The sequence below is a fragment of the Paenibacillus sp. J22R67 genome (assembly GCF_059692175.1).
The window spans coordinates 1-57671 of record NZ_JCAUAX010000017.1 but is presented as its reverse complement, the minus strand read 5'-3'; the positions used below and the strand labels follow the sequence as shown (position 1 = coordinate 57671).

Genomic DNA, 57671 nt, shown 5'->3' with positions numbered 1-57671 from the left:
GACATGACGTCAAAATTACTTGTATATCTTGCTTTCGTGCTCAGTTTATCAGCATCATTGTTCCTACCGATGTGGAGATCAGACATCGCTGCGAATTTCAGCAGCGGTTGTTCGGATGTCTTGATCATATAGCCGTATGTTCCGGCTTTACTCCAAACGCCATCTTTCAAGGCAATAACGGAAATATTCGCTGACTCTGTGATGACGATCGGCGTCCCATTAAACTTAAAGCTGGTTTCGTCTGGCAGCATGCCGTCCAGCGTGTAATAGATGTCTGCTCCCGGTGTTGAGGAAGTAAGCATTACGCTGACAGGCTGTTCATATCGGCCTGCTGGTACGGAAGGTGCTGGTCTCTCAACTGTGGACGCAAAGGCAACAGGGATAAAACCCGCTCCCGCTGAATAAACGACGGAGCAAGCGATGGTACAGGCCATTAATGCGGATACCACTTTCTTGGCATTTAACATGATGAGTCCTCCTTATAATATCTTCGATTTGCCACTCGATGTGTTCAAAGAAAAAGTCTGACTGACCTGAAGAAAACTAGCCTCCTTTTACATAAAAACAACAAACAATCACGATAAAACATTTTATTTAGTTGTTTTTACATAGTATTTAATTGTATTCTATTGGTTTTTTATTCGTGGAATGTTAATTGGATGTTGTGTTTTTGTAAACCTACAAAAAAAGAAGCAGTCACAAAAGGTTTTAAAAAACCTTCCATGACTGCTTTCCTCGATCAATAAATTATGGAACAAGCTTCCAACGCTGATTGGTTCCCCGATATGAACTTTCACCCCTAGGGTCTCCACGCTGCGCAAGCGTGTTTTTCATCGTTACAGCGCGCAACTCGCGCGTTCAGCATGCGTTAACGATGAAAAACATCTTTACAGCGGCGAGACCGCTGGATGCGAGGGCTTTCCACGCTACGTAAGCGTGTTTTTCATCGCTACAGCGAGCAATTCGCGCGCTCAGCATGCGTTAACGATGAAAAACATCGCTACACCCGCGAAACCGCCACCTTCGCACATTTTCCACAATAAAAAAAGGCCTTGAGCCGGCAACTGCCGATCCAAGAGCTTTTTTCACTTACTTCACAACGCTTTTCAGAACATCATCAATCATTTGGCTGTTCGCAATAGTACCTGTGTATAACCAGCTGGAGTTGTTGTCAAAGTCATAAACTTGACCTTTTTTCACAGCAGGAATCCCTGCCCACACGGGATCTTTGAGAATTTCTTCTTTGCTCACGCCTTTGCTGTTCACAATGAACAAATAGTCGGCGTCCAGCGTAGCGAGCTTCTCCATGGATAGGGAGAGCCAGTTAGCTGTTCCTGTTTTGGAAGCTTCTTGGACGACACTTGGGACGTTAAGTCCCAAATCTTTGTACAACACATCGCCACTCGATAATTTCTCGCTTACTACATAAACAGCCTTAGCCGTCACCCAAAGCGCCGCGGCCTTTTGTGTGCCGATCGCTTTTTGCAGCTTTTCCTTAGCATCCTTGGCTTTGTTGTCGTATGTACCCAGGGCTTGCTTAGCTTCCTTGCTCTTGTTCAGAACTTCACCAATGGTCAGCAGCTCTTGGCGCCAATCATTGTTTTTCTCGCCACCAACCGTGTAGGTCGGAGCAATCTTGGAGTACTGATCATATTTATCACCTGCAACAGTTTCCGCGCTGTCCATAATGATCAGATCAGGTTTAAAGCTCATCACAGCTTCAAACGGAAGATCAAAAGGAATCGTCGGAATGCCATTCAGGTCTTTTTGCAAATAGTTTTGTACGGACGTAGTCCCTTTATTAATGGACCATTGCGCAACAGGCTTAACTCCCAGAGCTACCAAGTGATCCTCTAAATATGAAGCGATAACACGTTGCGGATTGGCTGGAACCTTCACTTCATGTCCTAATGCATCTTTTAAAACCCGTTCGCTAGCGGCTTGCTCTTTGGTGCTGCTCGTGGAAGCTGGCGCTTGCCCGTTATCCCCTGCTGGGCTTGATGAACTTGCGCATGCCGTTACGAATAAGGTAAGGCTGAGCAATAAAACTAAAGCAATAGACGGTTTGGAACTTCTGTACATTGGTAATACCCCTTCACTCCTATATTGAGAATGATTATTATCCTCATGACTAGTATGCCCTCCCCGCCTGCGCAATGCAATGGAAGATATAGACATCAGGAATGGATTATTGAGACTGTGAAGGGGCGTTTGGTGATTTTCCTTAAAATGAACCGGTGCGATGCCTGTATGCTTTTTGAATGTGCGGCTGAAAAAATAAACATCCTGATAGCCAACGCCAGCTGCAATTTGCTGAAGCGTAGCATCCGTATCCAGCAAGAGCTTCTTGGCTTTTTCCATGCGATACCGAATCAGGTAGTCAATCGGACTGGCGTTCATATGACTATTGAACATACGCGTCACTTGCCTTGGGCTGCAGTCGAGCACTTCCGCTAATCGCTCCAGCGTAATCGCTTCTGCGTAATGCTCATGGATGAAGCGAATCGCTTGCGTGACCGGATCCCCTTGAATCATCGGCACATTCTGGTCATGAAGCTGGCATATCAGCTCGTAAATGAAATTGTATAGCAATGTTTTGGCATGCAATTTCGATAACCTGCTGGCGTCGTTCCACTCTTGCTCGAGCTGCTCCAGGTTCTGATAAAGCACCATCGGCAGTTGAGGAGAGAAACTGTACTGTATACAAAAGGGATTACTTTTATCTATGTATTTCAGTTTATCTTTCATCGTAGGAAGCGGAATGCTAGCCTTGTACAGCACGAGGTAATACTCGAAAATATCCTCCGTAAGCTCGATATCTAGGTAGCTTCCTTTCCCGCTGTGTAGGAGATGGAATTTATTAACGGCATAGTCGCGATCATCGAGCGCAATGTTCGCACCGCCTTGCAAGGCAAAGATAAAAGCGTTCGAAGGAAGTCGGTAGGCGCGCAGCGCTTCGCCGGATGTCATCTTCACATGCCGTACATCCATGATTTTCACAGCAGCCTGGTACCATAAATGGAGTTGCTCATCTAGTTGCATGTCCCCCGCCATATTCATCCCCCCTTGTCCTCTCCTCCTATTATAAAATAGTCTGCAACAGAGCGACAATGGCACTTTCATGAAAAAAGCCGACCTCCGTAGAGGTCAGCTCATCATTCCTGCATGCTGCGTGACAGCAGCTATTAGTAGTTACCTTCCGGTGCAATTCTCATCGCATCGCGCTGCGCAATCAGGCACAACTCAGCCGCTTTGAAGGCATGCTCTTGCGTCATCGCATTTTCTGTACGGTTCAAACAATCCAAGATCAGCTGTCCGAAATAAGGGTAGCCCACCTTGCCACTCACAGCAAAATGCTGTTCGCCATCCCCATTCACAAGATACACATGATTGCTTGTTTGCTCTCTGGCGATATCCACATATTTGCGAAGTTCAATATAACCTTCCGTACCGAGGATTGTCATACGACCATCGCCCCACGTGCTTAAGCCATCCGGAGTAAACCAGTCCACTCGGAAATAGCCCGTCGCCCCATTATCTCCAACCAGTGTCGCATCGCCGAAATCCTCAAATGTCGGATACTGCGGATAGTGGTAGTTCGCCACTTTACTATGTACGACCTTGGCATCTTTCGCACCTGTGAACTGAAGGAACTGCTCAATCTGATGGCTTCCGATGTCACACAGAATACCGCCAAACTTCTCTTTCTCAAAGAACCAATCCGGTCTGCTCGACAAGTTAACGCGGTGTGGCCCAAGGCCAATTACCTGCAGCACACGTCCGATCGCACCTTGCTTAATAAGCTGCTCCGCAAAGTTGGAGCTTTCTGAATGAAGACGTTCGCTGTAGTAAACCGCATACTTTTGCTTCGTCTCAGCAACCTTCGCGCGTGCCGCTTCCAGCTGCTCTAGCGTCGTGAACGGCGCTTTGTCTGTGAAATAATCTTTGCCGCTGTCCATTACCTTCAGGCCAAGAGGTCCACGATCGCTAGGGATCGCTGCTGAGGCAACCAGCTTGACTTCGCTGTCCTGAAGGATCTCCTCCAAGGAGCTAGCCACGCGTACGCCCGGGAATTTGCTCACAAATGTATCTACTTTTGCAGGATCCGGATCATAGACCCATTTCAACTCGCCGCCCGCTTCACGAAGCCCATTGCACATCCCATAAATATGACCGTGATCCAAAGCTGCTGCTGCAAATATAAACTCGCCAGGTTGACATACAGAGTTAAAAGTACCGACTGGTGCGTAATTCATGCCATCGCTTTTTTGCATATGATATAGTCCCCAATCATTTATGAATTATCGCTGCATTGTTTCTTGTTGACCCTCTAAGCTTAACAAGATGAGGGGATCAAATGTGACTCTATGTTGTGAAAAAATGATACTACTTTGCGGTTCACATTTGAAATTACCATCCGAGAACAAGGCATGTACCACATAATCACAAAAAATAACCCACACAGGAATAACCTGCCGTGGGTCGAGTCAAAGACTACTATTAATATTTACAGATACAACGTGTAATAATGACAAGCAAAATGAATAGAACAAGAATGCTGCCTACGTTGTTGTTAGGGTATGAGCAAACTTTGGCTACTGGCGCTACGGCAACCGGTTTAGGGAATACAAACGAGGTTTGTTGGTACGAAGCATGCAGGTGAATGTCATTGTGAACTGGTTTGTGGTGCATAATAGGCGCTGGCGCCGGTGCGACTGGCATTGGCATCGGCATAGGCATCGGGGCTGGCATAGGCATCGGAGCTGGCATCGGTGCAATTGGATACGTTGGTTTTACAAACTCCATGGATGGAGCACCTCCTTAGAATATTGAAGCTTTAACATTAGGTTGTTATCGTTAGGGTTGGGTGAATAGCTTACAACATCAGTCTATGGGGGAGCACCTACCACGAACACGGTAAACACCCAGTTCACCCAAAAATGGTTACGTATCATGGGCGAACGAGCCTCCTGCATCTGCCCGCTTGTACCGGAGGAATTTAGTGGAGATTTAAAGGCGAGAGTCCCCCTCAACCCGCAGGTGGAGACAACAAAAAAACAGCGGTCAGGAAAGCATTCCCGACTCGCTGTTTCTTCTACACATATGGATTATTATCTTTTTCAAAGCCAATCGTAGTTTTACCACCATGCCCCGGATAGACGATCGTATCGTCTTCGAGGAGGAACAGCTTATCCTGGATGGAGTCCAGCAGCTCATTATTATCCCCGCCAGGCAGGTCCGTTCGGCCTACTGACAGTTTGAACAGCACATCGCCACTGAACAAGTGTTTGTCGTATAGGAAGCTCACGCTTCCCGGCGAATGACCGGGCGTATGGAAAACTTTGAGTTTGATGCCCAGAAACTCCAACGTTTGCCCTTCGTCCAGCGCGTACTCGGCTGGCTCGGTCTCAATAAGCACGCCTAACTCAGGCCAGCGAGTGGAACCGTTCTTCTTCGGATTGGTCAGCCAATCGGCCTCCAAATCATGAATATAAACGGGACACTTTTTGAGCTTGCGAATTTCATCGACGCCGCCAATATGATCGAAATGCGCATGTGTCAGAAGAATCGCTTCAATGTCTAAGTCAGCAATCTTCTTAATCAGCGATTTGGGGTTCATCCCAGGATCGATAATAATACCCTTTTTGGTCTCCGGATCTGATAATAAATACGCATTGGTGCTAACCGGTCCTAAAACAAATGTTTCTATGTTAATCATATGCCCTCACCTTAGCATTCACTTAGAACGACTCGATTAAGTCACGAAGTTCCTTCACGATAACAGCGTGGTATCCGTTACCTTCACCATATTGACGACCCATTTCGGCTCTGGCTACTTGAATTTTCTCGTTATAATCTGACGCTTCGCGATCTGGATTTTCTTGTTTGAACTGCGTCATGACCGCTTGAACTTTGGCCGGGCGCGGGCCCCAATGTCCAAGTACAAAACCGCCAGTATCCGTAAACACAACGATTGGAATCGAACGGCCGCCACCTGTCAAGAACTGATCGATTACGTCATAGTTTTGCTCAATAATCAACACTTCCACTGGCACACCGCTGTTTTCTAGCGCTTTGAATACGACAGGCACGTTGCGAACAACATCGCCACACCAGTCTGCAGCAATAATGACACAGCGCAGATCATCACGGTTGTTTAGGGAATCAAAATATTCCTTATCCTCTTCATTGTCCCATGCAAACCCGTTGTAGTAATCCAAAAATTTGTCTTTATTTTTCTCCATGCCGTCAATGAATTGCTGTGGCTTCAAGCCAGTGCGCAATTTGCTTGCAAGATTCGTACTCATCGCTACTCATCCTCCTAATATAGGGATCATTGAATCTAGATCAAAGTCCCTCCATTTTCGTGATTCTTCCTTATTATTGTAACAAATTGAACCGAATGCGCAAATCCAGATCGCTAAACTTTCGCTTTTCTTTTCAAATAAAATTGATAGCCCACATACAATAATGTTAAAACAACCGCTGCAATAATTAATGGTTTGATGTACGGCCCTGCGATTTCATCAATCGTCTCCCAGTTATCTTTGAGCTTCATCCCCAAATAAACATAGAGAAAGGAATAAGGAATTAGTGCTAAACCTGTGTACAGAGTAAATTTACCAAGCGGCATTTTGGCCATACCACCAGGAAGAGATATAGCGTGACGAACGATAGGAATGAATCTAGCTGTAAAAATCATGCCCGTGCCATAGCGGTTGAACCACGCTTCAGCGACATCGATATGATGCTTGCTGATCAGCAAGTATTTGCCGTACTTCTCAAGGAAAGGTCTGCCACCATAGCGTCCGATCCAATAAAGCACGATTTGGGCTAGTGTCCCGCCGATTACCGCGCAAACGATGGCACCAAAGAAATTAATTTCACCTTTGGATACCAAATAGCCCGCATAGGCAAGAAGCAGCTCGTTCGGAATCACTTCCAGCATTAATCCGAGGAAAATCCCCCAATACCCAAGCCCTTCCAAGTAAAGCAAAACACTGTGAATCAACTCACCCATTCATGAACCCTCTCTCCCTCTATGATCCATCCGATTTCTACCCTCCATTCTAACACAGACGGGCTCTCATCAACCAGTTTCACCCACTTATTGCCCAGCAAGATCGGAAAGAATATTCATGTGCTGACAAGCTTTTGCATAAAATGTACAAGTATCTTTGTACAGGAGGCTGGCCCTATGTCCCAAGTATGGATTATTAAGCGCAAGCATCTCTATCTGGCAGCCGTCGTTCTGCTGCTGCTTCTCTCGGGTGTTCTCTACATGAACCGTGGAAAAATCGTACCCACACTGGCCGAGCCTACGCCCGAAAGAACCATTCAAATGGTTGTAGGCGAGTTCAAATCGACCACCAAAGATGGAAAAACGATTGAAGCCTATCGCTGGGACCCCGGCACTGTTTTCATCGAAAAAGGGGAACGAATCAAACTCAGCATTTACGGCGTTAACGGTGAAAGTCATCCTTTTCTCATTGAAGGACTTAACATTAGCGGTGAAGTCAAAAAAGGAAAAGAAACCATCGTTCATTTCACTGCCGATCAAGAAGGCACGTACCGCATTATATGTATGACACATACGGATATCGCCCATAGCGGACCAATGATTGGTTATCTGGTAGTTGATTAACGACAAATGCTTCACCGATCACGGTTTCTTTTTCACCATATAACCTTAAGGCCCTTCCGCTCCTATGGCGCTATATTAGCGTTAAACAGACAGAAGTGGCATTAAGGTTTCTTTTCGTTTACACTGTTGCCAAGTTCACTGATAATCGTAAAGTAGGTGTTAGCATAAAAACCAATATTCTGGTTGCCGATGATGATGCGCACATAAGAGAATTGCTTCGTTTCGTTTTTTCTAAGGAAGGCTATGCGGTATTCGAAGCTGCTGATGGGGAACAAGCGTCGGAGTTGATGGTTGCCCAGCAAATTCACTTGGCTGTTGTCGATGTCATGATGCCCAATCGGGATGGTCTGGCATTATGCGCTGAAATTCGCGAGCATTATGATATTCCCGTGCTGCTTTTGACCGCCAGAGGAGAAATTGAAGATAAAGAGCGAGGCTTTGCGTCCGGAACCGATGACTACATGGTAAAACCATTCGAGCCAAAGGAGTTATTGTTTCGCGTTCGCGCCTTATTGCGCCGTTACCAGTTAGTCTCCTCCGAGAAAATTATTCTGGGTCAAACCATCATTAATCGCAAAAGCTATGAAGTCATTTCACGAGGGCGAACGCTGCTTCTTCCGCTGAAGGAGTTTCAGCTGCTTGCACAATTAGCGAGCCATCCTGGACGTATTTTCACACGGGAACAGCTGATACAACTGCTCTGGGGAAGCGACTATGAAGGCGACAGCCGGACCGTAGATGTGCATATCAAGCGATTAAGGGAGCGATTTCAGGACATGACAGACGATTTCATCCTTACAACTGTTAGGGGTTTAGGCTACAAGCTTGAGGTCATCGGAGGGTGAAAACGCTATATTTCCGAATCGTCATGACCTTCATCGTAATCGCAATGATCAGCAGCATACTTGCCCTCCTGCTATCCAACAGCTATTATTCGGCCAAACTGCGGGACGAAAATGAGGAGCAAATTTGGCGCATGACAAGCGAGATCCGCTCGTTATATGAACAAGTGCCTGGGCTAGATCCAGCCACCTATTTCACGCATATCGCAGGGATGGGCTTTCAGCTTTATGCCGTTAATGATCGGCTGGAAGGCACATTCTACGGGACCCCATTCCGGCATACCGAGCTCGATCCCGGCCAAATCCGCAAAGTGTTAGCTGGAGAAACGTATCGAGGTATTCTCGTGGAGCGACATTTCCTTATGGTGACCGGCTTTTTTGAAAATAGTTTACGAAACAGCATCGGGGTCCCTATTCAGGTTCAAGGGAAGCCTTACGCCTTATTCGTGCGTCCTAATATGGAGCAGCAGATCGGCGGCGTTCGCGTCCTCATGGCCTTCCTGCTAGGACTCACCTTTCTATTCAGCATCCTCCTTATCGTCATTTTCTCACAGTACATTGTGAAACCGGTCAAGAAACTGCGGGAAGCGACGAAACGGATCGTTGGGGGCAATTTCGATATGACTATGGATGTATCCCGGCAAGATGAGATCGGGGAGCTGGCCAGAGACTTTACTTACATGGCGCAATCGCTCAAGCAGTTGGATGACATGCGGCAAGAGTTCGTCGGCAACGTTTCCCATGAGATTCAATCACCACTGACGTCCATTCAAGGCTTTGCACAATCGATTCTGGACAAGGACGTCTCCGAGGAAGAGAAGGAAAGGTATTTGCATGTCATTTTAGAGGAAAGCAAGCGTCTATCCTCCCTCAGTAAGCAGCTCCTGACACTAGCCTCGTTAGACAAAGAAAGCCATGTCATCAAGCGGAGCGTGTATCGGCTGGACGAGCAGATCCGTCAGATCCTGATCATCGCGGAGTGGCAGTGGACGGAGAAGGAGATTGCGATCGAGCTTGATCTGCCGGAAGTAACGATTTCCGCGGATGCCCAGCTGCTTCATCAGGTTTGGCAAAATATCATCACCAACAGCATCAAGTTTTCTCAGTCTGACGATACGCTGCATATCGGAATTCAGCTGCTGGAGAAGGACATTCTCGTTGAAATCAGAGATACTGGCATCGGGATTCCGGCAGACGAGTTATCACATATTTTTGACCGCTTCTATAAAGCGGATAAAGCAAGAAACCGCGCTCGTTCCGGCAGCGGCCTCGGACTTTCCATTGCGCAGAAAATTATTGAGCTCCACCATGGGCGTATTGACGTGCAGAGCGATTTAGGGAAAGGCACGACATTCAAAGTGCATCTTCCAAGAATGTAAACAAACATTCACCCTCCGTTCATATTCCTCTCCTACAATTCGTTATGAGAATAAGGAGAGGAGATATAAACACGATGAATCATTTCTTATCGCATCTAGCTCGGTACGTCAGCAGCCCCAAAGGCGCCAAAATCGTCCTGGTCTGCTGGCTTGCCGCCATTATTTTATTAAGCGCAATTGCCCCGTCTTCGAAGGAAGCTGCTAAGAGTGGCGGAGAAGGCAGCATCCACAACGACACACCCTCAGCAATAGCTGCACAATTGCTGCATGAAGCCTACCCATCTCAAGACGGCTTATCCGCATTGCTTGTGTTCCATGGACAGAACGCCATTACGGAAACAGAACGTGAGCGCATCTCGCAATTAAGCGAATGGCTCGCTTCCGATCAGAGACCTCCGTTCGTCACGCAAGCTGTCCCCTTCCATCAGCTGCCTCCGTCTCAACAAGATCGTTTTTTTTCTGAAGATCACACGACGTTTCTCTTCACGGTTTCGCTTTCAAAGAATCTGGAATCCGGGCAAATCTATGACACTCTTGAGCAAATCCGGCATACCGCCGAACAACTTGGACTGGGATCGATGAGGCTCGAAATCACAGGACCGGCAGGTATTGCCTCCGATACGATTATGCTTTTCAAAAAAGCCGATGTCGTCCTCATGCTGGCTACGGTTGCTTTGATTTTGCTCATTCTCATCCTTATCTACCGCTCTCCCCTGCTAGCTTTGTTACCCCTGGTCATCGCCGGTATGGTCTATCAAGTGGTCGACCGAATCCTAGGGTTGGCGGGTAAAATGGGCTGGTTCTTCGTCGAAAAACAGTCGCTTTCCATCATGATGATTCTGCTGTTCGCTGTGCTAACCGATTATTGTCTGTTCATTGTTGCCCGCTACCGATCGGAGCTAAAGCGTATGGACGGCAAGCACGAGGCGATGTCTGCCGCTTTTGCGAAAGTGGCTGAGCCGATTCTGTTCAGCGGCGGTACGGTTTTCATTGCTATGCTCACGCTGTTCGCAGCTATTTTCAAACCCTATCATTCTTTCGCTCCTGTATTTTCCGTTGCCATGATCATCATTCTTTTAGGTGGGTTAACATTAATTCCTGCTCTTTTTGCTCTCGTTGGCCGCAAAGCCTTCTGGCCTTCGATTCCACATAAGCAGCTGACGCAAAATGAAGAGAGGACCAATGGCTTTTGGGCAAAAGTGAGCGCTTTTGTTGTCAAAAGGCCAGCTTTCACTGCAGGCGTATTGTTAATAACGTTAATCAGTTCTTCCCTCTCTGCTCTAGGCATGAACTATTCCTTTAACCTCATGAAGTCCTTTCCAGCCGATCTTTCGTCGCGGCAAGGCTTTGAGCTCTTGCAGGAGCGCTTTCCGCAGGGCCAATTAGCCCCGGTGACCCTTCTTTTACAATCAAAAAACGAGATCGTTGTGGATAACTCTATGATTGATAAAGTTGGAAACCTGGTTCAAGCTATCCAAAAGAAAGACGGAATCAGCCGTATTACGCCTGAGATCCATTTAGATTTGTTAGCCTCGGGACGCCTTGGTGCCAATGACCTTTTGTCTCAGGATCACCGTACCCTTAGACTGCAGATGACGCTTAATCAAAACCCCTACGACACGGAGGCCTTGAATTTAATTGCCGAGCTGCGCAAGGATAACGAAGTTTTGCTTCGGAACAGCGGCTTCGAGCCTGCCGAGTTTTCCCTGCACTACGCGGGCCAAACCGCTGATCAATTGGATGTCCGCACGATGAACAAACGTGATACACTCGTCCTGTTTTCGATGATTATTGTATTCATTACATTGATGCTCGTCTGGCAGGCGCGCTCATTCCGTTTGGCCATCATGATGATGGCGACCATGCTGCTCTCCTACACGGCAACAATGGGCCTCGTTTGGGGCGTCTTCCATTACGGATTTGGGTATGAGGCATTCAGCTACCGCCTGCCAGTGTACACCTTCGTGTTTCTCATCGCACTAGGGGTCGATTATAATATTGTGCTGGTTTCAAGGATCAAAGAAGAAGCCCAACACTATATGTGGCGGGAGGCTGTACAGCGCGGCGTTGCTTTGACTGGCGGAGTCATCTCCTCTGCTGGCCTCGTCCTTGCCGCCACCTTCTGCGTGCTGATGACGCAGCCTCTGCAAGAATTGAAACTGTTTGGCTTCGCCATGGCAGCCGGAATCTTCATTGATACCTTTCTCGTTCGCGGTATGCTGCTTCCAGCACTGATGACTTACCAGGGGACAAGTGCTGATAAAAGGCACGCCAAAACATTGCCGCGCTAATTAAAGCTGTGCCACTCAACTTGGGCTCCTTAGCCTCATGTCCCGAGTGGCTCTACCCCCACTCCATGCATACAAATAGCATAGAGGAGTGTGGATACAGTCATGATCAATAACAAACAAGGTGAAAAACATAAACAGCAATTCCCCAATGCGCGGAGCATTCGGAGAGCTTGCAGCAAGGAGCTATACCGGACCATTAAACGGTTGAAAATATGGCTGTCCCCGGAGCAAATTAAAGAGGCCGAGGAGCTATATGTGAAGAAGGTTATGCTCAATCTGCCCTTCATCGTGGAAAACGGCTCTAACCGCAAGGCGCTTTCGGACTGGTTCGACATTAACGTAGGACCTGAACTTGCTCCCATATGGAAGGTTGAGTTGGCGGTTCTAAATAATGCTTTTCGCGACGCGTTTGGCGGCTGAAACAAGAAAAAGAAGGTCATGTGTATGTCAGACATACGCCATGGCCTTCTTTTTTTATTGATATGCTCTTTAGGAGAACTCAGGCAGCCAGCTGCCATGCGCTTCAATTAACTCGTCGCACATCGCGACAATGTCATCCATCGAAAGCTCAGCTGACGTATGCGGATCAAGCATCGCTGCGTGATAAATATGATCACGTTTACGTGTAATAGCCGCTTCAATCGTCAATAGCTGCGTATTGATGTTCGTGCGGTTAAGCGCCGCAAGCTGTGGCGGCAGATCCCCAACATACGTTGGTGTAACCCCGTTACGGTCAACCAAACAAGGTACTTCCACGCACGCTTCGCGCGGTAAATTCGTAATTAAGCCGGTATTCATCACATTGCCGCCGATTTTGAACGGAACATCCGTCTCAATCGCTTCGAAAATGTAGGAAGCATACTCATGGGAACGCGCGTGTGTCAAGTTCGCATCGTTCACGAGATCCTCGCGCATTTTCTTCCACCGGCTGATCTGTTCGATACAGCGACGCGGATACTCGTCAAGCGGAATATTGAAGCGATCAACCAGCTCTGGATAATTCCGTTTGATGAAATACGGATGATATTCCGCGTTGTGCTCGGAGGATTCCGTTATGTAATGACCGAATTTCAGCATCATTTCAAAACGGACCATATCCTTATGCTTTTCTTTCTGCTTCTCGATCGCCCGTTTCTTGATTTCTGGGTACAGATCGACGCCATCCTTCGTTACCTCAAGCAGCCAAGCCATATGGTTAATGCCGGCAATTTTGGCTTTGACGCCTTCCTTCTCCATGCCAAGGCTCTTGAACAGTTCAGGAATACAGGCCTGTACACTGTGGCATAGACCAACGGTGCGAACACCGCCATACGTGTTCATAACATTTGTTAATACAGCCATTGGATTCGTGTAATTTAGGAACAGAGCATCCGGGCATACCTCGCGAATATCAGCTGCAAAATCAAGCATAACAGGAATCGTCCGCAGATTTCTAAAAATGCCGCCAATCCCAACTGTATCTGCAATCGTTTGTCTCAAGCCATATTTTTTTGGAATTTCAAAATCCGTAATCGTACATGGATCATAGCCACCTACTTGAATGGCATTTACGACGTACTTGGCACCCTTCAAAGCTTCCTTGCGGTCCTTATACACATTAATGACAGACGTGCTGCCGCTTGTTTTTTTGATATTATTCAGCATGTTGGCTGAATCCTGCAGACGTTCATGATCAATATCAAAGAGAGCGATTTCAAAGCCTTGCAGCGCGGGAGTCATCAAGCAATCTCCAAGCACGTTTTTAGCAAAAACAGTACTTCCAGCACCTAGAAAAGTAATTTTGGACATGTGTGGATACCCTCCAATATGTTGTCGTTTTCCTATCTTCACTATAGCGCAGGAAGCTCTGGAAGCATATGGATTGAACGAACTCCAATATGGACATTTGTAGTTTATTGAGGTACGCTTAGAATAAAAAATTCCGAGGTTTATATGAGTACGGAGCACACCTATTTTACCGTCAGCATTAATCCGCATGAGAGCAACAGCGAACTTTCTGTGCTTTTTAGCGGGGAAGGAAAGCCCATTGCCCTGCACAATACAGGGCCTGGTGTCCACGATTACTATCTGGTTCACACCGTGCACTCAGGTAACGGCACTTTTGAGATGCACAACCGTACCTACCACTGCACAGCTGGCGATACCTTCATCATCTACCCTGGGGAGTTGTTTCGGTATACAGCGGATGCCGAGAATCCTTGGCATTATTCATGGATCGCTTTCACGGGATATGCAGCAGGCATGATGCTCTCTCAGATCGGCGCTTCTCCGCAAAATGCCGTCATCACGGGGAGCGTCCCCCGCTCTATGCGTCACTACTACCGCCGGATCCGCTCCAGCTTTCAGCAGTCGATGTACCCGGCGCTTGAGGATATGGAAGCCGCAGGCTGGCTTCGGCTGCTGCTTCGCGAGCTTGGCCGGGCAGGCGCTCATCAGGCGAAGGCCAAGCCTGCCACCGAGACGGAGATCCAGCGGCAAGTCAGTCAGGCGGTCCGCTATCTGGAGCTGCAGTACACTCAAGTCGTCTCCATCGAGCAGCTCGCCCGGACACTGGGCTATCACCGAACGTACTTGTGCAAAATGTTCAAACAAGCCACGGGCCTAGCCCCCATGCAGTACCTTTTCAAAATCCGCATGGAACGCGCCAAGCAGCTTTTGGAAACAGCCATGACCATCGACCAGGTGGCCTCGTCTGTTGGCTTCAACGATGCGCTTTATTTCTCCAAGCAGTTTCACAAATGGAGCGGCAGTGCTCCTTCGGTGTACCGGAAGGAGCGGACGGGTAAGGGGTGAAAAGACGAGATTGGCTTGCCCCTTTTCTGTGTGCTGGGGAGGAGTAGTCTGGTTACTGTGGGGATGTTGCTGGGACAGAGCTGACTGGCTACTAGTTGTATGGTGCTGGGCGAGAGCTGGCTGGGTACTAGTTGAATGGTGCTGAGCGAGAGCTGTCTGGCTACTAGTTGTATGGTGCTGGGGGGCTGGGGAGAAGGGACAAGGCTGCTACAAAAAACGTTGACTCCCCATCACTTTTTTTGTGTTTTAGGGAACTACAGGGCGTTATTCTGCCGGAATGGCCGGATATCACAGAATTGCTGAACTACAGGGTCCTATTTGACTCAAAAAGCCTGCATTTGCGTTAAATTGGACAAAATAGAGGATCATAGTTCCCCCTAACTAGCCCATACACCTGTAATCCTGAGAATAGAGGATTATAGTTCCCTTCGCTAGCCTTCATACAGCCAAAAAAGGGCTATCCCCTAGATCATTCCTGATCTTTTGAGATAACCCCTTTTTGCGGTTTTAACATCGTTAATATTAGATGGAATTAATCCTGCTAATTTACAGCAAATCAGCGCTGCTTAGCCATATAACGGGAATTTCTCCCGCTAATCAGCCACTGTGAGCAGGATTCCTAAGATAATGACTGTTTTAGAGGTACTATTTCCAGTTATTCGTTGAATCCACGATTCAAAGGGACGATTAACGGGAATTTTTCCAGTTAAGAGGTAAATTAGTTACCCACTTCCTGTCGGAGGATCGCTCTCTTAAATCTCAATATCAACAATCAAACTATCCTCACGGCCTACCTCGCGAATATATGCCGCAACCGCTTGATGCTCCGGATTTGGACCATATGCTTCAAGCGCTGCGCGATCCTCGAAACGAACCGACAGAACCACTTGGTATCCTTTATTTTTCTCTGAGAAGTTAATGCCAGCTTGAATATCGACGATTCCCGTCAGATGAGGGCGAAGCGCCTTAAAGCGGTCGACGACTTCTTGAAGCTGCTCCTGCGTCGTTGTTTCTCCGAATTTTACAAGCACAATATGATCGATCATCGTATAAAACCTACTTTCCCCAAAACAATTTTGGCACGTTTATTTGTAACGTCTTTCATCATATCAGGAAGGAGTTGGCTCGTCGATATCCACGGTCGGAATCTTAACCGGAACCCCCTCCTAATCTTCAACGAAACCAGTCCTCTACTTGTCGGCCAGCTCAGCAATCCGATCGGACAATATCACATGAGAGCCTGCCTCGCCTACTTGGGCGCAAGCTATTAATCCAGCAGCAATCTTGCTCGCGTGAATGGGGCGATAAGTCCGAAGCCCGCCAATCATAAGCGGAGAAATCACTCGTGAAACAATGCTTCCCAGCTGCTCACCCACTCGGACCTCATCCCGGTCCCCTAGGATCAGAGAGGGACGAAGCATATAGAGTGAGCGAAGGTTCAGCGCCCGCAGCCCCTGTTCAACATCGCCTTTTACCCGATTATAAAATATCGAAGAAGCACCATTCGCTCCCATAGCTGTCACAATAGCAAAGACACTGGCCTTCCCCTTGTCAGCGATCTCACCCAGTTTCATCGGGTATTCGAAGTCTACTTTGCGAAATTGCTCTTGGGAGCCAGCTTTCTTAATCGTTGTCCCCAATGTGCAAAACACGTGAGCACCGGCCATAACAGCCATAACCGCAGGGCCCAGATCAGCATCGGCATCTAATTGGCTGTAGTCTGTTTTCACTTGGACCAACTTCTCGCTACCCCGAAGATGACGGACTTGGATGTCTCTGCGAACAAGCGCAATGATTTTATCGTACCTAGAGTCCTCCTGCAGCAGCTTGATCAATTCCCGGCCTACCAATCCTGTACCGCCCCCTACTATGGCCGTCGTTCCCATACCGCCTCTCCTCCAATTCGCATGGATAACCTATCAACAATTCGATACCATGTGCCATGTGCCACGTGCAATGTTCCGTTCGTGCCATGTCTTACTTTACCTTACTTTACCTTACCGTGCCATCCGTACCGTACCATACCTCGCCGTTCAGTGCCGTGCCGTGTCCTACCTTGCCCACCATCCTGCCCTTCCTCACACATCCTCACACTTCCCAGTCCTCGCGCAGAGTCTCATAGAGCTTGACCAAGAATGCAGAAACATCATAAGTAATCGCAGAATCTTGATCTAATTTCATCGCAAAATAGTGCGCAATAGGAGCTCCCACCTCTGCTAATTTCGCATCAGGCATGGTCGGTACTCTCTCAACCCAAGCCAGCAGCAGCTGCCAATCCTTAGCCGTAATGCCGTGCCTTAGAGTCTCCTCTATGTGCAACGCAATTTCTGGATAGTTCTTGCGAGCAATCGCTTTTTCAAGCTGTTTTCGCCGTTTTACCCGTTCAAATCGCGCTTCAATCACAACCATGGTTCCAGCTACCATATCGCCGACCCGCTTATCCTTCGAGCTTAAGAACATGCTGAGGATTCCTACAAAATAGAAAGCAGGCAGCATATCCAGCAAACGAAACAGATTGCGAATGATAATGGATAAAAGTGTAGCCGACTGGCCATTGTTTTGGATGACGCGCATCCCTAATCTTCGTTTCCCCAGTGTTTGACCGCCCATAAAAGCTTCCGAACAGACGAAATAACCCAGATTCAATATAATCCATAAGACGATAGTAATAGCCAATAGATAATCTGCAAGATCAGGCAGCCAACTGCCAGCATATAACCTGGTCACCAAAATAACGAACACGAACAACAAGACATTTACGATTAACAAAATAAGGCTATCCAACAAATGCGCTACCGCCCTGCTGCCAATTCCGGCAGTTTGAAATTGCAATTGCACCTGCTCAGGGGTGATGACCGTCACTTCTTTATCCAGAGACTCGTTCATAACATCTCCTTAATGTTGCATAATTATGGTAATTCAAGACTTTCCTATGATAAAATAAACAGATTACGGCAAACCTCAGCCTACACTAACCATATAGGTTTCGCTAGAGCTTGTTAATCGCTTAGGAGGCTTTTATGGACATCTCGCGTTTTATTCGAGAACACAAATCCCAATGGACGGAGCTAGAGCAGCTGCTGCTTCAGCTAAGTAAGAGAAAACGCGGCCTGCAGGCCAGTCATGTGAACAGATTTACTGAGCTTTACAAGACGGCATCAGCGCATTTAGCCACGCTTCAAACCCATTCGCCTGCAGATGAAACTACCGTCTATCTGAATCATCTAGTCTCACAAGCGCACAATACCATGTATAAAGACAGCCATACAAGCAGCACCCAGATGAAGGCGTTTTTCCTCCACTACTTCCCTTCACTGATCCAGGCAAGAAGCCTTTTCGTCGGCTTTGCTTTTGTCCTTTTTCTGCTAGGAGGCTTGCTCGGTTTCCTATCGGTCTGGCATGATCCGCTCAATCTGGCCTTCATTATGCCAGGTGGTATGGCTGAAAACATCGATCCCTCCAAAACAGCAGATCCAAGAGGCGACCTGCATTCACCGCTAATCTCAACGGCTATCATGACGAACAATATCCGAGTCGCCGTCCTCGCCTTCATCAGCGGGATCACGCTTGGCATCGGGACCGTCTATCTGATGATCAGCAACGGCCTTCTCGTTGGTGCCTTAGCCGCTGTTTACATGCAATCTGGTAAAAGTTATGTATTCTGGGCGTACATTTTGCCGCACGGTATTATTGAGCTTACCGCTATTTTCATAGCAGGCGGAGCCGGTTTATACATGGGCTATCGCTTCTTCGTACCAGGACCTTATCCGCGCAAGCTGCGTTTTCTGGAGTCGGCCAAGGAATCCGCCCAGCTCTTGATCGGTACAATTCCGTTATTCATCATCGCAGGACTTATTGAAGGATACATTACACCTTCCACGTTGCCTCTTGAAATAAAATACATCATTGCCGGCGTTACTCTGCTGCTTCTCACGTTATACTTGCTTTACGGCATTCGCAAACGCGCGAACAGCATACAACCGTTAACACTATAAACGATCACGAGCTTTCAAATCCAAATAGGCATTAACAGCGCTAAGTGTAAGCTGGTCTGCGGGGACATCCATCACAGGAATGCCTCTGCCGGCCATTTCGTTTACATAGCCATATCGATCCGTCGTAAACTTGTGAGCCATGCTCATCTTATAAGCCCGCCGGCTATCCTCAGCGCGAACACGAGCCCACTCATGAATCAGCGGGTCCTGCAACGATAGGAGCAGTACCTGGTGACTTCTGCGGAGCCGCTGCACATACGGCAGCATTTCCTGATTGTATAGATAGCTATCCATATCGGAAAATAGGGCGACAAGCGAGCGCTTTTTCAGAAAACGCAGCACATGTGCGAAGGCGATCTGTGTACTGGATTCAACAAAATCCGTGTTCAAATCAAACACAGCCCTTGTTAATGCTTGCAGATGAGGCAGTCCTTTTCCTGCCGGCACATACACTTTGACCTTGTTAGAGTAGGCAATTAACGCTACTTGATCCCCTTGCTTGAGCGCTACAGCAGCCAAAGTCAATGCAGCTTCTAAGGTCCGATCCAGCTTCACTTGCCCTTCCAGCTCAATCGCCATTTGCCTTCCACAATCCAGCACGATGGTAACAATCTTCCCTTTTTCCGGTTGAAAAAGGTTCGTCATTAGCTTCGTCGTCCGCGCCGACGCTTTCCAATTGATAAGCCGGATGTCATCGCCCTGCACGTAGTCACGAATATAGTGGAATTCGGAGCCGCTGCGCTGTTTTTTAAAGACACGATGGCCTTCAAGGATTAAAACGTCCTGAACAGCGTTAAGCACACCCCGCACTTGTGACAAATCCGGATAAATCTCAATGGTGTTTTGAGAACTCAGAAGCACCTGCTTCTTCCAAAGCCCCATGCCTCCGAAATAGCGCAGATACACATTTTCAAAAGCATACCGACCTCTTTCAACAGCCGTCGTTGTATAGCTGAAAGCAGCTGATGTCCCTTGAAAAATACCGCTTAATTGGCTGCTTTCCAGTTGAAAGGTATAGGGCAAGTGATCCTTAAGCTCGACATGCACAGCAGATCGCTCCAAGTCCACGCCCAAACTCTCAAGCTCTAAACTCACCTCAAAAGTGCTCCTCACATCCGCCTGTTCAGGGAGATTTCGGCGTATTTTCCAGCTGCTGCGATTGGGAAGCAAAAGGAGATCAATCGCGCTTAGTACTAGTAACAGCGCATTGAAGCTCCAAAAAACAGGCATAACCGCACCAAAAAATGCTGCAATCAGCATGCCGGCTGCGCCAATAAGCACCAAACCAATGAGTCTTCGCGTGGGCAATATGAAATCTTGGAAGAAGGTTTTATCTAGGAACCGGAATAGAGCCGAGCGTTTCTTGAATGATTTGGTCACTCGTTCCGCCCTCCAGTTCCGCTTGCGGTGTCAGCAGCAGTCTGTGCCGCAGCGCAGGCCGCGCGACAAGCTTAATATCATCAGGGGTGACATAGGTCCGTCCATCCAATAGAGCCCAAGCTTTACTTGCCATCAGCACGGCGATTCCTGCTCGGGGACTAGCTCCCAGTTGGATTTTTTTTGACTCGCGGGTTTTGCGAATAAGCGTTGCGATGTAAGTGTATAAGGAATTCTCCACCACGACGTCAGTCAGCTTCCGCTGCAGTTCAATTACCCGCTCAGGGCTCATTAAAGCTTGTAGCGGCTCCTTTAGATGCTGGTGAAATGGCACATGTCCACGAAGAATGGCGATCTCAGCATCTTCACCGGGGTAATCGAGCACCAGCTTAAACATGAACCGGTCAAGCTGCGCTTCCGGCAGCGGGTAAGTGCCTTCGTACTCGACGGGATTTTGAGTAGCAACGACGAGGAAAGGACTAGGCAGCTTGTATGTATTCCCTTGAATCGTCACCTGCCGCTCCTCCATCGCTTCGAGCAGCGCTGCCTGCGTCTTCGGCCCAGATCGGTTAATTTCGTCGGCCAGCAGCACATTCGTGAAGATCGGACCTTGAATCGTCGTAAACGAATGGTCCTGCATTTGATAGATAACACTGCCTGTAATATCTGCAGGCATCAAATCCGGTGTAAATTGAATACGGCGGTATTCCCCGCCGGATAATTCCGCGAGGGTGCGTGCCATCTTCGTTTTCCCGAGACCTGGCACTCCCTCAAGGAGGACGTGCCCTCCTGCTAATAAGGCGGTTACAAGCAGTCTGGTGTTCAGCTTTTGGCCGAACACGCGCTGCTCCATAGCTTGTATCAGTTCATTCATTGCGCTCACTCCTTCTCCAAGTAGGCGATCATTTCGCCCATCTCCCGCGTTCGCTGCACGAACGCTGTCGTGCTCACGCCGCCGCTCTCTGCCGGCGGCTCCGCCAGCAGGCGCACAAGCTGCTCCGCTTGCGCCTCAGACATCCGGCCGCGCGCAGCTTCCGCGGCCTGCAAAGCACTAGCGCTGGGGCTAAGCCCCCAGCGCGATTGCAGCAGCTGCCGCAGGAACAGCTGCTGCTGCGCCAGCGCCTCGCGCCTGTAGCCGAGGCGCTCGTACCAAGCGGCGACGGCGTGCACGCCTTCGTCGCCGCGACGGACCGTCCACGCCCGCGGCGTGTGGACGGGGCCGAAGCGCTTGCCGCGCAGCCAGAGCCACAGCAGCAGCGCAAGACCAAGCTGCGCGCTTGCCAGCACGAGCCACGCGGGATACACGGCCAGCAGTCCTGGCTTCGTCCCGTAGCCGTGATGGGTCTCGTCGACCCACACGGCGTCCCAGGACTTCGCGAACAGCGGCCAGATTAATTCGAAATGGGACGCCTCATCAATCGTCCCATTCTGCAACCACGTCGGGGTTAGCACCATCGTGATGCTGCCCGCCCCTTCCTGTACGCGGCTGGCGAGCACGCCGCGCTCATCTTCGAACAGCGCCAGCCCACTGCCTCCAGGCTGAATCCGATAAGTGGTATCAACTTTGCCTGTCAGCATCCCCTCCGCTGACGCATAACCCGCCGAAACGCGAATCGTTGAGGCAGTTGCATCCTGTTTGTCCGTTCTATCCTGTCTATCCTCTTTATCCAGCATATCCCGTCTATCCTTCGCCTCATCCACCTGAACCGTCCCCCAAGACGCCCAGCCCTGAGGATCACGATCCAAAATAATCGCATCATTCCCCGCCTGTACCCATTTCAACAGATACTCCCGATCGGACTTCGTCACAGCGGACGGCTGTACAGCGACCAACAGCATCGAGGTACCGCTAGGCAAATGCTTCCAATCCAGCCGCCATTCCTTAACGGCGGACTGCTTAGTGCCAAGCAGCTCTTTCCAAGCTTTGGTACCATCTACATCTGCAGAAAAGGAAAGATTCGCTGGTAAGTCCGGCAGCTTTGGCTTCACGAGCCAGTACCCTAGTGCAAGAAACAGCACGATGCTAAGGGCTAGTCCGACATGTTGCTTATTCAGCCCTTTCGTCATCCGCGGTTTCCTCCTTCCTGGCGATAACTCTAGCTACCTGTTCATACAACCATGTGAACTGCTGCTCAGTTACGGCTTCTTTTCCGTACCAAATTCGTTCAAAAAGCAGCGAACTCTCCTGGAACAAAGGAACTAGTGATGAAGCCGTACCCGTCAGCTCCTCCGTATATTCCCAGTTTGTTTTCCATTTTTCCACACTGATCAAGCGCGCATCTTCCATATAAAACAGAAGCGACAGAAAGACGGAGCGCACTCCCTCTCTCCAATCACCTATTCCCTTAAGCTCCGATGCTTGCTGCCAGTAATAGCGGTACGATCTGCTTGCTTCACCTTGCGGCAAAAACGTTTCCGAACGGACCCGCTTTTGCCATATGATTTGTTTCAGGAACCAGTAAATTGCAAAAGCTGCAATACCCAACAACAGTATAGCTACTCCTACAGTTAACCAGTCTGTAACCGAATCAGATACCTCAAAATGAGGCAGCCAGCTCCGTACTTTTCGAAAAACTGGCTCCAGCCATGACCACAGTGAGCCATTCTTTTTGGCTTCATAGGCTGTGTATTCATCCTGTTTCAATATTTGCAGCAATTGCTCTTTGTCGTCCTGTAAAGAAATTACGAAACTATAACTCATTCTTTTTATCCAGATCAATAGGTAGATAGTCTGCTGAAGCATCTGGGATCGTACTATCGATCAAAGACTGTAAGCCCAATCCCTCGTTGCGCACCCTCAGGTCAAAGAAACTAACCGCATACGGCAGGAACCACAGCGACATAACCAGTATAGAAATCAAGCTTTGCAGCAGCTGCGCCCCAAGTCCTAACCCCAAAGTAGCGGCAATAACAAGCTGAACGACGGCTAGAAACAAATACAATATGAGAGTAAGCACAATGTACATCCCAAATAAACGCCAAAAGCTTTTACGCGTTAAGCCCCAACTGCGGCCAATGCCAATCGATTCTTCTCCCAGAGCTACATAAGGTAAGTAGTAACTCCAACGAATCATAAAATAAGCAAACGTGAACAGCGCTCCCAGTCCAATAATGACAAAAAACACAATGCCAAAAGCTACCGCACCGCCACCAAACCCGCCTACACTGCTTGAGAAGCTTCCGCCAACTGCAAAAATGAATACAAAGATAATAGCAATAATGGCCATTCCGAAGTAAAAGCCGAACATAATAAGTCCGAATAAGAACGTACTACCTGCCATCGGCCAAAAACGAGAAAATGATTTTTTTAATAATTGCCCTAATCCTGGTGTCTCTTCGCCATAAAAACTCGCCTTCACTAGATGAACAACGGATGCGATAGAAGCTGGCATAAGGCCTAAAATCAGAATCGGTGTCAACACCAGCACCAGAATGAGTATTTTCCCAATGTAGCCCTCACCGTGTAAAGTAGGATCATTTTGTAGGAACGAAGAGTTCGGTCCAAACATATCCTGCAGCGAACCGCCATTTCGAATTTGCTCAATAAAAGACCCCGATGTTGCCGCTGTTTCTTGGAAAGTCAGCAAATGCTGCAGTAGATAATAAGGACCGTATAAAATTAGCATGATGAACGTTAATACTACGAAGTGTTTGCGATATAATTGGAAACTGCGGTCTAACAATCTTCCAATTCCCATTGGTCTTGCACTTGCGTTTTGCATGGATAACCCCCCAAATGTTGGTAATTCTTTAACCCCTTGACTATTATACACTAATCCTTCAATATTCTGACTACTAAATTGTATGTTAAACCTGCTCAACTCCAAACCGAAAAAAGCCAGACCCATGAATGCTCATCGATCTAGCTCCACCCGATTTCGCCCCGCCGATTTTGCGCGATAAAGCGCATGATCCGCTCTGGAAATCATATCTTCAAGTACCATTGTGCCAAACTCCAGCTTGGGCGAAAATTCAGCAACACCGATACTCGTTGTTAACTGTACCGTCACCTGCTCATCGGAGTATGGCTTCGATTCAATACATTGCCGAATCTGCTCGGCCAGAAGAGCACTGTCATGCGCACTTTGACGGAGGCATACTAGAATAAATTCCTCACCACCATAACGCGCCACGATGGTATAGCTGCTTGCCAACTGTTTCAGCAAAGAAGCTACCTGTTGAAGAACACGGTCGCCCACCAAGTGCCCGTAGGTATCGTTCACTTTTTTAAAATGATCGATATCCATCATCATAACCGAGCATGTATAGCCCGCTGCGATACATGCCTTCAATTCTTCATTCCCTTCTGACATCACATATCGTCGATTAGGAATATCGGTCAGCTGATCGACTAACGCAGACTTCTCTAGCAGCGTAATGGTCGTATTAAGCTTGTCAGACATCAAATTAAATGTGTTAACCAACGATCTGAGTTCAATTGGAGCGTTCTTGATCTCATCTGCATCAATCTGGTAATGGTAGGTTCCTTTACGAATGTGTTGGGTGGCTCGGAGCAAATAGCGAATAGGTCGCTCAATGCGGGAAGCTATCGTGAGGGCTGCAAAGATGCTAAGAATTAATGCGATGAGGGAAATAATAATAATCGTCATACTTAGCTGATTTAATTTCTGAAAAACCTCTTTTTGTGTGATTTCACCTACGACAATCCAATTCTTCCCCGTCGACCACTGGTACTGACCGAAGACCTTTTTACCGTTAAATCCCGTATAGACATTGCTCGACGTTTTGCCGCTTTTCGCTTTCTCAATGATTTCGGAAGTTTTAGAGCTATTAAAGTTCGCCTCGTTCCTACTCAAGTTATCTGAGGCAGCCACGATTTGGCCTTTCACATCTAAGACATAAACCTCTCCTGTCTCACCAAAACGCAGCTGTTTCATGAGCTTATTCAGCATATCCAGAGTCACAACACCCATCACTACGCCTTTAAAATCATTCAAATCGCCAATCACCGGTGCTGAAAAGGTAATGATCGGTTTACCTGTCTCTCGCGAGATATCGACCCCCGAAATATAACTCCTACTTTCAATCGCATTCTTAAAAAACGGCCGGTCCCCTACATAGATAGCAGAGTCATTGCCTGTGTAGACGATCCCGTTCGGCTCGACGAAATTCAGTGTATCAAACTCCGAGTTAAGGCGTGTATAGTTATGGAATTCCTGTTTCAATTCTCCGATCTGATGAAATTTGGCATAATCAGAAAGGGCAAATCGCTCGACGGCATCCAGTTTTTCCTGATTCCATTTCTCAATATATAAACTTTGCAGTGTGATCATCTGTTTGAGCTGATCTTCCGCTTCATCTATTCGATTCTTCTTCTCTATCCAATAAAAGGGGACAATAATGGAAAATGCCAAAGCCAGGATAGCGACGCCAATCCACATTTGAAACCTCATTTTTATCGATTGACTGGAGAAATAAGCAAATTTGCGTCCCATTCTGGTCTCAGCTCCTTTCTTATCTCATAGGCTTATTATACCTTGTAATTAGGACAAAAACAGGCAGAATACATGATCGTTCGACATTATTCATCAGGGATATTCTCCCATATTCGAACACATTTGAAAAGAAAACTTCTTTCGCTTATGCTAATTTGTAATAAGAAAAGAGGTCATTATTCCAATGAAAATTCTTGTGCTAACAGAAAAACCAAGCGTCGCCAAAGAAATTGCCCGTGTCCTCGGCTGCAATCAGAAGCAAAAACACCATTATGAAGGCCCCAAATATGTCGTTACTTGGGCGCTCGGCCATCTTGTTACCCTCGCCGAGCCTGACGATTACGACCCCAAGTACAAAACCTGGAACCTGGAGGATTTGCCAATCCTCCCTGAGCGCATGAAGCTCAAGGTCATGAAAGAAACGTCGCATCAGTTTCGCGGCATCGAACAGCTGAGCCGGCGCGGCGATCTCGCCGAGCTGGTGATAGCAACGGACGCCGGGCGCGAAGGGGAACTCGTCGCCCGTTGGATTATGGAACTGATCCGCTGGAAGAAGCCGTTCAAACGGCTTTGGATCTCGTCGCAGACGGATCAGGCGATTCGTGAAGGCTTCGCGCAGCTGAGGCCTGGCACAGACTATAACCGGCTCTATCAGGCAGCCGTCTGCCGTTCCGAGGCCGATTGGCTGATCGGCCTGAATGTGACGCGCGCGCTGACCAGCAAGTTCGGCGCGTCCTTGTCCGCTGGGCGAGTGCAGACGCCCACGCTGGCGATGATGATAAGCCGCGAGACGGAAATCCGGGATTTCCGGTCTGTCGACTATTGGCTGATCGAAGCCGATCTGGGCTCTTTCCGCGCGGCGTGGCGAGACCCCAAAACAGGCGACTCGCGCATATTCGATAAGGAGCGCGCGGATGCGTTGAAGGCGAAGCTGCAGGGCCAAAGCGGCCGCATCGCTCAGGTTCAACAAACCGAGAAGCAGATTCCTCATCCGCTTGCTTATGATTTGACCGAGCTTCAGCGCGATGCCAACCGCAAGTTCGGCTTTTCGGCCAAACAGACATCGAACGTATTGCAAAGATTGTATGAACAATACAAAATCGTTACCTATCCTCGGACGGATTCACGTTATCTGACTTCGGATATGGCTCCGACGCTTTCAGGCAGACTGAAAGGCGCAGCGATTGGTCCCTATGCACCGCTCGCGGCTTCATTACTGCGTAAGCCTTTAACGATCACGAAGCGCATCATCGACGATAGCAAGGTATCCGACCACCATGCGATTATCCCGACCGGCGAAGCGATCTCGCTTGCAACCCTAAGCGCTGACGAGCGTCGGCTCTACGACCTGATTGTACGCAGATTCATCTCCTTATTCTATGGCCCTTGCCGCTACGATGAAACGAAGCTGACCGTCGAAATTGCCGGTGAGAAGCTGTATGCCTCAGGTAAAGTAGTCAAGCAAGCCGGATGGAAAGAAGTTTACGGCACGAACGATTTCTCTGATCCGGACCGGGAAGAATTAGACACGGATGACGATATGTCTCAGCTGCTGCCGCAGGCCAAAGAGAAGGACACCGTTACGGTTAAACAGGCTCATCAACTGAATCGCCATACCAAACCGCCTGGCAGGTATAATGAAGCTTCTTTGCTATCGCAGATGGAGAAATGGGGTCTCGGCACGCCGGCAACTCGCGCGGATATTATTGAGAAGCTGGTGTCTTCCGACACCATCGAGCGTCAAGGCTCTCAGCTCATTCCGACAGGCAAGGGCAAGCAGCTCATTGAGCTTGCTTCCGAAGAGCTGCGTTCTCCTGAACTGACGGCGCGCTGGGAACTCGAGCTCGAACGTATTGCCAAGGGCAAAGGAAGTATGGAACAATTTCTAAGCGGAATTCGGACAAAAGCTGTGGAATTAGTTAATGAGGTTAAGAAAAGCGACGCGGCCTATAAACCGCATAACTTAACGGGAAGCAAGTGCCCGGACTGCGGGGAATTTCTTCAGGAAGTTAAAGGCAAACGCGGGCGTTATCTCGTTTGCTCCAGCCGAGAATGCTCTTACAAGCGTGAGGCGGACGGCCAGCTGACCAATCACCGTTGTCCTCAATGTCATAAAAAAATGGAGATCCACACAGGGAAATCCGGCAAGTACTTCCAATGTCGTCCCTGCAACGTGGTGGAGAAAATTGATAATGAGGCCTCCGGCGGCGGCGGACGTCGTGCCTCGGCGAAGGCCAGTCGTCAACTCATCGAGAAATATTCCGATCAAACGGGAATCGGGAACTCGCTCGCTGACAAGCTGCTTGCCGCACTTCAGCAGAATAAGGAAGATTAGCATAGCATATACACACAAGAAACCAAGCAGAGACTTTCGTCTTTGCTTGGTTTTCTACTCTTCTGCTGGTTTAGATATTTTACCTTTTACCGCCAACTCCAACTGCTCTAAGCTTGTAATGCCTAGACTAATCAGAGCCTCTCCTGCTTCCATATGAACATTCGCTAATATATGCATACTTGTGTTAGGAACAAGTGATTTACGGAATTCATGAAATAACACAACATTATACGTTTTGAGCACCGTCATAAATTCAACCGTCGGAGTAACAAAACCGCGCATTCCAGAAGATTTCCAGAAGAAATCCCTCACATGGATAATGTCAGCGCCTGTTTTATTCAATTTACGGATCATGGCAAAAAAATCATCGATCAAAGCTTGTCTCTCCATACTCATACGACCATCTCCCAGACTAACATCAACAGCATCCATACTGTCGTAGAATAGGATACCACAAATAGTCCTTACGATCTATATAACATAGTATATTAGACCCAATTTATAAAACAGTTTTTTCTTTTCGGAAACCTCTTCGCCGTAGTGAGAAAAACATATCCAACACAAAACATATGACACCCAAATTAATCGCCAAATCCGCTAGATTCATGATACCATTCCCCGAACGGAAGACGATGAAATCCGTCACTTTCCCGAATAACAACCGTTCAATCGCATTGCCTATCGCTCCGCCGGCAAACAACGCTGCTCCGCACTGCAATAGAACGCCTTGCAGTCGTCCTTTCTTCCTGTAATATAAGATAGCTATGACAATAATGACAGCAAAAATGCCGAGATAACGCGCCCAACCCTGCAGCGAACTGCCTGCTGCTCCCGTATTTTGATAATGCGTAAACGAAATAATGTCTTTATAGAATGGCATGGATTCTCCCACCTTCAACATAGAACGAATCCAAACCTTAGAAATTTGATCAATGGCCGTAACCACAAAAAAGACGATATAAAATAACATAACACTCCCCCTACTTGAAAAATACTGCCTCAACACCATTTTACATGATGAATGGCCTGTACTGCGAATCTTACGTTTCCCCGCTGACCCATGCCCCTCAGTTAGAAACGCAAATAGCCGCCTCAGTCATGCCTAGGCAGCTACACACGGAGCGTTATGCGTTTATTCTTCATTCTCTCCATCAAGCTAAAGTCAGGAGTGTTTTCAACAGCTCCCCTGGGGTGTTTACTAAATAATCAGGTTGGCCTCTAAGCAGCAGCCGCGGGGCATCATACCCCCAAGTAACGGCGACGATCGGCACGCCCAACTTTTTGCAAGCCTCGATATCTCTTAATTCATCTCCGACATAAATCATTCGCGCAGGCGTTGTGCCCCACTGCTTCATAACTTTGCGTATGGCATGGTGCTTGCCGAAAAGAAGCTTCGCCGAGATCACTTCCTTGAAGGAGCCTTCCATCTTGTTATTTTTTAAAAACAACCGAATATTCGCCTCCGAATTGGAGGAGAGAATGGAGCTTTTCAGCCCATTGGAGGATAATCTAGCTATGACCTCCTTCATTCCCGGCACCACGTGAAGAGTGCGTATATTCTCTTGATACAGTTGTCTGCCAGCAATAACTAACTTAGGAATCTGCAGGGCTGGCACGCCCAACCGGTCGACCCGCTCCGCAATCGAAAGCGTTCTGAGAAGCGCAAGATCCTGTTCGCGTATCTTGCGAAATTGATGCTGCCCCGCTATTTCATTGTACAACTTAACAAGCAAAGCTCTGGAATCGACAAGTGTCCCATCAAAATCAAATAGGATATGTTTTACCATTCAGTTGTATATAGAAATAGGGCCGGCCCCTCAGTCGGCACTTCTTTAATTTGATTATTCGCGAATTCTTCAAGTGGATCTTTGGCGATATGCGGATTGCTGACGATGCGCAGGTCTTCCCATACGCAAGTTACCCCACGCCCATAGTCGTCTGCATTTCCAGCAAACATTTTACAACCCTGACAGAAATCTTTCTGCTGATTGGCATCTAGCTTAACAATTTTATTCCTTAGACAGCAGTAAATTTCATCGTCTGCATTACATACATTAACGTGAGTGATTAGAGCCATATGCATGTCAACTCCTTGCGGCACATTTTGTGTGTAATAGTAAGTTTATAGCACTACTATTAAGTGTATGACAGTTTTTTGTAAACGGAATAAGATTTTCTCATGACAAGCTGCCTAAATTTGCTACAATGAGTAAATGTTACGACCGATTGGAGGAACAACCATGCAAGATTGGACGCATTATGCCATCCCTATCGTGATCATTTGTTTTTTTATTTATCGCCGAACCAAACGCACCATAGGCTTTCAAAAGCTTGCCAAAGGACGGCTCAAATTCCGGCTTACGCTGTTCAGTATTCTGGGAATCGCCATTTTCCTGCTAGGCTTCATTCATCCCATCCATTTCATCGGCTACTTGATCGGCCTTGCAGCTGGCGTGGGACTGGGGCTCACCGCGATTCGCCACACCCGATTCGAGCATCGGGCTGACGGCTGGTATTACCGCACTCATCTATGGATTGAAGTTGCTGTCCTCGTGCTATTTCTTAGCCGCATTATCTATCGCGTGGCTTTCATTGCGCTTTCCCCGAATCCAACCAGCAGCTTGAATCCAGCTGATTTGACACAATTTACAAAAGATCCAGTGACAGCTGGCGTATTCTTCATCATCGTGTCCTACTACATCCTATTTTTCGGCTATCTGCTTCGTGAAGAGACCAAACTGGACCCAACCGCAGAGGTTTCAACTGTTAACGGCGACGAAAGTCCGGGTGCTCAAACTGTAAAATGAATAGACAGGGCTGTCCCTCAAAGTCTGAATTTATATAGACTCTCAGAGGGGCAGTCCTATTTGTTTTATGCGGAAGTGTTGGCGGCTCAAGGGATTCAAAATAAGCTAGAATACGACACCGCCATTCGAGCGACATTTTAGCCATAGTACGTTATTCTATGAAAAATGATTCATAGGAGGACAACCATGATGCGAGATTGGGAATTTCTTATAATGGGTGTGTTCGTTTTAGGTATCATGTTGTGCATGTTTATAGATGTGCTGATGAAGAACAAAGCGATGAGGTTCTCCTATCCAAATCAAAATGAAATAGAAAGTACGGCAAAGCCGGTCAAAGTTATTGAAGTGTTTGAGGGGCTTGCGGATTTTGAGGTGTTGAACGATCAACTGCTTGATCAGAAAAAGGAAGTCGTTTACCCGATGTATATCGATTGCAGCCGCAACACCCTTCAAGCGCAGCCGCCTGCGTGCTGATAGGTTTTTCCAGTTAAACACTAACGAGCCCATAAACAAAAAGAAATAACGGGAGCAACTCCCGTTATTTCTTTCCACGCTACCAAGAACAGACGGACAACTCCGTCCATTCCCTCACTTTAATCTTGTTTATCTCCATCCTTCTACTCTCTCCGCCCACCTTAACGGTGAACCCCTATCCTCATCGATTCCGATTCCGATACAGCAGAAAGATAAAAAAAGGAGCGCCAATGGCTGCCGTAAACACACCTGCCGGAATATCCAGCGGGGGAAAAGCCGTTCTTGCCACCGTATCGGAGATCAACATCAAGAGGCTGCCTATCAGCGCTGAGACGGGGATCAACCCTCCATAAGAGGGAGCGACCAGCTTTTTCGCAATATGCGGAGAAATTAATCCTACGAAGCCAATCGCGCCCGCAACCGCCACGGCCGAACCCGCCAGTGCCACGCTGATGAACAGCAAGAAGAAACGATGAAGCTGTACCCTGGCTCCCAACCCTGCAGCCAGATCATCCCCCATCTCCTGCAAGTTAATATGTCTGGCAAAATAGAGCGCCATTGGAATGAACACAATGACCCAAGGCAGCAAAGTGTACACGTTGTCCCAAGAAGCGCCGTAGACGCTCCCAGTCAGCCATGTATAAGCTTTGGTCGCTGAATTCATAGGGCTGAGCACGATCATTAACATCGTTAATGAACTCGTTGCTGCCGAAATCCCAATCCCGATCAGGACAAGCCTCGTTGGTGTAACACCTTTATGCCATGCCAATAAATAAATGATAAGAGACACTATGGCTGCCCCTACAAAAGCAGCTACAGGCATCCAATGAATGCTCACAGTACCTGCAAAATAAGTAATGAACGCAACGGCCGCAAGTGTCCCTCCTCCGGTTACGCCAATAATATCGGGTGAGGCAAGTGGATTACGGATCATCCCTTGCAGTATCGATCCTGCAACACCTAGCGAAGCACCTACGAGGATGGCCACGATAATCCGTGGAAGCCTTAACGTTCCGATTACCAGTTCATGCTGCGGGGTGCTTTTTCCGAAGATCGTTTTCAACACATCCTGCGGTGAAATGAACGTACTGCCAAGGCCCGTACTAATTAAGAACAGCACGATGGTCAGCAGGGTAAGACCAGAAATAACTAGTAGTGTTCTCTGGTGTAAAAGAAAGGAAAATCTGCCGGTTTTGCTTCGATAAACGATTAATTGCCTCATGATGTCGCTCCTTTCGAGCGCAGTCCTTTTCTAGCCGTATAGACAAAAAACGGCACACCGATCAAAGCCGTCATAATACCGAGCGGCACCTCTCCTGGCATGATGACGAACCGTGCTACAAGATCGGCCAGAAGTAGGAGAACAGCCCCCAAGACAGCACAATAAGGAATCACCCAACGATAATCAATGCCGACAATAAACCTGACAATATGCGGAATGACGAGGCCAACGAAACCAATCGAACCGGCGACAGCCACCGAGCTTCCCGCTAATAGAATCACGATTATGGCAGTAGTCACTTTAACTAATCCAAGCTTCTGTCCGAGCCCCCTGGCAACATCATCCCCCGAAGCAAGGATGTTAACGGGATGTGCCATTATCAGCGCTGTAACGGCGGCAACTAGCATATAGGGGAGCACCGGAACCAACGTATCCAAGTTCTTGCCTGCCACCGATCCGGCTAACCAAAACATAACATTCTGTAGAGTTGCCTCGCGGACGACTAACATTCCTTGGGTAAAAGAGCTGAACAAAGCCGTCATTGCTGAACCGGCCAATACAATTTTGATCGGCGTCAGTCCCTCTCTCCCTAGAGAACCGAGGAAATATACGGCGAAAGCAGCAATACCTGCGCCAGCAAAAGCTACCCAAATCAATTGGTCAATTGATGTAAGCGGGAGGAATGTAATCGCGATAACGACACAAGAAACGGCGCCTGCATTAATGCCGAATATACTCGGGGACGCTAACGGATTCCGTGTCAGTGCCTGCATGAGCGCACCTGCAACAGCTAAATTTCCTCCAACCAGTGTAGCGAATAGTGCCCTGGGAATCCGGGTCGTTCGAATGATCACTTGTTCGTTCGAATTTACATCGTAATGAGTCAACGACTGTATAACTGATGTAAGGCTCGTATGCGATGAACCGAGCACAACGCTTAGTACAAACGATACTAGCAAAAGAACAATGCCAAACACCAAACCCAGTGCTTTATAGGGTGTCTGGTGCAATAATGGTCTCACAGGGATCCTCCTCTTATAACTTGCTGTAAAATTAAGCAAAGGCCGTTGACATAGAAGGTCAACAGCCTCGGCATTGCAATTATTTAGTTACACCATAGAATTTATAGAGATCATCAATCACTAGAACTGCTGCTAATGGGCCGGAACCGTTATTCCACGTCGCTGCGTTAACTTCGAATACTTTGCTTGCTTTAACAGCTCTCAAATTCTTCCACAGCGGAGAGTCACTCCAACTTTTCCTTAACTCCAAGCGTCCATCTGTACGATTCGCCGTTTGGTCAAAAATGATGTCTGCATCCATCTGTGTGATATTCTCTTTGGATTGCAGTTGAATTCCCCACTCTTTGCCCCGTTGGTTGGCTGGACGCGTGATGCCGAGTTCCTCTAGGACAGATGCTGAGAATCCTGTGTACACGATACGGGCATGATCCACACGGAAGTCAACGATACCGGCTTCCAGTTTCAACTTATCTCCCATTTTCCCTTTAAAATCGGTTACTTTTTTATTCCAGTCAGCCAAAAATTTCGTTTCGGCATCCTTCGTATTCGTCGCTTCAGCTGTCAATTTCAACGAGTCTTTCCAGAAATACACGTCTTCCGTCATAACCGTTGGTGCAATGGCTTTTAATTGCTCATAAATTTTCTCATCACGAAATTTACTTCCGATAATAAGATCCGGCTGCAGGGCAACCAATTTCTCCAGGTTCGGCTGGTTTTCCGACCCCAGGTTCGTTACGCCGTCCATTTTGTCCTTGATATAGTTGTACCAAGGCTGCTCGATCCATGCCTCGACCGCTCCAACCGGCTTCACGCCTAATGTCAAAGCAGCATCCGTCGCCCCTTGGAACAAAGTAACGACTTTCTTAGGCGTTCCTTTGATTTCCGTCGTTCCCATTGCATGCTTGATCACTCTTACGCTATTCGCGTCCGCAGTGGCCTGCGCTGGCGCTGGCGTTTGTGCTGCTGCCGGAGCCGCTTCCTGCTTAGGCTGACATCCTGTGAAGATGGCTGCCATTGAAAGCATTGCAGCAAGTACCAGTGTTACTTTTTTTTGCCCTACCATTTCTGTTAATCCCCCTAATATATATTCGATCAATGATATTGATTCTCATTCTTATTATACGGAAGTACCTCGTAATGAAAATGGACATTCGCGACCACTTTTTTGGACTTTTCTGACAACCACACTTCCAAAACCGCTAACTACGCGTAACTAGCTCACGATCAATTGTTAAGCCCAAATGCTCTCTCAACGTTGAACCTGTATATTCCTTGCGATAGATGCCCCTGTTCTGAAGTTCGGGAATGACCTTATTCACAAAGTCATCCAAGCCTCCCGGCAGCAAAGCAGGCATCAAATTAAACCCGTCGGCCGCCCCGTTGACTAGCCAACGCTCCATTTCATCTGCAATCTGCACGGCAGTTCCTGCAAAGGTAAAATGCCCCCTGCCCCCGGCTGTCCGAATAATCAATTCTCGAATCGTCAGGTTTTCCCGGCGTGCCAGGTCAACGTATAGTTGGAACCGTGCTTTCTGCCCTTGTATCTCGTCAATGGATGGAAGATCCTCCAGCGGTACAGGACCATCCAGCGGATATTGAAACAAATTGATTTTGAGCAGATCCGACAGGCTCCGGATGCCATATTCCGAAACAGCCAGCTCATTCAGCTCTCTCTCTTTAGCTTTAGCCTCCGCTTCCGTATCTCCTACAAAAGGAATAAACCCAGGCAAAATCTTTAATTGGTCCTCAGAGCGCCCAAACTGCTTCAATCTGCTTTTCACATCTGTATAAAAGGCAATCGCTTCCTCCATCGTGTTCTGCGCCGTAAAAATGACTTCCGCCAGCTCGGCAGCAAATTGCTTACCATCCTCGGATGAACCGGCTTGCACCAAGACAGGATGCGTTTGCGGAGAACGCGGGATGTTCAAAGCCCCTTTTACAGAGAAAAATTCACCAGTAAACTCAGCGCCTTGAATCTGGCTGACATCGGCATAGATACCTGACTGCTTATCAATTACTAGCGAATTTTCCGCCCAACCCACCCACAGCCGCTTAACAACCTCCACGAATTCCTTGCCACGGTCGTAGCGGACTTTATGGTCCAAATGATGCTCCCTGCTGAAATTATGCGCAGTTGCATCCCCTGTCGACGTCACGATATTCCATCCCGTACGACCTCCGCTAATGTGATCAAGAGAAGCGAACTTTCTCGCAATATGGTAGGGTTCGTTGTAGGTTGTCGAGGCTGTTGCCGTCAGTCCGATACGTTCAGTCACAGCCGCAATCGCCGATAAAAGCGTGAACGCTTCAAGCTGGGGAATGACCCGATATTTAATTAACGGGGTTAATCTGTATTTTTCAGCTAAAAAGATTGAATCCATTTTGCCGCGCTCGGCGGTTTTGGCCAGCTGTTGGTAATAGCCCAGACTTGTCGCCAGCTCTGGGTGCGCCTCTGGGTGCCGCCATGAGGCTTCATGATGGCCTGTGCTCAAAATAAATAAATTCAAATGCAGCTGTTTCTTCGATTCCTTCACTCCTATCACCTCATATACTTAAATTTATTTATGACGGCAGTATATAGCCGTATTCTTTTCTTCTCTGCTCTTCTTTCTGCTGTTTCTCCAAAGCCTTCAAACCGATTTCCATCGCCTCGCTCGGATTAATAACGAACACACCGTCATCGTCCCCAACGATTAAATCGCCGGGCTGAATACTTACACCGAAGACGCTAACAGGCGTATTGACCTCGCCTTCAAGCTTCAGTGTCCGAGTCGTAAGTGCGCTAATTCCCTTGGAATAGACGGGAAATCCGAGCCCTGTAATCGCGCGAACATCCGCAGCGCAGCCGGAAACGACCACACCGGCAACCTTTTTGGCAATCGCCGCATAGGTTCTGAACTCTCCCCAGCAAGCGCGCTGCTCATCGCCGGACATGTCAATGACAAGCACATCCCCGGGCTGCACCAACTCCATAGCCCTGGTAATAGCGCTGGAGTCAATATGCGGAGTACGCACGGTTACAACGTTTCCGAGCAGCCGAATCGGCCTGAACAACGGCTGAGCGCCATGCAGGAAACCGAAGTCTGTCAAATGACCAATAGTGGAAGGACTAATCTCTTTATATAGCTCAAGAAGTTCCGGCGTAACACCTTGTACCCTAGGTTGAATACGAAACATAAATGATCTCTCCTATCCTTATCGTCCTTAATGTCCATAACATCCTTAACATCCTTCAAGTCCTTAACATCCTTAATTATCCGCGACTCGTTAGCTGCACTTCTTTGCTCAAGTCCTGCGCCTGATGCGTCTCAGTCAAAACATGAAACGGATTCGCCACTTCACCTTGACCGTAAGGCATGCTGCCTGGAACGCGCAGCGCCTGCTTTTTCAGGAGCGGACGCACAATCTGCTTCCAAGGCCAAACAGCCTTAACGAACAACGCGTCATTCAGAACGTCGGCTACCTCAACCGGCACATCCGCTTTCTGGATAGCTTCCTCCAAGCATGTTTGAAGCTCTTTCCACAACGAAGCTTCGCTCAAACCGTAGTATTGAGAAACGCTTCTCAGTATCGCATAGCTGTTCACTTGGATGCCGAGCATTTGGAAGAACGTCAACAGCTTTTGCGGCTGATCGTGATACAACGAGTTCGGATAACCCGCACGCAGCGTATAGGCTGGATCCTCAAGACCGTTTGCGTTTAACCAAGGCACATGCACACGCAGCGCATCATGATCGCGAAGCAGCAGCCCTTCGATTTTGCCTTGCTTCCAAACCAGCACACAGTTTTGACCGTGTACTTCCGGCATCATACCGAGCCGGAACAGACGGAAGATGATCTCGAAGTAGGACACCAGCACTTCACGAAACAGCTGAACGGCGGCATCGGCACTTTGGTCCGCTCCAATCAGCTTTAACCACTCATCGAAGATGTGGCCGTTTTCCGCTGATTCATGAACAGATAGCGCCGACATGGGCAGCAAGCGAATATCAGCATCCTGCACGAGCTCGGCTGGATATTCCCGAATCATCGTTGATAAATGTCTTGGATAGTCGGCGAACAAATCCCGATCTTCCGGCAAATACGCCCACCATTTCGTTTCATCGCATAAAAACAGCTTTTGCGTCAGCACGGCATCCCGCTCCACGGCTTGTCTCATCAGTGACTCCGCTTGCTGACCGTTCATCAGCTTAATCGCCGACAGATAACGAAGTCCGCCCAGTGAATAAATGCCTAACGGCAGCTTCACATGATAAGGGCTCTCCACTTCCGGCATTAAAGAACGCACAGATGAAGTTGCGTAGAAGGTGCCCGTTTCTGTCTCCAAAGGAATACAGATCTTCTCTTCGAGCTCCCTTTTAATCTGGTCCGGCAAAATCGCAGACATTTGCCACGGATGTACCGGGATAGCCGTATACGCGCCTTCGCCTAAACCGCGCCTATCCAGCTCGGCACTGATCTGGTTTCGCTCTTCGTCCGTGAGCAGCAGATCTACAGGGAACAACTCCTTCCCCTCCTCAATTCCGGACACGACGTAATCTTGCTTCACAGCCATCCAGTTCAGCTTGATCGGACGTCCGAATTCCGCCGTGTAGCTGCTGCATTCATCATAGACCCATCCTTGCTTCACTTTGGACACGGGGTGAAAAGGTCTGTCACGGTAAGCCGCTTTGCGCTCTGCCTCCAGCAGAGAAGCCGCCTGCGGCAGTCCGAGAATATGCGCGCTCGGCTGCTCATTTTCAAGCGAAAACGAGGTTTGCAGCAGCGTTTGTTCGATCATATGCAGGAACTTTACCGCCCCATATGGATCGACCGCCACCGGATCATTCGCATAAAGAGTCACAGCATGCTCCATAAATTCCAGCGGACCAAGTCTGGATAGTTCTTTTCCTTGCCTCACTTTGTACACACCGTAGGAAGCTTCAAACCGATATGGCTGTGTGATCGCTTTGCTCGCAGGAAACACGATCACAGCATCCTCCAGCTGCCACCGGTATACATGAGTTGCCTGCCCTGCTTCCTCAGTTCCAAACGGCTCCTGAACCATTTTCAACAGATCATCCTGCGAGGCAATTGAAGCCCACTCTTCTTTGGATAACAGCTCTATAGAGACATGACCATCTAGAAACTGTTCCGCCAGTAAAGCATTCACCAAATCCTCCATTACCCTATGTTCAGCCTTATTGCCCGTAAGTTTGTTTGGCATTATACACGGCCTCCTTGTGAGAAACGATATTGTGCTAAGGGGTTCGGAACATGCTTCGGATCAACTTCCATGTCCTTCCATAACCTTCTTCGCGCTAATTGTTCGATCCGAATGGTATCGGAGAAGAGATCATACTTTTCAAAATTAGCCTCATGCTCGGGATGCTCCTGTTGATACTGCTCAATCACATCGGCGACCATTTGCCAAAACTCTGTCTCTTCCAGCCCATAACGCTCGTTCAAAAATATCCCGATATCGCCTAAACACACAAAGAAAAAGGCGCTATGCAGAAAATCTTTCACGGCATCTAAATCATCCGTTTGCATATAGGAATGCCGGTTGATTGCCCGGTGGGCAGCAGGTTCTGAGTTCAGCTCTGGACAAAACTCCGGCTGTGGAAGCTGCGCCTTAGAGAATCGCAGGCCATCGTGGAAATCCTTCAACGCCAGTCGAGCTGGCAGGCCGTCTTTATGGATGAGCACGATATTTTGAGCATGCGACTCCATCGCCAGTCCGTGCGCATACAGCATGTGAATAAGCGGGGTTATGGCAACATCAAGCAGCTGGCGCGTCCATGCTTTGAGGCCATATTGCTGCACCCACGGTTCAATGAATGGCTGCTGACCGTCTATATACGTAACTGAACTCAGCGGAATGGCGGCTTCGCCGTCTTTCAAGAAGCGGTGTACGCTTTGTCTCCACACGACCCCCAAATTCCCATAAGCTTGCGGTTGCAAGTCGGCTGGAAGCTTATCATATTCATAGGTGATACCTGCAAATTCAGCCAGAAAAACAAGATCAAGCTTCTTAGCCGTCTCATCTTTTTCTGTCAGCGACAACAACCAGCGTGAAACAAGCGGTGCATTCAAGATCGTATGCTTCGCGAGCATGCGTCTGGTCGATGTATTCGTAATATTCAGCGCCATTTTCAAATAAGCTTTCTTTTTGTTCGATTGATTCGCCCAACTACGAATGGATTGCTGCGCACGGTACACATCTTCTCCAGACCCAAGCTTCACAATCGTAGAATCTGCTAGCTGCTGCTGAAATGCGGAGGTAATCATGTGCTCCCACTGCCATGGATGAACAGGCATGAACAGGTAGTCGGCCGCATTCAGGCCTTTGTCGGTCAATATCGTCTCGAACTGGCTATAGGTTTCACGACCAAGCTCATGCTGGATCATGTCTCGGTAATCTTCCCCGTCCAGAAGCGAAAGCTGACTATAAGCCTTGGCAACAGCCAGCCATACAGGCTGCAGATCTTGATTAAACTCAGGACCGTAACGTGCATTCTCCTCTAGGCTAAAGCCGATTCGAGATTTATAGCATGGGTGATACGGATGTCCGTCCAGCAAGCTTTCCAACTCATCATAGCTGCGCTGCTGCCCCGAATGCGGCACAGATGCCCGGTAACCCTGAGCCTGCACATCTTTCACGAACGTGCTTTGCAGCTCTTCAAGCAGCATGCCCAGCCGTTCTTGATCTGGTTGAATCTGGCCAAGCACTTCCAGAACGAATTGAGACACCTGCGCAGCGGCCCAATCTTCATTCCCCTTCTGGCGTTTGATCGTATCTCTGGCTAACCGGATGCGGTCAAAGGTCATTTTTCTTTTTGCCTGAAAACGGTAGGTAACGGTCTCCCCATCAGCCGCTTTCCCTTGCAAAGCAAGCTCTCCATCAAATCCGGAAGCCGGTACTCCGCTCAAGGGGATGACAATTTGCTCATAAAGAACGGCTTCGATTAACTGCCCAAGCACCCGTTCCTCTACTTTTTTATCCAAATCAGCTTGATTGGCTGGTACCCATTGTGTCGTATTCATTTGCTACACCTCATTTGATTATTTCTTGACCGCCTGCTAGGGCAGCCAATTCCTTACGCGGCGTGATGTGCGGAAACACTTTCATTTTCATCCAAATGTTACTCATGATAAGCAATCCGGCTGCACACAGAAAAATCATCGGCAAACCAAAGTTCGACGCTATGACGCCCATACCGAGTGACCCTGCCAAACCGCCAAGCAGCACAGCGCAGTTAACATAACTGTATGTCCGGCTCTCCATGCCTACCGGCGCATACTGCCGAATCAGCACATTCATCGATGGCATCATGCCGCCAATGCAAGCGCCGGTGCAAAATCTTAATACGATTAACTGCCACAATTGGTGGACAAACGCCTGCGGGATTGAACATACAATCGCACCAAGTACCGCATAGATAAAAACTCGATGCGAACCGAATTTATCGCCCAGCTTACCCAGGTACGGAGCAGTAATCATATTGGCTATCCCCATGGATGCCGAGGTTATCCCTGCCAAGACGACCAGATTATCTGATCCAATCGCCAGATGCTGTACATACAGCGGAATGAGCGGTAGTGTGCCGATCATGGCCGCCCTTAGTATTGCGGAGGAGACGAATAGCGAGGCAATTGGCTTTCTAGCCACAATCATTTTGAAATCCTGAATCAGATCCGTTTTCTTCTCGGTTTTCACTTTCTTCTCGAACGTTTCCTTAACCCCGAAAATAACGATTAATGCTGCCACAAAAATGCTGATCCCGGTATAAAAGAAGACCTCTCTCAGACCAAAATGGTCGGCCATCAAACCGCCCAGCAGCGGCCCGCAGATCGTACCAGCCACCGCCCCAGAGTGTAAAATGCCCAGCGCATATCCACTGCGGTCCTTGGGTGTATTCGTTGCGGTGAGGGCGATAGCAGCCGGTCCAAACCCTGAAAGAACACCATTGACGAGACGCAGCAACAGTAAATGCACAGGGCTGGTTGCAACACCCATCAGCGTAATCGTAATCGCCATGCCGATGCCGGATCGGACGAGCATAACTTTGCGGCCATAACGGTCAGCCAGCTTCCCCCAAAGCGGGGAGAATAGAAAGGCGGTTAACAGGTTCGCCCCATAGATCATGCCGGACCAAAAAAGCACTTTTTTCGGATCCGTAAGTCCAAGATCTTGCAAGTAAAGCGGTAAAAAGGGGGTAATACTGCTCGTTGAGGCCATGGCCATAAATTGACCGACGTATAGAATGTAAAGATTTCGTTTCCACTTCTCCACAGCTACACCTTTATCGGATTAGGGATATCGACAAACAGCGGTCTTTCTCCCCTGGATAAAAAGCAGCTAGTGAAGTTGGCTTTGGCAGGCAAGCTTGCGCTATGCAGTAAATCGTCAATGTAAGGCAGCATTCTCTCATCTGCTCCTGAACGCTCTTGCTGGAGCACATGCTGGACGATGCGCCAATAATGCTCCTCGGCTTCACGGCTATATGCTGCAATCGTATGGACCAGTGAACCAAGATGGTTCACGAAGAAATAATATTTAGTCCTCATCCAGGCCTCAGACACTTCGTACAACACAGGACTGCTCTCTGCCAGCAGTGTTTGGGTCCAGCCCACTTCAACTGCCTTGCAGCGGTCAATGCTTACGCCTTCGAGGTCACGTACATAGAAGCAATCGGGCATGCCATTCTTCAAGGACACAAGCGAATTCTGCAAATGTGCCTCGAAGGAAATTCCCTGCTCGGCTAGCAAGCGCAGCAGCGATACCATCGAAATTCGCAAGTACGCCGCCAGCCATTCACGCAAGTCAGGCAGTGTTCCCTGCCCGCTTTGCCTAATTGCCTGGATCAGCTTAGGTTCTGTTTGACCTGGTAAACTTTCTAACACCGAAGCTAGCACGTACGTGGATGGGTTAGTAAGCTCCATTGGGCGGTAAATGACCGTGAAACATGCTGACCATTCTTCTGGCATCTCCTCCAACCTAACACTGCTGTAGCCCGTCTCGGAAAGTATCTGGAAATGATCGTTATTGCATTCATGCTTAAGATGATGCAGCACTCGCGCCGCATCCATCGTCCGCTCTGCTTGCTCCTGTGTGTTCTCACGCAGCAGATTCGTGATGCGAACATGCAGCGGCAGCTTGAAGCCGTAGCCTCCTGCCGGTTCCCACACTGTTCTTACCGAAGAAGTCGGATATACGACAGGACCACATGATCCAAGGCTGATGATATCCGATTTCTTCATCCTTTCCTGGATTTGCGGCTGGCGCATGACATAAACTGCCTGCCAGGGATGCATAGGCAGCAATTTGTAGCTTCCTGCTGCATCACCTAACTGCTGGCGGGCATGCAATAAGGCAAAAGGTGGAAGCGCCATGGCTTCTTCTCCATCCAGCCACTCTTCATGCACCAACTCCTTGCGAACAGCAAAATAATGCAGTTGAAAGGAAGCGCCCATCTCAGGGCTATAGGCAGCAAGTTCGCTAAAGTCAAAACCTTCGGTGCTTTTCGGATAAGGATGAAACGGATGTCCGATATAGAGCGACTGCTCCGAGCGGACGCATTCTGGCTTCCAAGCCAACTCCGCTTGCGTTTGATTAAGAAAATGCTCCATGTATTGGCTCATCTTCCGGTAGCTATTCTCGATTCGGGATCTAACTCGCTGTTCGTCACCATGACCATTTTCGGCCTTTTCACGGTTCCCCAGCTCTGTGAGCAGCAGCGTAAGCAACCGCTCCATGTCGAGCTCGCGAAATACACCGCCAGACATCGCTTCATAGAAGAACGATCCATACGCATGCTGGCCAATGGCCGAGTAATACGTAATGGCTCCCGTAATCGTTTTGCCAATCATCGGAAGATGAAGCATGAATGGATCACCTTGCTTAGGAAAGGAATCGATAAAATATCGTAATCCGGGGATTGCTGCCCTTGGATCCCACTCCCCGGTTTCTCTCAAATAGCTGTTTAGTAATGCGCGTATGGTCGCCATTTCCGCTAGCTCCGTGCTTTTCGCGGCTGCGTCCGTTTGCTGTTGTAACATCCGTGGTCGATCTCTCCTCTCTCTACCGCTCCGGTCACGCATCCAAAGCTGCGCAGGCCGCATGAACAGCTTCACTAAAGAGGCGTGCGATCTCATCCAGCTGCTGTTGCGTGACAATCAGCGGTGGCAAGAAACGCATGACGGAAGAATGTCTACCGCCAACTTCCAGAATCAAGCCTCTGTGGAAGCATTCCTGCTGTATCCGTCTAGCCAGCTCTGGATACTGGGGATAATGGCCGAGTCTATCCAACTTCTCTTTCGCGTTGACGATTTCTACGCCGACCATTAGACCTCTTCCACGCACATCTCCTATGCAGTTCACATCAAGTTTCAGCTCGTTCAAGTGATTGCGTAAATGTTGACCCAGCTTCTCTACTTTGCCAGGAACATTGTGCTCCTTGATGAATTTCAGTGTAGCTAGACCGGCTGCCATCGCCATCTGATTGCCCCGGAACGTGCCGATATGCGCACCCGGCTTCCATACATCCAATTTGCTATTGTAAATGACGACCGAAAGCGGCAAGCTTCCGCCAATCGCTTTGGATAGTACCAGGACATCCGGAATGATGCCGGCATGCTCGAAAGCAAACAGCTTGCCAGTCCGTCCAAGTCCAGTCTGCACCTCATCAATAATGAGTGGAATGTTCCGCTCCTGCGTTATTCTCCGCATTTCACGAAGCCATTCCACTGGTGCAGGGATAGAACCTCCTTCGCCTTGCACAACTTCGAAAATCATGCCCGCAGGGGAAACAATGCCGCTTTCGGGATCGTCGAGTAAATTCTCGATATAACGGGAGGAAAGCTCATGCGTCTGTTCTCCCCCAACGCCAAACGGGCAGCGGTAAGCATAAGGGTACGGCATGAAGTGTACGTCCGGAATAAGGCCGTTCACCTTCTCTTTTTGCCCAAGCGTTCCGCTAAGGCTCATAGCTGCATGCGTTGACCCGTGGTACCCGCCTTGGAAGGACAGGATGCTGCGGTTGCCCGTAGCCGTTTTGACAAGCTTAATCGCAGCTTCGATGGCATCTCCGCCTGTCGGACCACAAAACTGGATGCGTGCATGCTTGGCGAATTCCTCTGGCAAGCTGGCAAACAGTTCATCCACGAACTGCTCCTTTAGCGGTGTTGTCAGATCCAGTGTGTGCAGCGGTCGCTTGCTGTCGAGCATCTCCTTGATCGCGTCCACGACCACAGGATGATTGTGACCGAGCGCAAGCGTCCCGGCTCCTGCAAGGCAATCATAATACACCTTGCCGTCCATATCTTTTACGTAAATTCCCTCCGCTTCTTGTATCGCAATCGGAAGCCTTCTAGGATACGATCTCGCATTGGACTCCCGCTGCGATTGGCTTTCGAGATAGCGCGTATTTTGGGACTGTTCCGTGACTGTAAGATTAACCATTATTGCTTCACTCCTTCAGATCTTGTTTGTCTAATGTTTACTATTAATTATGATAATGATAATCATTATCATTTAATATAATTAGCATACCAAACAAATCTGAATGCAGTAAATTCTCCAATCAGATAATATCACTACTCCGATTGAAGCATGACCTTCTCCTCACCGCCCCTATATTGAAGTATTTTCTTCACCGTATAAATAAAATCTGCGCCCGAAACATCGATATTGAGCGCTTTTTTCATATTCTGAATATGTTTCTTAACGGTATTTACGCTCACATAAAGCTCTTCCGCAATTCGTTTAATTGAATAATGGTTGCACAACATCTCGGCGATTTGCCGCTGCCTCTCACTCAGGCTATCCACTTTCCCGCTTTGCAGTTCATCTCCATAATGATCACCGCTTTCCAGCGTCTGTGAAGAAAGCCGATCTTCCAGATCGGCTCCCCCATACTCAATCGTGACCTTGACAGATTCATTCATCTTAAGTCGCATCACCTGATCAACGACAATTTGATGCAGATCGACCAGCTTAGCTCGCGCCAATTCATCCTCAGCACTGGAATCGATCGTCAATCGTACTTTGGTTAAGGTCATATTTTCTCTCTCCATCCGTATATAGTAGGTGACTCTCACACTGTTATCTCTATACCGTCAGCAAATTTTCTTGCAAGAAAGCTTCTGCTATTTCATCCAGGATAAGATCGATGGCAATGGGACCGTAATATCCGATCCACATTGTTGTATTTACGGAGTACACTTGATTGGCTTGTACGGCTCTGAGCCCTTGCCAAATATCGGATTTCTGATATTCACCGATCAGTTCTTTATTCGAATCGTCCGTTAGAACTAGTAACCTATCTACCTGCCTAAGCGACTCGAGCGAAATCCACTTGCTAGAACTGCCGCTATCATTAGCGCAATCTGGCGCTTGAATCCCTAGATCGCTGTACAAAATATTTGCTGTGCGATGTGCAGTCGTGTGAAGCCGAATCTGATGATCGCGCGGTCTGATTAGGGCAACAGTCTCGCCGCCTAACTTGCTTGCTAGCGCGGCCTGTAGAGTAGCAATCTTATGCTCATACGCGGCCAATACATCAGGCACCTCCTGCTCTTTGTCCAAAATCAGCCCAAATGTTTGTAGCGTGCAGCGCCAATCCGCATTCCGATCCAGCAGCAGCGTTGGCGCAATCTGAGCAAGCTCGTCATACCTATCCGCTTGGAACTCTGTGCAAATAATAAGATCAGGCTCTACAAGCTTAATCGCCTCAAGATCAGGCTTCTCCTTAGTCCCCATCAATTTGATGCCGCTCACCTGATGTGAGACATAGACTGGGAATTCCGAAACATCCGATGTAGCAATAACGCTGCCTACAGGCTGTTTGCCGAGTGCCAACAACTGGTCGATATATTGTGCATCGAGTACAACAATTTTCCCCGGTATCGTGTCGAGCGGCAGCTCACCTTTAAGATGTGTGATCGTTCGAGTTGTATGAAAAGACGTCTTTTCGACTGCTGCCGAAGACTGCACCAAAGCTCTTTTCATATAAGCTGCATTCCCGCTTGCCTGAGCACTAACAGCAGCCGGCCCCGAACACACACTAAGGAGCAAGGCAAGTGTAAGCATAAAACCAATGGCAATAGAAGACTTTGGACCCGAGTAGGGATACGCCGCTGACATACCTCCGCTGACTTCCTGATAATGATATTCATCCTCACCTAACCCACTATACTTTTGCAATTTACTGGGAACAATGGGCAATTGCGACAAAACCCATGGATTTTGGCGACGAAAATCTGCCTGACTAGACTTCTCTCTGAATCGGCCTGGAGAAACACCAACATGCTTTTTAAATATCCGACTAAAATAGTAACTATCCGTATATCCGACGTCCTCTGCTATTTCGGCAATGGGTACATCCGTATGCTGCAGAAGCGATTTTGCTTTTCCTAATCGTACCTGCATCAAGTATTCCATTGGCCCCATGCTTACCTTCGCTTTGAATAGCCGCTGCAGTTGACGCCCGTTGCAGTCCAGCAGTTCTGCCAATCCCTGCAGCGTCATTTGTTCCGCATAACGTTCCTGCATATATCGGATCGCTTGACCGACAGGTTCGGGACCTGTCATTTCGCTGCTCTGCTCCTGTAACTGATGCAGCATCTCATAGACAAACTGATGAAATAACGCTTTGACGTGGAACTTTTCCAATGCGCCAAGCTGCGTCCATTGTTGATGCATTTCTTCCATCTGTAAAAACAAGGAAAGCGAATGCTGTGGCATAAATCCAAATTGCAACTTAAACGGATTGCTTTTCTCCTGCAGTCGCAGCAAATCCTTCCTGGTGGGAAGCGCCAGAACTGCTTTATAAAATACCAAAAAGTACTCAAAAGTCTCCAAGACATTGACAATATCAAGAAAAGTGCCTTTACCTGCATGACAAACATGACATTTATCCACCGAATACACACTATTATCGAGCAGCAACTGAGCTTTCCCCCGTGTTGCATACAGAAATACACTCGCTGGAAGCTGATAGGCATGTATACTCTCACCTGGCTGCATAATCGTACGGCGCACGTCCAGCACTTTCAATGCTGCATGATTCCAAAGCATGAATTGCTCCTGAAAAGACAACTCCCATTCACCCCCTGGTATTTGTTGGATGATTACCTATTCGCTAACTTCATTATATTGATAGTGATAATCAATATCAATTGTTTTATCTAAAAAACCCTTAATATCCATTCCTCTCCAATCCAAAAAGAAAAAGGCTGCCCCGAAAGTCATCCAATGACCGAGGGAGAGCCTCTTCAAATTAATATTTGCTAAAGCAGCTAAATGGATCGCCCCCTTGGAACGGGGACACTGCGTGGATGGATTATTTGGAAGTAACGCCGATTACTCCTGTTATTTTCCCTGATTGATCAACTTTTTACCAAGTAACTGGAATTTCTACGGCTAATTTCACCAAAAGTAACAGGTTTCGCCCTGCTACCGACGATTTAGCTGGAGTTTCTACCGCTATTTCATTCCCTGCCACAGAGCAGCGTAGAATAACGGTAGTTTTTCCATCAATACTTTGCGGAATCAACTTCTCGGTGCTACCTCCCGAGTACCTATTATCCGATTAATGGAGCCGCTTGCCCCAATGTGCCCTCGACCTCGTTCCCTTCTTTACGCCAATACTCAATCCCGCCTAACATTTCTTTCACTTTGAAACCAAGCCCAGATAGACGGGCAGCGCCTTTCGTGCCTCCATTGCATGCCGGTCCCCAGCAGTAGACAACAATCACTTGATCTTTGGAAAAAGCAGCCGTCGTCTCTTCATTGATCTGGTTGGAGGGCACATTGATTGCCCCAGGGATATGACACTCCGTATACGCCTTCCTGCTTCTCACGTCGATCAGCAAGAAATCATTGACCCCATGCTGCATGTCATAGCGCACATCGGCTACATCCGTTTCTACCGATAATTTGTTCAGGAAATGGCGGTGTATAGCCTCTGGTGAGGCAGCAGGTATTTCCAGTACTAGCGATACTACAGTTTGATTATTCATAGTGATTACCTCCATTTGAAGTGTTATTTTCAATCGCTGAATGACTTGAATTGACTATAACACGATCTCAAACCATGGAGTTATCGATAGTATTTGAACCTATACTTCATTCATTTTGATAATTAGCTACTCCAAGAACGTCTAGAAAGCCGGTAAACGCTTTGGACTGCCATTTTTTCTTCGAGTAAATAAGTTGTGTATAGAATTTAAAATCTGGATGAACAAGCGGAACCGCGGTAACCCGGCCGTTCTTAATATCCTCAGCAACAACAATGCGCGGCAATAAGGCAATGCCAAGTCCGTACATGACGCACTGCTTGATTGCTTCTAAGTTCCCAAATTCGTAAGACAAGGAATAGGGAATTTGATTGCTTTTGAGCGTCCTGAGCAGCATAGCCCTGTACGTGCAACCTTCTTCCGTTAGAATTAACGATTCTTTTTCCAAATCCCCGATCTGCACTTCGTTTACACTAGCAAATTTATGTGCAGGACTAGCGATTATAACGAGCTCTTCCTCCCTTAAAGTAAGACAATGAAGCTCAGGGTCCTTAAAAGGTGGATCCAAAATGATGCCCACATCAAGAGCCCCCTCTTTCACAGCATCAATAATAAAAGGTTCGTTGCCCGGTTGAATCATCACATTGATTTCCGGGAAATGCTGGCGATACGTCTGAAGATGCGGCGGAAGAAAAAAAGCGGCTAGCGTTTCTATCGTGCCAATGGAAATTATACCTTTAGACTGCCGGGAAACGACCTCCTTTGACTCCTCATGGAGCCTGTAGATGTCGTTGGCATATTGCAGAAGCGCCTCGCCAGCAAGCGTCAGCTTCATACTTCTCCCGAACCGCTCTACAAGAACGGCACCGTATGATTCCTCCAGCTTTTGAATTTGAGTCGTAATACTCGACTGCGCATACCCAAGCACTTCCGCAGCGCGTGTGTAACTTCCCCATTTGGCTACTTCACGAAAGGTTTTTAAATACGTTAATTCCACTATGCATCACCTTTCTTTCTGTAAACATATTAGCTACATCGTACCACAGATGGCACGTAAAAAAGCCACCGAACCTCGGCAGCCTTCATCTCTCTAGCTTCTATTTAAAGATCTTTGGCAAAATGGGGTTTACTATAATGACTAACGCCACCTGAGCCAACCAGCACCCTACCGCCTTTATTGAAAGTAATTAATTTGCTCAGCCCGTTATTCAGCAAAACCGTCACTTTGGCCCGATTGGCCGTCGCAATATAAATGATATATCCACCTCTGCCTATCTCCGTTCGCCAGTTTTTATCGAACTCCGATCTCACGACCCGATTCGAATACACTTGATTCTCCAATTTGGCTGCCTGTGTTTTTCTCATGGAACCTCACCCGCTTCCTACTAGAAATGCGATTCCATATATCGTATGCAAGAGTTCTAGTTTGGCATGGACAGGTTTAGCTGCGGGCGATAGAGATCATACCTTTTTAGAAATGAGTGTAAATCATACTTAAACGCTATCGCGAGCACATTATTTTCTTGTGTAAAAATTAAAAGCTTCGGGGTGTACGAGTCCGACTCACTCACAAATAAGACGACTTGCGTGACCGTTCCTTTTATCCATGGATTGTTGATTTTCAAAGGGGGAGCAAGCTCAATTTTTACAGCTATTCCGCTATCTGGCTCGATGTTCAAAGAACCTACAGGGCCGTCAATGGCGGTTAGCCACTTCTCAACTTCACTTTGCAGGTTGGCCGAATGGGGAATGCTCTTCACAACCTCACCTTTCTGAATGTCAAAAGCTTCCGCCCCGTCAGCAGCTGTAGCCGGAATATAGCTGGTGCTCAATAGTAGAACAACCGTCCAAATACACATAAGTATTTTCAAAATAATGCCCTCACATCGCCTCTTATTTGCAGTTAGCTTGTCCAGATCATGGAAGATTACTACACAAAAAAGCCCCGGAAGGTCTTTCCAGACCTTCCAGAGCTGTCTCCTAAGCCTCTTCTTCCGTCTTGGCGAACTGTGTGCTGTACAGCCGCGCATACAGCCCGTCAAGAGCCAGCAGCTCGCGGTGCGTGCCCCGCTCCACGACGCTGCCCGCTTCGATCACCAGAATGTAATCGGCGGCCAGCACCGTGGAGAGCCGGTGCGCGATCACGAGCGTCGTGCGCCCTTGCATCAGCTCCTCGAGCGCCGCCTGCACATAGGACTCGGACTCCGAGTCCAAATGCGACGTCGCCTCATCGAGGATGAGGATGCGCGGGCGCTTCAGGATCGCGCGAGCAATCGCGATCCGCTGGCGCTCGCCGCCGGAGAGCCGGTGCCCGCGCTCTCCAACCATCGTGTCGTACCCTTCGGGGAGCGACACGATGAAGTCGTGGATGTAGGCCTGGCGGCACGCGGCCTCCATCTCCTCACGCGTAGCGTCCTCCCGCGCGAAGCGCAGGTTGTCGCCAATCGTCGCGTGGAACAGAAATGATTCCTGCGTCACGTACGCGATTTGCGCGCGCAGCGAAGCAAGCCGAGCGCCGCGGATGTTCACGCCGTCGACCTCGACGATCCCCGCCGTCGGGTCGTACAGCCGCGCGATCATACCGATCAGCGTCGATTTCCCGGCGCCGCTCGGCCCGACGAGCGCAATCATTTCGCCCGGCTGCGCCTCGAACGTAACATCCCGCAGCGCGTACTGCCCTGGCTTATAAGCGAAGGAAACTTGCTTATAAGCCACTCGCCCCGCAACTTGGCTTAGCGGCCGCGCATCAGGAGCGTCCATGACATCGGGCACCATGTCCTGGTATTCAAAAATCCGCTGAAATACGCCCAGCGCCGTCCCTACTTCTACCTGTAGATTCAACAGTGTGCCTACAGGCATATACAAGCGCCCCAGGTAGGCCGAGAAGGCAACAATCGCCCCCAGTGACATGGTGCCGGAAATAACCGAAAACCCGCCATACAAGTAAATTATGGCTGTACCCAGCGGCCCAAGCGTGCTCGTGGCCATCCCGAACCATCGGCCGACTAGATTGAGCCGCAGCTCCAGATCCATCACTTTCTGGTTCATCGCCTTAAAGTCGGCCTCCTGCTGCCGCTCCCTGCCGAAAATACGGGTCAACAATGCGCCGGAAATGCCGAAGTTTTCACTTAGCTGTGAGGTAATATCAGACCTCACCTTTTGCGTTTCGATGCGGAGCGCTTTGCGCAGCTTCGAAACCTTTTTAACCGGCATCATAAAAAGAGGAAGAATCAGCACGGCGATAATGGCCAATTTCCAATCTAGGGCAAACAAAATCCCAATCGTTGTCGCAACAATGACAAGTTGGGTAATTGAAGACACGACAAGTGAGGTAACAACGCCTTGAACGGCCTGCACATCCCCCGTGATCCGCTGCACGATTTCGCCCGATCTGGCATCCGTGTAGAACGCCATCGACTGGCGCTGCAAATTTTGAAACAAAGTCAGCCCCAAATCCCGGATAACCCCTTGCGTTACTTTTGTGTTGAGATGATTTTGCCATACGCCCAGCACACCGCTCACAACTGGAAGCAGCAGCATGAGCATCGCCATCTCGGCTAGCAGCTTCATACTTCCTTGCGGAATCGCCTTATCAATGATCTCCTTCATGACCAATGGGGGGATTAACCCGACCACAGCTGCAAGCAGCGCCAGCCCGATAATGCCTGATAGTTGTCCCCAGTATCCTCGGAACAATGCCAGAATTCTTTTAACCGAAACATCCTTTAACTTTGCCTTAGGCCTATCCCTATCGGATAGACGCCTAATATCGCCTGGTGGCATTTTCATCCTCCGTTCTATTACTCAATCTGTCTATTCGAGGGTAAAAGGGGAAATGCATGCCGAATCGCTCTCGCCACTTCATCCGCCATATTCATAACCCTGTAAAGCGACGTCGTTTGCAAAATATTATACTGCCTAGGGCCATCCACGTTAACAATGGCGGCAATTGTATAATCGCCAACATGCGGTAAATCTTTGCCAACCGACTTACCTGGCGCTAGGGGCTGATTCGATACTTGGTACATGCCTACCGACAACTTTTGACCCAAACATGCATCTATCGCAATAACGACACTGCCCTGCGGAATTTCCTGCAGCCGTGCCGCGATGTTACTGGCATCACATGGTGACTCCAACGTCCCTATAACATGAGGATATCCAAATTCGGCGAGTTTGCTTCCTACTAACGGTCCCAAGGCATCACCACTTGATCGATCTGTCCCAATGCATACAAAAAAGAGCTCGCTCGCCTCAATCTCAGATGATTCTCCAATGGTTTCAAGAAAGAAGGCCAACTGCTCACCATTCATTTTTTTCCAAAATTGCTCTCGTGTGTCTAACGTTTCCGCCATCTATCATTACCTCCTCTTACAAGCTTCCAGCAAAATTTCCCCCTACCAAGGATGAATGATATAATGCGATCAACTTCTATTCTTCCATAAGGAGGTATCCTGTGTCCACTCTCGGCATCATCGCTCTTCTAACCCTCCTGTATTGGTTATTTACCACTGTGGATGTGTTAAAAGGTTTACCTAACCTGCGAACGCTACCTAAGTCTAAGTCCCGTCATTTCCCGGACAAGCCTCCGCTTGTATCTGTCATCATTGCAGCCAAAGAAGAGGAAACGACAATCCGCGAAACTGTCAGGCATCTACTGTCCCAAAATTACCCACGCCTCGAAATCATTGCTGTGAATGATCGATCCCAGGATGCTACCGGTGTCCGGCTGGAGGAGCTGCGCAAATGGTCCGAAGGCAAGAAGGACATCCCTACCAAACTGCAAATCATTCACATCACTCACTTGCCAAATGGTTGGCTTGGCAAAAACCATGCGCTCTACCAAGGATATCTCCAGGCTAGAGGGCAGTATCTGCTGTTTACAGACGCGGACATTCTTTTTGCTCCGGGCACAATAACCGACGCAGTTTCTTATATGAAGGAACAAGATGTGCACCACCTCACGCTGACCCCGAATATGATCGCACGAGGCGCTTTACTCAAGGGATTCGTCCATTTCTTTCTGTTCTCATTTTCTCTATTCGTTCGACCCTGGCGTGCGAATATCGACAACTCCAAAGGCCCTGGCATCGGTATCGGCGCCTTTAATATGGTAAGCCGCAGCGCCTATGAAGCAATTGGTATGCATAAAGCAATCGCTTTAAGACCTGATGATGATCTACAGTTAGGTATCTTCCTCAAAAGAGCAGGTTTCCGCCAAAGAGTATTGTCTGCCAAACACCTGCTTCAAGTAGAATGGTACCCTTCGCTCAAAGAAGCGATAATTGGACTGGAGAAAAACCTTTTTTCCGGCTTTCGCTACAGCTACATCGTAGCTTTGCTCGCTTGCTTGGGACAGATCGGCTTTTTTGTAGGCCCGTGGCTTGGACTCCTCTTCCTCTGGGATTGGCGCGGAGCCGTCTATGCTGTTGCTGTTATTCTGCAAATCTGGCTCTATCGCAAGCTAATGTCCCGATTAATGAACCTCAGAGGTGATTCCGCTTACCTGCTTCCTGTCAGCGCTTCGCTGCTTGTTTACACGATTGTTCGCTCCGTTTGGCTTACTTGGAAACAAGGCGGCATTTACTGGAGAGGCACCTTTTATTCGCTTCGTGAACTTAAAAGAAGTAGAAAGTAGACTCGTACCAACGCCAAATAAGCGTTACTCGACAGAGCAAAGCTTACCCTCACGGTTTGTGGCATGATCCTATAGCTAGTGAACACGATTCATTCGTACAACCCGATAGTACAAATGGCTGCTCGGTTCTTGTTCCACGTCCAAATACCCCTCAGCATGCACATAATCTCCCGTTATGAATGTGGAGGCATCTGATGAACTGGAGTGTGTGAGGAACAGGAGTGCGGCTTTTTCGTTGCCTACGACGAATCCCGTTTGTTCTTTAATTTGAAATTTATCTAAAATAGTGCCATGATGCGACCTTGCGATATGGTGAAACTTCCAAGCATTGTCTTCTTTAATTAGAAAATACAAGACGCGATTCTTGTGATTGTTGTTAAATTCGCGCGTAACACCAATCATACAGATTTTTTCGCCTAAGCTTAAATATTCATCGATCACATAAGATTTCAACCGCAACCGCAGCACATTTTTGTGTTGGATATAGGCTTCCATTTCTTCAATTGTTCTCTGGTCTCTAGGATCTTGCTTCGTTGCGTAAAATACCTCTTTTATAAACGTATCCGTTTGCAGGCTTCTAGCCCCTTTGAAATGATTGTATGTACGGAAAAACTGCTGAATAACTTCCCGGATCTCATCAGGCATTGCAGGACCCTTATCCACGGTATACATGCTATCTGCGATACTCGAATGTCTCTTTTTATGAAACCAACTCTTCCAGACACTTAATTGCATGCGCTCGTGTTCACCTGCTCTTTCTTTCTTCCAAACATTTCTTCATTATAGGCTAAAAACCATAAAATTTCGATAAAAATCGCATTATTCTGTGGACGAAAAAAAACACCTGCCCTCTATGCCTTTCATTCGAAAGAACATAGAAACAAGTGTTCGATAGTCCTATCCTTACAGAACTCTTCTCGCTCCGACATACCTTGCGCTCCAATAAGAGCTCGAAAGGCTATCCACAGCCACGCCTCTGGATGAAGTCGCTGAAATGAATCGATCATTGCCTAGATAAATGCCCACGTGATTCACTGTTTTTGAAGCAAAAAACACCAAGTCTCCGGCTTTCAAATCCGTAACTTTCGTACCTGCTTCACTGTGCATTTCCGCTGACGTACGAGGCAAATCGATCCCCTTCGCTTGATACAAAAACCGCACAAAACCGGAGCAATCAAATCCTCTCGGTGTCGTTCCCCCCCATACATAGGGCACTCCCATGTAGGAGCTTGCAGTCTGTACGATCTGCTCACTCACAGATGGTACAACAGGAGCGGCAACCTTAGGAGCTGGAGCAGGAGCCGGCGGCGGTGGCGGTGCAATCCAAGCTGGTTTATGCGACTTTCCATCCACATCCACAATCGCGATCTGGTTTGCTTCATTCCATTCAATTGGCGAACCGAAGGTTTCCGTGATGAACCGAAGTGGGACATAGGTGTTCCCTTGGTACACGGTTGGACTGCTTTCCAAACTGATCTTCTTGCTGTTCACGAGCGCTTGTGGTTGCTCTGTAACGAGTAAGATCGATTGCTGCTTGTTAACCAGTGTAACCTCGATTTGATCCGCTTGCTTCTCCCAGCTTACCTGATAGCCTAGCTTCTCAGATAACACTCGAAGTGGAACTTGCATGATGCCTTTGTCATCAATGTAAGGCTGAACTTCCGGGAATTTCAGCAGCTCATCATTGACTTGAACCTTTACAGGGCGGTCCGTAGGCGCCGAAGCTGCCTGAGCGGAGTGTGCTGTAAACATCGGTACTGCGGCGCATACAATTGCGCATGAACAAATAAGACGCGAAGAAAAAGATTTCAAAACCTTGCCTCCTTGACGCCTCCGAGGTTAGTTGACGGGTTCGGGAAGAGGTTTCCCTAGTACGCTCAGCTAGCAGCGCTCATTCACCCCAAATAAAGAAGTCCCCCGTACCAGAGCTTTCGATGCTCCGAGATTCGGCATTTTTTGTCTATGTTAGACTAGCATAGTTTAATTGGTAGATACAAACTTTGTAAAACGGTAAGTTTTACCAGTTGCATATGTCGAATACTGCATACATAACGCACAACATTTTGCGCAACAAAAACCACAACATAGTACGCAGCATAATGCACAACAAAAAACCACCCGATCGGGTGGTTTGCGACTACGCTACTAGGAGTAGCCAATTACTGACAGCGCACGCTCGCTGATTATGTTCAAGGTTTCTAGCTCAGAGGCGGATAATGACAACGAGGCCGCTTTTATATTAATTTCGAGATGATGCTCATCTTGAGTGCCTATAATAGCCGAAGTAAGGGCTTCTTGGTGCAGCAGCCAAGCAATTGCAACTTGTGTCACATTAGTGTCTTTGGAATCAGCTATTTCTTTCATGACAGCTAAGAGCTCCTTCTCTGCCTCCAAATGCTCCGGAAGGAACAGCCTTCTCTCCTTGCGGAAATCTCCTTCTTTCAACGTCTTTCCATGCAGATGGAAAGCACCTGTCAGAATTCCCTTCGCGATCGAACTGTAGCTCATCACACCAATGTTATGTTCCTGACAAAATGGCAAAATCTCTTGCTCAATGGCTCTATGCAACAAGCTGTATTCCGGCTGAATCACATCGATTTGCGCGTAACTCACCGCTTCTTTCAGCTGCTCCAAAGAGAAATTCGAAACACCAATTGCCCGAATCAAGCCTTCTTCTTTCAGCTTCACAAATTCAGTAAGTGTATCCTCCACCGGAATCTCAAAACTTGGCCAGTGAATGTAATAAACATCTATATAATCTGTCTTCAAACGTTTCAAACTATTTTCTGCTGATCTTCGTACATCTTGAGGAGCTAGATTGCTTCGGCTCACCTTCGTCGTAATGATACATTGTTTGCGTATATCCGCCAAAGCAGCGCCGACGATCTCTTCCGAGTGTCCGTTGCCGTAGCCTTCAGCCGTATCGAACGTTGTGATGCCGAGCTCGAATGCTTTTCGGATGAGCTCGATATTATTTTGGTCGTTCGTGAACTCCCAAGGACCTCCTCCGAGCTCCCAACAGCCAAAGGTTATGTTTGAGATGTCAAAACCTGCATTTCCAAGCTTATTCGCCTTCATAGTCGCCGACCTCATTTCATTGATATAGTCTCACGATAATGCACACGTTAACAAAACAAGTATACCGCTTTCATCTTCTTTTGCCAAGAAATGAGAGCGCTCGGGCATCCTGTGAGGACGATTTCCTTAGCTGCATTGTGCGCCTCTGCATGGAAACGGAACTACAGACGGTCGAACCCCTCTGTGGCTTCTCTTCCCTACCCGCACAAAACAAAAAGATCACCCTAAGGTGATCTCTTGTTTTGAAGCGGGTGATGGGAATCGAACCCACGCTACCAGCTTGGAAGGCTGAAGTTCTACCATTGAACTACACCCGC

At 48.2% G+C, this 57671-nt stretch carries 53 protein-coding genes, 1 tRNA gene and 1 riboswitch (1 of these 55 running past the window's edge); of the genes, 11 read left to right on the top strand and 43 right to left on the bottom strand.

Going from position 1 to position 57671, the window contains the following annotated elements; genetic code table 11:
• The 7 genes from AC58VC_RS35080 to uptA all read right to left on the bottom strand — a co-directional run.
• Nucleotides 1-467, bottom strand: the beginning of a protein-coding gene (locus tag AC58VC_RS35080) for an S-layer homology domain-containing protein (protein WP_497376134.1). The gene continues 4594 nt to the left of window position 1, outside the view; only the first 467 of its 5061 coding nucleotides appear in the window; the start codon lies at nt 465-467; its stop codon lies off the left edge, out of view.
• 622 nt (nt 468-1089) lie between these two features.
• Nucleotides 1090-3054 (bottom strand): AraC family transcriptional regulator, encoded by a 1965-nt coding sequence (locus AC58VC_RS35075; RefSeq protein WP_497376132.1) that lies wholly within the window; start codon nt 3052-3054, stop codon nt 1090-1092.
• Nucleotides 3055-3185: 131 nt separating this feature from the next.
• Nucleotides 3186-4274, bottom strand: coding sequence for a Gfo/Idh/MocA family protein (locus AC58VC_RS35070; protein WP_497376130.1), 1089 nt, complete (start codon nt 4272-4274; stop codon nt 3186-3188).
• Between the two features lie 226 nt (nt 4275-4500).
• Nucleotides 4501-4806 (bottom strand): hypothetical protein, encoded by a 306-nt coding sequence (locus AC58VC_RS35065; protein ID WP_497376128.1) that lies wholly within the window; start codon nt 4804-4806, stop codon nt 4501-4503.
• 289 nt (nt 4807-5095) lie between these two features.
• Nucleotides 5096-5719: an MBL fold metallo-hydrolase gene (locus AC58VC_RS35060; RefSeq protein WP_497376126.1), complete on the bottom strand. Its 624-nt coding sequence runs from the start codon at nt 5717-5719 to the stop codon at nt 5096-5098.
• 22 nt (nt 5720-5741) lie between these two features.
• The gene (locus AC58VC_RS35055; RefSeq protein WP_497376124.1) at nt 5742-6308 is read right to left on the bottom strand and encodes a thioredoxin family protein; all 567 of its coding nucleotides are present in this window, start codon (nt 6306-6308) and stop codon (nt 5742-5744) included.
• A 113-nt stretch (nt 6309-6421) separates the two neighbouring features.
• Entirely contained in the window at nt 6422-7021 is a 600-nt protein-coding gene (gene uptA / locus AC58VC_RS35050; protein WP_497376122.1) for an undecaprenyl phosphate transporter UptA, read from the bottom strand.
• A 261-nt stretch (nt 7022-7282) separates the two neighbouring features.
• Between uptA and AC58VC_RS35045 the strand changes: the two genes are divergently transcribed.
• The 5 genes from AC58VC_RS35045 (at nt 7283) to AC58VC_RS35025 (ending at nt 12577) form a co-directional block, all read left to right on the top strand.
• The gene (locus AC58VC_RS35045) at nt 7283-7645 is read left to right on the top strand and encodes a cupredoxin domain-containing protein (protein ID WP_497376205.1); all 363 of its coding nucleotides are present in this window, start codon (nt 7283-7285) and stop codon (nt 7643-7645) included.
• 164 nt (nt 7646-7809) lie between these two features.
• Nucleotides 7810-8490: a response regulator transcription factor gene (locus tag AC58VC_RS35040; RefSeq protein WP_497376204.1), complete on the top strand. Its 681-nt coding sequence runs from the start codon at nt 7810-7812 to the stop codon at nt 8488-8490.
• Nucleotides 8487-9866 carry a sensor histidine kinase gene (locus tag AC58VC_RS35035; RefSeq protein ID WP_497376120.1) on the top strand — a complete coding sequence of 460 codons (1380 nt, stop codon included), beginning with the start codon at nt 8487-8489 and terminating at the stop codon, nt 9864-9866. Before AC58VC_RS35040 ends, AC58VC_RS35035 begins: the two co-directional genes overlap by 4 nt.
• 74 nt (nt 9867-9940) lie before the next feature.
• On the top strand, nt 9941-12157 hold the full coding sequence (locus AC58VC_RS35030) for an MMPL family transporter (RefSeq protein WP_497376118.1): 2217 nt from the start codon (nt 9941-9943) through the stop codon (nt 12155-12157).
• A gap of 102 nt (nt 12158-12259) precedes the next feature.
• Entirely contained in the window at nt 12260-12577 is a 318-nt protein-coding gene (locus AC58VC_RS35025) for a dehydrogenase (RefSeq protein WP_497376116.1), read from the top strand.
• A 69-nt stretch (nt 12578-12646) separates the two neighbouring features.
• On the opposite strand, the gene AC58VC_RS35020 is transcribed toward AC58VC_RS35025, so the two are convergent.
• Nucleotides 12647-13945: an alpha-glucosidase/alpha-galactosidase gene (locus AC58VC_RS35020; protein WP_497376114.1), complete on the bottom strand. Its 1299-nt coding sequence runs from the start codon at nt 13943-13945 to the stop codon at nt 12647-12649.
• A gap of 144 nt (nt 13946-14089) precedes the next feature.
• Here AC58VC_RS35020 and AC58VC_RS35015 point away from each other — a divergent pair, with 144 nt between their 5' ends.
• Nucleotides 14090-14950 carry an AraC family transcriptional regulator gene (locus AC58VC_RS35015; RefSeq protein WP_497376112.1) on the top strand — a complete coding sequence of 287 codons (861 nt, stop codon included), beginning with the start codon at nt 14090-14092 and terminating at the stop codon, nt 14948-14950.
• A 752-nt stretch (nt 14951-15702) separates the two neighbouring features.
• Here the strand turns inward: AC58VC_RS35015 and AC58VC_RS35010 are convergent.
• From AC58VC_RS35010 to AC58VC_RS35000, 3 genes are all read right to left on the bottom strand, one after another.
• On the bottom strand, nt 15703-15996 hold the full coding sequence (locus AC58VC_RS35010; protein WP_145667347.1) for a Dabb family protein: 294 nt from the start codon (nt 15994-15996) through the stop codon (nt 15703-15705).
• Nucleotides 15997-16140: 144 nt separating this feature from the next.
• On the bottom strand, nt 16141-16836 hold the full coding sequence (locus tag AC58VC_RS35005; protein WP_497376110.1) for an NAD(P)H-binding protein: 696 nt from the start codon (nt 16834-16836) through the stop codon (nt 16141-16143).
• Between the two features lie 202 nt (nt 16837-17038).
• Nucleotides 17039-17836 carry an RDD family protein gene (locus AC58VC_RS35000; protein ID WP_497376108.1) on the bottom strand — a complete coding sequence of 266 codons (798 nt, stop codon included), beginning with the start codon at nt 17834-17836 and terminating at the stop codon, nt 17039-17041.
• A 134-nt stretch (nt 17837-17970) separates the two neighbouring features.
• Between AC58VC_RS35000 and AC58VC_RS34995 the strand changes: the two genes are divergently transcribed.
• Nucleotides 17971-18945, top strand: coding sequence for a stage II sporulation protein M (locus AC58VC_RS34995; RefSeq protein ID WP_497376106.1), 975 nt, complete (start codon nt 17971-17973; stop codon nt 18943-18945).
• Here the strand turns inward: AC58VC_RS34995 and AC58VC_RS34990 are convergent.
• From AC58VC_RS34990 to AC58VC_RS34965, 6 genes are all read right to left on the bottom strand, one after another.
• Entirely contained in the window at nt 18940-20325 is a 1386-nt protein-coding gene (locus AC58VC_RS34990; RefSeq protein ID WP_497376104.1) for a DUF58 domain-containing protein, read from the bottom strand. The genes AC58VC_RS34995 and AC58VC_RS34990 overlap by 6 nt on opposite strands.
• A complete protein-coding gene (locus AC58VC_RS34985; RefSeq protein ID WP_497376102.1) occupies nt 20276-21196 on the bottom strand; it encodes an AAA family ATPase in 921 nt (306 codons plus the stop codon). Before AC58VC_RS34985 ends, AC58VC_RS34990 begins: the two co-directional genes overlap by 50 nt.
• Nucleotides 21197-21201: 5 nt before the next feature.
• Nucleotides 21202-22389 carry a DUF4350 domain-containing protein gene (locus AC58VC_RS34980; RefSeq protein WP_497376100.1) on the bottom strand — a complete coding sequence of 396 codons (1188 nt, stop codon included), beginning with the start codon at nt 22387-22389 and terminating at the stop codon, nt 21202-21204.
• A complete protein-coding gene (locus tag AC58VC_RS34975) occupies nt 22370-23023 on the bottom strand; it encodes a DUF4129 domain-containing protein (protein WP_497376098.1) in 654 nt (217 codons plus the stop codon). Before AC58VC_RS34975 ends, AC58VC_RS34980 begins: the two co-directional genes overlap by 20 nt.
• Nucleotides 23013-24044 carry a hypothetical protein gene (locus AC58VC_RS34970; protein ID WP_497376096.1) on the bottom strand — a complete coding sequence of 344 codons (1032 nt, stop codon included), beginning with the start codon at nt 24042-24044 and terminating at the stop codon, nt 23013-23015. Before AC58VC_RS34970 ends, AC58VC_RS34975 begins: the two co-directional genes overlap by 11 nt.
• Nucleotides 24045-24176: 132 nt before the next feature.
• Nucleotides 24177-25778, bottom strand: coding sequence for a sensor domain-containing diguanylate cyclase (locus AC58VC_RS34965; protein ID WP_497376094.1), 1602 nt, complete (start codon nt 25776-25778; stop codon nt 24177-24179).
• 184 nt (nt 25779-25962) lie between these two features.
• Between AC58VC_RS34965 and AC58VC_RS34960 the strand changes: the two genes are divergently transcribed.
• Nucleotides 25963-28113, top strand: coding sequence for a DNA topoisomerase III (locus tag AC58VC_RS34960; RefSeq protein WP_497376092.1), 2151 nt, complete (start codon nt 25963-25965; stop codon nt 28111-28113).
• A 54-nt stretch (nt 28114-28167) separates the two neighbouring features.
• On the opposite strand, the gene AC58VC_RS34955 is transcribed toward AC58VC_RS34960, so the two are convergent.
• The 4 genes from AC58VC_RS34955 to AC58VC_RS34940 all read right to left on the bottom strand — a co-directional run bounded on the left by AC58VC_RS34955 (nt 28168) and on the right by AC58VC_RS34940 (nt 30190).
• Nucleotides 28168-28509 carry a hypothetical protein gene (locus AC58VC_RS34955; protein ID WP_497376090.1) on the bottom strand — a complete coding sequence of 114 codons (342 nt, stop codon included), beginning with the start codon at nt 28507-28509 and terminating at the stop codon, nt 28168-28170.
• 103 nt (nt 28510-28612) lie between these two features.
• Complete coding sequence (gene lspA, locus AC58VC_RS34950; protein WP_497376088.1) at nt 28613-29083, bottom strand: signal peptidase II; 471 nt, start codon at nt 29081-29083, stop codon at nt 28613-28615.
• 181 nt (nt 29084-29264) lie between these two features.
• Nucleotides 29265-29900: an HAD hydrolase-like protein gene (locus AC58VC_RS34945; protein ID WP_497376086.1), complete on the bottom strand. Its 636-nt coding sequence runs from the start codon at nt 29898-29900 to the stop codon at nt 29265-29267.
• On the bottom strand, nt 29894-30190 hold the full coding sequence (locus tag AC58VC_RS34940) for a hypothetical protein (protein WP_497376084.1): 297 nt from the start codon (nt 30188-30190) through the stop codon (nt 29894-29896). The genes AC58VC_RS34945 and AC58VC_RS34940 overlap by 7 nt, the downstream gene beginning before the upstream one ends.
• A gap of 163 nt (nt 30191-30353) precedes the next feature.
• On the opposite strand from AC58VC_RS34940, the gene AC58VC_RS34935 reads away from it, so the two are divergent.
• Nucleotides 30354-30920, top strand: coding sequence for a CcdC protein domain-containing protein (locus AC58VC_RS34935; protein WP_497376082.1), 567 nt, complete (start codon nt 30354-30356; stop codon nt 30918-30920).
• Between the two features lie 186 nt (nt 30921-31106).
• On the top strand, nt 31107-31394 hold the full coding sequence (locus tag AC58VC_RS34930) for a hypothetical protein (protein WP_497376080.1): 288 nt from the start codon (nt 31107-31109) through the stop codon (nt 31392-31394).
• A gap of 181 nt (nt 31395-31575) precedes the next feature.
• Here AC58VC_RS34930 and AC58VC_RS34925 read toward each other — a convergent pair whose 3' ends face one another.
• The 18 genes from AC58VC_RS34925 to yyaC form a co-directional block, all read right to left on the bottom strand.
• The gene (locus AC58VC_RS34925) at nt 31576-32616 is read right to left on the bottom strand and encodes a FecCD family ABC transporter permease (protein WP_497376078.1); all 1041 of its coding nucleotides are present in this window, start codon (nt 32614-32616) and stop codon (nt 31576-31578) included.
• The gene (locus AC58VC_RS34920) at nt 32613-33638 is read right to left on the bottom strand and encodes a FecCD family ABC transporter permease (RefSeq protein WP_497376076.1); all 1026 of its coding nucleotides are present in this window, start codon (nt 33636-33638) and stop codon (nt 32613-32615) included. Before AC58VC_RS34920 ends, AC58VC_RS34925 begins: the two co-directional genes overlap by 4 nt.
• A gap of 79 nt (nt 33639-33717) precedes the next feature.
• Nucleotides 33718-34701, bottom strand: a complete 984-nt coding sequence (locus AC58VC_RS34915; protein ID WP_497376074.1) for an ABC transporter substrate-binding protein — start codon at nt 34699-34701, stop codon at nt 33718-33720.
• Between the two features lie 136 nt (nt 34702-34837).
• Nucleotides 34838-36172: an LLM class flavin-dependent oxidoreductase gene (locus tag AC58VC_RS34910; RefSeq protein WP_497376072.1), complete on the bottom strand. Its 1335-nt coding sequence runs from the start codon at nt 36170-36172 to the stop codon at nt 34838-34840.
• A gap of 28 nt (nt 36173-36200) precedes the next feature.
• Complete coding sequence (locus AC58VC_RS34905) at nt 36201-36815, bottom strand: RraA family protein (protein ID WP_497376070.1); 615 nt, start codon at nt 36813-36815, stop codon at nt 36201-36203.
• A gap of 76 nt (nt 36816-36891) precedes the next feature.
• Entirely contained in the window at nt 36892-38844 is a 1953-nt protein-coding gene (locus AC58VC_RS34900; protein WP_497376068.1) for an IucA/IucC family protein, read from the bottom strand.
• Nucleotides 38844-40664: an IucA/IucC family protein gene (locus AC58VC_RS34895; protein WP_497376066.1), complete on the bottom strand. Its 1821-nt coding sequence runs from the start codon at nt 40662-40664 to the stop codon at nt 38844-38846. Before AC58VC_RS34895 ends, AC58VC_RS34900 begins: the two co-directional genes overlap by 1 nt.
• A 10-nt stretch (nt 40665-40674) precedes the next feature.
• Complete coding sequence (locus AC58VC_RS34890; RefSeq protein ID WP_497376064.1) at nt 40675-41913, bottom strand: MFS transporter; 1239 nt, start codon at nt 41911-41913, stop codon at nt 40675-40677.
• 2 nt (nt 41914-41915) lie between these two features.
• Nucleotides 41916-43679: an IucA/IucC family protein gene (locus tag AC58VC_RS34885; RefSeq protein WP_497376062.1), complete on the bottom strand. Its 1764-nt coding sequence runs from the start codon at nt 43677-43679 to the stop codon at nt 41916-41918.
• 34 nt (nt 43680-43713) lie between these two features.
• Nucleotides 43714-45081: an aspartate aminotransferase family protein gene (locus AC58VC_RS34880; protein ID WP_497376060.1), complete on the bottom strand. Its 1368-nt coding sequence runs from the start codon at nt 45079-45081 to the stop codon at nt 43714-43716.
• A 134-nt stretch (nt 45082-45215) separates the two neighbouring features.
• Nucleotides 45216-45680: a helix-turn-helix transcriptional regulator gene (locus AC58VC_RS34875; protein WP_497376058.1), complete on the bottom strand. Its 465-nt coding sequence runs from the start codon at nt 45678-45680 to the stop codon at nt 45216-45218.
• A 49-nt stretch (nt 45681-45729) separates the two neighbouring features.
• Nucleotides 45730-47697, bottom strand: coding sequence for a helix-turn-helix domain-containing protein (locus AC58VC_RS34870; protein WP_497376056.1), 1968 nt, complete (start codon nt 47695-47697; stop codon nt 45730-45732).
• 506 nt (nt 47698-48203) lie between these two features.
• On the bottom strand, nt 48204-48641 hold the full coding sequence (locus tag AC58VC_RS34865; RefSeq protein WP_497376054.1) for a rhodanese-like domain-containing protein: 438 nt from the start codon (nt 48639-48641) through the stop codon (nt 48204-48206).
• A gap of 106 nt (nt 48642-48747) precedes the next feature.
• A complete protein-coding gene (locus tag AC58VC_RS34860; protein ID WP_497376052.1) occupies nt 48748-49635 on the bottom strand; it encodes a LysR family transcriptional regulator in 888 nt (295 codons plus the stop codon).
• Between the two features lie 104 nt (nt 49636-49739).
• Entirely contained in the window at nt 49740-50003 is a 264-nt protein-coding gene (locus tag AC58VC_RS34855) for a hypothetical protein (RefSeq protein WP_497376050.1), read from the bottom strand.
• 56 nt (nt 50004-50059) lie between these two features.
• Nucleotides 50060-50497: a hypothetical protein gene (locus tag AC58VC_RS34850; protein ID WP_497376048.1), complete on the bottom strand. Its 438-nt coding sequence runs from the start codon at nt 50495-50497 to the stop codon at nt 50060-50062.
• Between the two features lie 121 nt (nt 50498-50618).
• On the bottom strand, nt 50619-52421 hold the full coding sequence (locus AC58VC_RS34845; RefSeq protein ID WP_497376046.1) for an ABC transporter ATP-binding protein: 1803 nt from the start codon (nt 52419-52421) through the stop codon (nt 50619-50621).
• Nucleotides 52422-52438: 17 nt separating this feature from the next.
• Entirely contained in the window at nt 52439-52993 is a 555-nt protein-coding gene (gene yyaC / locus AC58VC_RS34840; protein ID WP_497376044.1) for a spore protease YyaC, read from the bottom strand.
• 101 nt (nt 52994-53094) lie between these two features.
• Between yyaC and AC58VC_RS34835 the strand changes: the two genes are divergently transcribed.
• A complete protein-coding gene (locus tag AC58VC_RS34835; protein ID WP_497376042.1) occupies nt 53095-54276 on the top strand; it encodes a glycosyltransferase family 2 protein in 1182 nt (393 codons plus the stop codon).
• Between the two features lie 75 nt (nt 54277-54351).
• On the opposite strand, the gene AC58VC_RS34830 is transcribed toward AC58VC_RS34835, so the two are convergent.
• From AC58VC_RS34830 to AC58VC_RS34815, 4 genes are all read right to left on the bottom strand, one after another.
• Nucleotides 54352-55011 carry a hypothetical protein gene (locus tag AC58VC_RS34830; protein ID WP_497376040.1) on the bottom strand — a complete coding sequence of 220 codons (660 nt, stop codon included), beginning with the start codon at nt 55009-55011 and terminating at the stop codon, nt 54352-54354.
• A gap of 168 nt (nt 55012-55179) precedes the next feature.
• Nucleotides 55180-56088 carry a C40 family peptidase gene (locus tag AC58VC_RS34825; RefSeq protein ID WP_497376038.1) on the bottom strand — a complete coding sequence of 303 codons (909 nt, stop codon included), beginning with the start codon at nt 56086-56088 and terminating at the stop codon, nt 55180-55182.
• 1 nt (nt 56089) lies between these two features.
• A riboswitch (cyclic di-AMP (ydaO/yuaA leader) is annotated at nt 56090-56238 on the bottom strand.
• 183 nt (nt 56239-56421) lie between these two features.
• Nucleotides 56422-57354, bottom strand: a complete 933-nt coding sequence (locus AC58VC_RS34820) for an aldo/keto reductase (protein WP_497376037.1) — start codon at nt 57352-57354, stop codon at nt 56422-56424.
• Between the two features lie 246 nt (nt 57355-57600).
• Nucleotides 57601-57671 (bottom strand) — tRNA-Gly (locus AC58VC_RS34815).

Excerpts from the sequence above, each read along its gene's own strand:
- AC58VC_RS34895 (WP_497376066.1), bottom strand. The coding sequence starts at position 40,664 with ATGAATACGACACAATGGGTACCAGCCAATCAAGCTGATTTGGATAAA.
- AC58VC_RS34980 (WP_497376100.1), bottom strand. The coding sequence starts at position 22,389 with ATGACGAAAGGGCTGAATAAGCAACATGTCGGACTAGCCCTTAGCATC.
- AC58VC_RS34865 (WP_497376054.1), bottom strand. The coding sequence starts at position 48,641 with ATGAATAATCAAACTGTAGTATCGCTAGTACTGGAAATACCTGCTGCC.
- AC58VC_RS34875 (WP_497376058.1), bottom strand. The coding sequence starts at position 45,680 with ATGACCTTAACCAAAGTACGATTGACGATCGATTCCAGTGCTGAGGAT.
- lspA (WP_497376088.1), bottom strand. The coding sequence starts at position 29,083 with ATGTTATTTTATATCGTCTTTTTTGTGGTTACGGCCATTGATCAAATT.
- AC58VC_RS34885 (WP_497376062.1), bottom strand. The coding sequence starts at position 43,679 with ATGTTACAACAGCAAACGGACGCAGCCGCGAAAAGCACGGAGCTAGCG.
- AC58VC_RS34850 (WP_497376048.1), bottom strand. The coding sequence starts at position 50,497 with ATGTGTATTTGGACGGTTGTTCTACTATTGAGCACCAGCTATATTCCG.
- AC58VC_RS34915 (WP_497376074.1), bottom strand. The coding sequence starts at position 34,701 with ATGGTAGGGCAAAAAAAAGTAACACTGGTACTTGCTGCAATGCTTTCA.
- AC58VC_RS34925 (WP_497376078.1), bottom strand. The coding sequence starts at position 32,616 with ATGAGGCAATTAATCGTTTATCGAAGCAAAACCGGCAGATTTTCCTTT.
- AC58VC_RS34870 (WP_497376056.1), bottom strand. The coding sequence starts at position 47,697 with ATGCTTTGGAATCATGCAGCATTGAAAGTGCTGGACGTGCGCCGTACG.
- uptA (WP_497376122.1), bottom strand. The coding sequence starts at position 7,021 with ATGGGTGAGTTGATTCACAGTGTTTTGCTTTACTTGGAAGGGCTTGGG.
- AC58VC_RS35025 (WP_497376116.1), top strand. The coding sequence starts at position 12,260 with ATGATCAATAACAAACAAGGTGAAAAACATAAACAGCAATTCCCCAAT.
- AC58VC_RS35005 (WP_497376110.1), bottom strand. The coding sequence starts at position 16,836 with ATGGGAACGACGGCCATAGTAGGGGGCGGTACAGGATTGGTAGGCCGG.
- AC58VC_RS34830 (WP_497376040.1), bottom strand. The coding sequence starts at position 55,011 with ATGCAATTAAGTGTCTGGAAGAGTTGGTTTCATAAAAAGAGACATTCG.
- AC58VC_RS34940 (WP_497376084.1), bottom strand. The coding sequence starts at position 30,190 with ATGGCTCTAATCACTCACGTTAATGTATGTAATGCAGACGATGAAATT.
- AC58VC_RS35010 (WP_145667347.1), bottom strand. The coding sequence starts at position 15,996 with ATGATCGATCATATTGTGCTTGTAAAATTCGGAGAAACAACGACGCAG.
- AC58VC_RS34905 (WP_497376070.1), bottom strand. The coding sequence starts at position 36,815 with ATGTTTCGTATTCAACCTAGGGTACAAGGTGTTACGCCGGAACTTCTT.
- AC58VC_RS34900 (WP_497376068.1), bottom strand. The coding sequence starts at position 38,844 with ATGCCAAACAAACTTACGGGCAATAAGGCTGAACATAGGGTAATGGAG.
- AC58VC_RS34960 (WP_497376092.1), top strand. The coding sequence starts at position 25,963 with ATGAAAATTCTTGTGCTAACAGAAAAACCAAGCGTCGCCAAAGAAATT.
- AC58VC_RS34965 (WP_497376094.1), bottom strand. The coding sequence starts at position 25,778 with ATGGGACGCAAATTTGCTTATTTCTCCAGTCAATCGATAAAAATGAGG.
- AC58VC_RS35000 (WP_497376108.1), bottom strand. The coding sequence starts at position 17,836 with ATGAACGAGTCTCTGGATAAAGAAGTGACGGTCATCACCCCTGAGCAG.
- AC58VC_RS35065 (WP_497376128.1), bottom strand. The coding sequence starts at position 4,806 with ATGGAGTTTGTAAAACCAACGTATCCAATTGCACCGATGCCAGCTCCG.
- AC58VC_RS34985 (WP_497376102.1), bottom strand. The coding sequence starts at position 21,196 with ATGAATGAACTGATACAAGCTATGGAGCAGCGCGTGTTCGGCCAAAAG.
- AC58VC_RS35045 (WP_497376205.1), top strand. The coding sequence starts at position 7,283 with ATGAACCGTGGAAAAATCGTACCCACACTGGCCGAGCCTACGCCCGAA.
- AC58VC_RS35060 (WP_497376126.1), bottom strand. The coding sequence starts at position 5,719 with ATGATTAACATAGAAACATTTGTTTTAGGACCGGTTAGCACCAATGCG.
- AC58VC_RS35075 (WP_497376132.1), bottom strand. The coding sequence starts at position 3,054 with ATGGCGGGGGACATGCAACTAGATGAGCAACTCCATTTATGGTACCAG.
- AC58VC_RS34845 (WP_497376046.1), bottom strand. The coding sequence starts at position 52,421 with ATGCCACCAGGCGATATTAGGCGTCTATCCGATAGGGATAGGCCTAAG.
- AC58VC_RS34995 (WP_497376106.1), top strand. The coding sequence starts at position 17,971 with ATGGACATCTCGCGTTTTATTCGAGAACACAAATCCCAATGGACGGAG.
- AC58VC_RS35030 (WP_497376118.1), top strand. The coding sequence starts at position 9,941 with ATGAATCATTTCTTATCGCATCTAGCTCGGTACGTCAGCAGCCCCAAA.
- AC58VC_RS34935 (WP_497376082.1), top strand. The coding sequence starts at position 30,354 with ATGCAAGATTGGACGCATTATGCCATCCCTATCGTGATCATTTGTTTT.
- AC58VC_RS35020 (WP_497376114.1), bottom strand. The coding sequence starts at position 13,945 with ATGTCCAAAATTACTTTTCTAGGTGCTGGAAGTACTGTTTTTGCTAAA.
- AC58VC_RS35015 (WP_497376112.1), top strand. The coding sequence starts at position 14,090 with ATGAGTACGGAGCACACCTATTTTACCGTCAGCATTAATCCGCATGAG.
- AC58VC_RS34955 (WP_497376090.1), bottom strand. The coding sequence starts at position 28,509 with ATGAGTATGGAGAGACAAGCTTTGATCGATGATTTTTTTGCCATGATC.
- AC58VC_RS34880 (WP_497376060.1), bottom strand. The coding sequence starts at position 45,081 with ATGGTTAATCTTACAGTCACGGAACAGTCCCAAAATACGCGCTATCTC.
- AC58VC_RS35070 (WP_497376130.1), bottom strand. The coding sequence starts at position 4,274 with ATGCAAAAAAGCGATGGCATGAATTACGCACCAGTCGGTACTTTTAAC.
- AC58VC_RS34975 (WP_497376098.1), bottom strand. The coding sequence starts at position 23,023 with ATGAGTTATAGTTTCGTAATTTCTTTACAGGACGACAAAGAGCAATTG.
- AC58VC_RS34945 (WP_497376086.1), bottom strand. The coding sequence starts at position 29,900 with ATGGTAAAACATATCCTATTTGATTTTGATGGGACACTTGTCGATTCC.
- AC58VC_RS35055 (WP_497376124.1), bottom strand. The coding sequence starts at position 6,308 with ATGAGTACGAATCTTGCAAGCAAATTGCGCACTGGCTTGAAGCCACAG.
- AC58VC_RS34855 (WP_497376050.1), bottom strand. The coding sequence starts at position 50,003 with ATGAGAAAAACACAGGCAGCCAAATTGGAGAATCAAGTGTATTCGAAT.
- yyaC (WP_497376044.1), bottom strand. The coding sequence starts at position 52,993 with ATGGCGGAAACGTTAGACACACGAGAGCAATTTTGGAAAAAAATGAAT.
- AC58VC_RS34970 (WP_497376096.1), bottom strand. The coding sequence starts at position 24,044 with ATGCAAAACGCAAGTGCAAGACCAATGGGAATTGGAAGATTGTTAGAC.
- AC58VC_RS34930 (WP_497376080.1), top strand. The coding sequence starts at position 31,107 with ATGATGCGAGATTGGGAATTTCTTATAATGGGTGTGTTCGTTTTAGGT.
- AC58VC_RS34820 (WP_497376037.1), bottom strand. The coding sequence starts at position 57,354 with ATGAAGGCGAATAAGCTTGGAAATGCAGGTTTTGACATCTCAAACATA.